This window comes from Halomonas sp. KG2 (assembly GCA_030440445.1).
Taxonomy (GTDB): Bacteria; Pseudomonadota; Gammaproteobacteria; order Pseudomonadales; family Halomonadaceae; genus Vreelandella.
This window is the reverse complement of record CP098528.1, coordinates 57,672-115,342: the sequence shown is the minus strand read 5'-3', so window position 1 is coordinate 115,342 and position 57,671 is coordinate 57,672. Positions and strand designations below refer to the sequence as shown.

Annotated in this window: 49 protein-coding genes and 3 rRNA genes (2 of these 52 cut by a window edge); 28 read left to right on the top strand and 24 right to left on the bottom strand. The window is 53.3% G+C overall.

All coding sequences use genetic code 11. The features are described 5' to 3' along the window. On the bottom strand, positions 1-190 hold the 5' end (the start) of the coding sequence (gene fliS / locus NDQ72_00515; GenBank protein WKD28463.1) for a flagellar export chaperone FliS. It extends 227 nt beyond the left edge of the window; only the first 190 of its 417 coding nucleotides appear in the window; the start codon lies at positions 188-190; the stop codon falls past the left edge of the window. Positions 191-385: 195 nt separating this feature from the next. Next, entirely contained in the window at positions 386-2,077 is a 1,692-nt protein-coding gene (locus NDQ72_00510) for a PilZ domain-containing protein (protein WKD28462.1), read from the bottom strand. A gap of 230 nt (positions 2,078-2,307) precedes the next feature. Between NDQ72_00510 and NDQ72_00505 the strand changes: the two genes are divergently transcribed. Continuing rightward, entirely contained in the window at positions 2,308-2,676 is a 369-nt protein-coding gene (locus tag NDQ72_00505) for a flagellar protein FlaG (GenBank protein ID WKD28461.1), read from the top strand. Positions 2,677-2,807: 131 nt separating this feature from the next. On the opposite strand, the gene fliE is transcribed toward NDQ72_00505, so the two are convergent. Next, complete coding sequence (gene fliE / locus NDQ72_00500; protein ID WKD28460.1) at positions 2,808-3,134, bottom strand: flagellar hook-basal body complex protein FliE; 327 nt, start codon at positions 3,132-3,134, stop codon at positions 2,808-2,810. Positions 3,135-3,391: 257 nt separating this feature from the next. On the opposite strand from fliE, the gene fliF reads away from it, so the two are divergent. From fliF to fliR, 13 genes are all read left to right on the top strand, one after another. Then, positions 3,392-5,155, top strand: a complete 1,764-nt coding sequence (fliF, locus tag NDQ72_00495; GenBank protein WKD28459.1) for a flagellar M-ring protein FliF — start codon at positions 3,392-3,394, stop codon at positions 5,153-5,155. Then, positions 5,148-6,155 (top strand): flagellar motor switch protein FliG, encoded by a 1,008-nt coding sequence (gene fliG, locus NDQ72_00490; protein WKD28458.1) that lies wholly within the window; start codon positions 5,148-5,150, stop codon positions 6,153-6,155. The genes fliF and fliG overlap by 8 nt, the downstream gene beginning before the upstream one ends. Continuing rightward, entirely contained in the window at positions 6,148-6,918 is a 771-nt protein-coding gene (locus tag NDQ72_00485; GenBank protein ID WKD30321.1) for a flagellar assembly protein FliH, read from the top strand. Before fliG ends, NDQ72_00485 begins: the two co-directional genes overlap by 8 nt. 40 nt (positions 6,919-6,958) lie before the next feature. Beyond that, positions 6,959-8,347, top strand: coding sequence for a flagellar protein export ATPase FliI (fliI, locus tag NDQ72_00480; protein WKD28457.1), 1,389 nt, complete (start codon positions 6,959-6,961; stop codon positions 8,345-8,347). A 2-nt stretch (positions 8,348-8,349) separates the two neighbouring features. After that, positions 8,350-8,802: a flagellar export protein FliJ gene (gene fliJ, locus NDQ72_00475; protein ID WKD28456.1), complete on the top strand. Its 453-nt coding sequence runs from the start codon at positions 8,350-8,352 to the stop codon at positions 8,800-8,802. Between the two features lie 23 nt (positions 8,803-8,825). After that, on the top strand, positions 8,826-11,924 hold the full coding sequence (locus NDQ72_00470) for a flagellar hook-length control protein FliK (protein ID WKD28455.1): 3,099 nt from the start codon (positions 8,826-8,828) through the stop codon (positions 11,922-11,924). Positions 11,925-12,092: 168 nt separating this feature from the next. Beyond that, positions 12,093-12,569, top strand: a complete 477-nt coding sequence (gene fliL, locus NDQ72_00465) for a flagellar basal body-associated protein FliL (protein ID WKD28454.1) — start codon at positions 12,093-12,095, stop codon at positions 12,567-12,569. A gap of 20 nt (positions 12,570-12,589) precedes the next feature. Next, positions 12,590-13,645 carry a flagellar motor switch protein FliM gene (gene fliM / locus NDQ72_00460; GenBank protein WKD28453.1) on the top strand — a complete coding sequence of 352 codons (1,056 nt, stop codon included), beginning with the start codon at positions 12,590-12,592 and terminating at the stop codon, positions 13,643-13,645. Then, entirely contained in the window at positions 13,642-14,160 is a 519-nt protein-coding gene (fliN, locus tag NDQ72_00455; protein ID WKD28452.1) for a flagellar motor switch protein FliN, read from the top strand. Before fliM ends, fliN begins: the two co-directional genes overlap by 4 nt. Next, positions 14,157-14,609 carry a flagellar biosynthetic protein FliO gene (gene fliO / locus NDQ72_00450; protein ID WKD28451.1) on the top strand — a complete coding sequence of 151 codons (453 nt, stop codon included), beginning with the start codon at positions 14,157-14,159 and terminating at the stop codon, positions 14,607-14,609. The genes fliN and fliO overlap by 4 nt, the downstream gene beginning before the upstream one ends. An 8-nt stretch (positions 14,610-14,617) precedes the next feature. Next, a complete protein-coding gene (gene fliP / locus NDQ72_00445; GenBank protein ID WKD28450.1) occupies positions 14,618-15,385 on the top strand; it encodes a flagellar type III secretion system pore protein FliP in 768 nt (255 codons plus the stop codon). Positions 15,386-15,413: 28 nt separating this feature from the next. After that, the gene (gene fliQ, locus NDQ72_00440; GenBank protein ID WKD28449.1) at positions 15,414-15,683 is read left to right on the top strand and encodes a flagellar biosynthesis protein FliQ; all 270 of its coding nucleotides are present in this window, start codon (positions 15,414-15,416) and stop codon (positions 15,681-15,683) included. A gap of 4 nt (positions 15,684-15,687) precedes the next feature. Beyond that, positions 15,688-16,479 carry a flagellar biosynthetic protein FliR gene (fliR, locus tag NDQ72_00435; protein ID WKD28448.1) on the top strand — a complete coding sequence of 264 codons (792 nt, stop codon included), beginning with the start codon at positions 15,688-15,690 and terminating at the stop codon, positions 16,477-16,479. 90 nt (positions 16,480-16,569) lie between these two features. Here the strand turns inward: fliR and flgL are convergent, their stop codons facing one another. The 11 genes from flgL to flgB all read right to left on the bottom strand — a co-directional run bounded on the left by flgL (position 16,570) and on the right by flgB (position 27,136). Beyond that, entirely contained in the window at positions 16,570-17,823 is a 1,254-nt protein-coding gene (gene flgL / locus NDQ72_00430; GenBank protein WKD28447.1) for a flagellar hook-associated protein FlgL, read from the bottom strand. Positions 17,824-17,838: 15 nt separating this feature from the next. Further along, a complete protein-coding gene (gene flgK, locus NDQ72_00425) occupies positions 17,839-19,497 on the bottom strand; it encodes a flagellar hook-associated protein FlgK (protein ID WKD28446.1) in 1,659 nt (552 codons plus the stop codon). Between the two features lie 62 nt (positions 19,498-19,559). Further along, on the bottom strand, positions 19,560-20,615 hold the full coding sequence (flgJ, locus tag NDQ72_00420) for a flagellar assembly peptidoglycan hydrolase FlgJ (GenBank protein ID WKD28445.1): 1,056 nt from the start codon (positions 20,613-20,615) through the stop codon (positions 19,560-19,562). Then, entirely contained in the window at positions 20,616-21,707 is a 1,092-nt protein-coding gene (locus NDQ72_00415; protein WKD30320.1) for a flagellar basal body P-ring protein FlgI, read from the bottom strand. It abuts the gene before it with no gap. A 90-nt stretch (positions 21,708-21,797) separates the two neighbouring features. Then, positions 21,798-22,487 carry a flagellar basal body L-ring protein FlgH gene (locus NDQ72_00410; protein WKD28444.1) on the bottom strand — a complete coding sequence of 230 codons (690 nt, stop codon included), beginning with the start codon at positions 22,485-22,487 and terminating at the stop codon, positions 21,798-21,800. A 51-nt stretch (positions 22,488-22,538) separates the two neighbouring features. Next, on the bottom strand, positions 22,539-23,321 hold the full coding sequence (gene flgG / locus NDQ72_00405) for a flagellar basal-body rod protein FlgG (GenBank protein ID WKD28443.1): 783 nt from the start codon (positions 23,319-23,321) through the stop codon (positions 22,539-22,541). Positions 23,322-23,351: 30 nt separating this feature from the next. Continuing rightward, a complete protein-coding gene (locus NDQ72_00400; GenBank protein WKD28442.1) occupies positions 23,352-24,110 on the bottom strand; it encodes a flagellar basal body rod protein FlgF in 759 nt (252 codons plus the stop codon). 42 nt (positions 24,111-24,152) lie between these two features. Further along, entirely contained in the window at positions 24,153-25,496 is a 1,344-nt protein-coding gene (locus NDQ72_00395) for a flagellar hook protein FlgE (protein WKD28441.1), read from the bottom strand. A 75-nt stretch (positions 25,497-25,571) separates the two neighbouring features. Further along, positions 25,572-26,267 carry a flagellar hook assembly protein FlgD gene (locus NDQ72_00390; protein ID WKD28440.1) on the bottom strand — a complete coding sequence of 232 codons (696 nt, stop codon included), beginning with the start codon at positions 26,265-26,267 and terminating at the stop codon, positions 25,572-25,574. Positions 26,268-26,269: 2 nt separating this feature from the next. Next, complete coding sequence (gene flgC / locus NDQ72_00385) at positions 26,270-26,680, bottom strand: flagellar basal body rod protein FlgC (protein ID WKD28439.1); 411 nt, start codon at positions 26,678-26,680, stop codon at positions 26,270-26,272. A 24-nt stretch (positions 26,681-26,704) separates the two neighbouring features. Continuing rightward, positions 26,705-27,136 (bottom strand): flagellar basal body rod protein FlgB, encoded by a 432-nt coding sequence (flgB, locus tag NDQ72_00380; GenBank protein ID WKD28438.1) that lies wholly within the window; start codon positions 27,134-27,136, stop codon positions 26,705-26,707. A gap of 194 nt (positions 27,137-27,330) precedes the next feature. On the opposite strand from flgB, the gene flgA reads away from it, so the two are divergent. From flgA to NDQ72_00360, 4 genes are all read left to right on the top strand, one after another. After that, complete coding sequence (gene flgA, locus NDQ72_00375) at positions 27,331-28,047, top strand: flagellar basal body P-ring formation protein FlgA (GenBank protein WKD28437.1); 717 nt, start codon at positions 27,331-27,333, stop codon at positions 28,045-28,047. A gap of 85 nt (positions 28,048-28,132) precedes the next feature. Further along, positions 28,133-28,399 carry a flagellar biosynthesis anti-sigma factor FlgM gene (gene flgM, locus NDQ72_00370; GenBank protein ID WKD28436.1) on the top strand — a complete coding sequence of 89 codons (267 nt, stop codon included), beginning with the start codon at positions 28,133-28,135 and terminating at the stop codon, positions 28,397-28,399. A 10-nt stretch (positions 28,400-28,409) separates the two neighbouring features. After that, positions 28,410-28,859, top strand: a complete 450-nt coding sequence (flgN, locus tag NDQ72_00365) for a flagellar export chaperone FlgN (GenBank protein ID WKD28435.1) — start codon at positions 28,410-28,412, stop codon at positions 28,857-28,859. Positions 28,860-28,966: 107 nt separating this feature from the next. Further along, positions 28,967-29,722 (top strand): SDR family NAD(P)-dependent oxidoreductase, encoded by a 756-nt coding sequence (locus NDQ72_00360; protein ID WKD28434.1) that lies wholly within the window; start codon positions 28,967-28,969, stop codon positions 29,720-29,722. Between the two features lie 60 nt (positions 29,723-29,782). On the opposite strand, the gene rrf is transcribed toward NDQ72_00360, so the two are convergent. The 4 genes from rrf to lldD form a co-directional block, all read right to left on the bottom strand. Beyond that, positions 29,783-29,898, bottom strand: a 5S ribosomal RNA gene (rrf, locus tag NDQ72_00355). A 118-nt stretch (positions 29,899-30,016) separates the two neighbouring features. Then, positions 30,017-32,909 (bottom strand): 23S ribosomal RNA (locus NDQ72_00350). Between the two features lie 318 nt (positions 32,910-33,227). Further along, positions 33,228-34,762: ribosomal RNA gene (locus NDQ72_00345) — 16S ribosomal RNA — on the bottom strand. The 16S, 23S and 5S rRNA genes sit together here, the layout of an rRNA operon. 570 nt (positions 34,763-35,332) lie before the next feature. After that, positions 35,333-36,487 carry an FMN-dependent L-lactate dehydrogenase LldD gene (gene lldD / locus NDQ72_00340; protein ID WKD28433.1) on the bottom strand — a complete coding sequence of 385 codons (1,155 nt, stop codon included), beginning with the start codon at positions 36,485-36,487 and terminating at the stop codon, positions 35,333-35,335. 308 nt (positions 36,488-36,795) lie between these two features. On the opposite strand from lldD, the gene NDQ72_00335 reads away from it, so the two are divergent. Genes NDQ72_00335 through NDQ72_00325 form a run of 3 tightly spaced genes read left to right on the top strand, consistent with a single transcriptional unit; the run spans position 36,796 to position 40,860 of the window. Then, entirely contained in the window at positions 36,796-37,569 is a 774-nt protein-coding gene (locus tag NDQ72_00335) for a GntR family transcriptional regulator (protein WKD28432.1), read from the top strand. Then, positions 37,566-39,485, top strand: coding sequence for an ATP-binding protein (locus NDQ72_00330; GenBank protein ID WKD28431.1), 1,920 nt, complete (start codon positions 37,566-37,568; stop codon positions 39,483-39,485). Before NDQ72_00335 ends, NDQ72_00330 begins: the two co-directional genes overlap by 4 nt. Further along, positions 39,478-40,860, top strand: coding sequence for a sigma-54 dependent transcriptional regulator (locus NDQ72_00325; protein ID WKD28430.1), 1,383 nt, complete (start codon positions 39,478-39,480; stop codon positions 40,858-40,860). Before NDQ72_00330 ends, NDQ72_00325 begins: the two co-directional genes overlap by 8 nt. Here NDQ72_00325 and NDQ72_00320 read toward each other — a convergent pair. From NDQ72_00320 to NDQ72_00310, 3 genes are all read right to left on the bottom strand, one after another. Then, on the bottom strand, positions 40,836-41,507 hold the full coding sequence (locus NDQ72_00320) for a metal-dependent hydrolase (protein WKD28429.1): 672 nt from the start codon (positions 41,505-41,507) through the stop codon (positions 40,836-40,838). The genes NDQ72_00325 and NDQ72_00320 overlap by 25 nt on opposite strands. A gap of 111 nt (positions 41,508-41,618) precedes the next feature. Beyond that, positions 41,619-42,155, bottom strand: a complete 537-nt coding sequence (locus NDQ72_00315) for a gamma carbonic anhydrase family protein (protein ID WKD28428.1) — start codon at positions 42,153-42,155, stop codon at positions 41,619-41,621. Between the two features lie 43 nt (positions 42,156-42,198). Continuing rightward, positions 42,199-43,539, bottom strand: a complete 1,341-nt coding sequence (locus NDQ72_00310) for a sodium-dependent transporter (protein WKD28427.1) — start codon at positions 43,537-43,539, stop codon at positions 42,199-42,201. A gap of 221 nt (positions 43,540-43,760) precedes the next feature. Here NDQ72_00310 and prlC point away from each other — a divergent pair, with 221 nt between their 5' ends. From prlC to NDQ72_00285, 5 genes are all read left to right on the top strand, one after another. Then, on the top strand, positions 43,761-45,809 hold the full coding sequence (gene prlC, locus NDQ72_00305) for an oligopeptidase A (protein WKD28426.1): 2,049 nt from the start codon (positions 43,761-43,763) through the stop codon (positions 45,807-45,809). Positions 45,810-45,871: 62 nt separating this feature from the next. Continuing rightward, complete coding sequence (locus tag NDQ72_00300) at positions 45,872-46,123, top strand: YheV family putative metal-binding protein (protein WKD28425.1); 252 nt, start codon at positions 45,872-45,874, stop codon at positions 46,121-46,123. A gap of 130 nt (positions 46,124-46,253) precedes the next feature. Beyond that, positions 46,254-47,431, top strand: a protein-coding gene (locus tag NDQ72_00295) for an IS3 family transposase (GenBank protein WKD28424.1) whose coding sequence is annotated in 2 segments (ribosomal slippage) — positions 46,254-46,545 and positions 46,545-47,431 — 1,179 coding nt in all. Because the reading frame shifts where the segments join, the coding sequence is not laid out codon by codon here. 316 nt (positions 47,432-47,747) lie between these two features. Continuing rightward, entirely contained in the window at positions 47,748-48,728 is a 981-nt protein-coding gene (locus tag NDQ72_00290) for a TAXI family TRAP transporter solute-binding subunit (protein WKD30319.1), read from the top strand. A gap of 97 nt (positions 48,729-48,825) precedes the next feature. Then, positions 48,826-51,024, top strand: a complete 2,199-nt coding sequence (locus NDQ72_00285; GenBank protein ID WKD28423.1) for a TRAP transporter permease — start codon at positions 48,826-48,828, stop codon at positions 51,022-51,024. 118 nt (positions 51,025-51,142) lie between these two features. On the opposite strand, the gene metF is transcribed toward NDQ72_00285, so the two are convergent. After that, the gene (gene metF, locus NDQ72_00280) at positions 51,143-51,985 is read right to left on the bottom strand and encodes a methylenetetrahydrofolate reductase [NAD(P)H] (GenBank protein ID WKD28422.1); all 843 of its coding nucleotides are present in this window, start codon (positions 51,983-51,985) and stop codon (positions 51,143-51,145) included. Positions 51,986-52,163: 178 nt separating this feature from the next. On the opposite strand from metF, the gene NDQ72_00275 reads away from it, so the two are divergent. After that, positions 52,164-53,105 (top strand): AEC family transporter, encoded by a 942-nt coding sequence (locus tag NDQ72_00275; GenBank protein ID WKD28421.1) that lies wholly within the window; start codon positions 52,164-52,166, stop codon positions 53,103-53,105. A 5-nt stretch (positions 53,106-53,110) separates the two neighbouring features. On the opposite strand, the gene ligB is transcribed toward NDQ72_00275, so the two are convergent. Beyond that, a complete protein-coding gene (ligB, locus tag NDQ72_00270; protein ID WKD28420.1) occupies positions 53,111-54,796 on the bottom strand; it encodes an NAD-dependent DNA ligase LigB in 1,686 nt (561 codons plus the stop codon). A gap of 138 nt (positions 54,797-54,934) precedes the next feature. Next, entirely contained in the window at positions 54,935-56,155 is a 1,221-nt protein-coding gene (gene metK / locus NDQ72_00265; GenBank protein ID WKD28419.1) for a methionine adenosyltransferase, read from the bottom strand. Positions 56,156-56,402: 247 nt separating this feature from the next. Between metK and tkt the strand changes: the two genes are divergently transcribed. After that, positions 56,403-57,671 carry the 5' portion of a transketolase gene (gene tkt / locus NDQ72_00260; protein WKD28418.1) on the top strand. 723 nt of this gene lie beyond the right edge of the window, so the window shows 1,269 of its 1,992 coding nt (coding positions 1-1,269); its start codon is at positions 56,403-56,405; its stop codon lies beyond the right edge, outside the window.

The following is a 57,671-nucleotide window of genomic DNA, read 5'->3' as shown; positions in this document are numbered from 1 at the left end:
ACTTCCCTTTTTCAGCCGTGTGACCTGCCTGCATATGAATACGCGCCGCACGGATGGCCGCCTGAGCACCATCAAACAGCATTACAATAAGCTGATGAGGATCAGCTGACATAACGCCGCTTTCCACGCCAACGCGGGCGTAGGCATTGGCACCTCGGCCATAAGCGGCGCCACCGCGGGAGTATGTCATAAGCGGGCTCTCCTTTATTAATGTGAACAACAGCCACACAATCAACGACTGCGCTGTTTCTCGTTAGCTGTTTCGCGTCCAAAATCGAGCTTATTGACTCGGTTATAACTAGTATCGGCGCCGGACTAATAGACTTTAATGTTTACCTTACTTTTCGCTCAGAAAATTTCGCTCTCTTTGCCAAGCAGTAAACGGCTACGTAGACACCGCCACTTCACGTGTTGGCTTACCCAACCTTTCTAGAACGTCTCCACGCAGCGTATTGCCCAACGTCTCGCGCATGGGCGCCTCTGCCTGACGAGTCAACGCCACTTCAGCCGGCGCACCTTGCTCGTCAAGACGAACAATCCAAGCCATTTGTTCACTGGAAAAATACGCCAGCGACCCCACCGGCAGTGGTTTGAAATGCTCGATGTAGCGCTTGGTCCAGCGGGGATCAAATTGGTGAGGGCGGCTCAGCAAATGACGGTATATTTGCTGCGCCGTTTTAGCAGGTCGATCAGCTCGATCACGTCGCATCGCTTCTACCACATCGACCACTGCGCTCGCTTTCGCTAGCTCGTTAATATCATTACCGGTTAAGCCATCAGGATAGCCACTACCATCCAACCGTTCGTTAATACCACCAATCACCGCTTGGGCAACGGCAGCAGAAAGCCACTGACAGTGCTGAAGACGATCTAACAGCAACGCCACATGCTCACTCATGGCTTGGCGATGAGTGGCCTCGAAGTGTGGCGCCTTGAACAGTATTTGCGGAACAAGCGCTTTGCCAAGATCATGCACCAAACCACTCGCTACAACCGCTTTGCGCACATCACGGGGCATATTTGCCCCCACCAAATCGAGCAAATGCACGGCGACTGCAATCCCATGACGAACAAGCAGCGGCTCTGGCGACAAGCAGCGCGTCGCAAACAGCAGCGCCTCCCGGTCATCTTCATGGAGCAACAAAAGACGGTCTGCATTACGTGATAGCTGGCGAGAATCGATGTCGCTACCTTGCTGTAAAAGCAGCAGTTGGGCATCCAGGTAAGCCGCTATTTTCACTAAGCGCCGCGCCATGGGTGTTGCATAGCGGCGAATATCGCGCCGCCCGACATGCTCACTCCCTGCCGTACGTTTGCCAGGCTGCTCAAATAGCGGCGATGGCTGACGATCATCCTGCGCCTCTTTTCTATAGCGGGCGGCTTCGCGCTCGATTTCACAGACAAAATACCAAATTTGTCGCTCTTGCTCGGCAGCGCAATTCGTAAAGCGGAAGCCCACGCGCAATAAGTGCCGTTCAGGATCGATTTTTTGATGGCGCGGAACACCCTGCACTTCAAAATAGGTGCCATCTGGGAATGTAAAGGCGAGCGTTAGCGGCAGGTCAGCGTCAGCCAACACGCCACTGGCAGTCAGCGGCAGCTCTATTTGGCAGCCATCCTGGGAAAGATCGCGTAGCTCCCCGTCAACCCCGCTATCACTTTCGCCACATATTGAAGCGGGCACGACCATACCTAAACGCAGCTCAGCGCGAAACGATTCGCGGCGCTGGAGCACTTCCAGGGTCGCAGGGTAGTCGCTACAACATAAAAAGCGCCCCCCTGCATGGCGGGTTTCGGTTAACGACAGAAATGGCGTGCGCACCACTTTGCCCTGAGAGTGGCCGCGCAGGAAAAAAAGCTCACCTTGCTGTAAGCGGTTTAACAAATGATCGACCGAGGATAAGTCCATCACTAGCGTCTTGCCGGCGTACTGCTCCATTAACACGATAGGTTCTGGGTGTGCATCAGCGGAGGCCAAGCAAAGCGACACCCCACCACCCTCGATCATGGTATTTAAAAGAGAGCTTACGGCCGTTGGACTGGTAACTCTTTCATATTCATCTTGTTGGACTGACATTCTCGTCTCGCTCGCTACCACGTTGTTATTACGTCACACCCACAAAAAGGCGACAGAGCATATCAGAAGCTTTTGGGCTGTCGTTATAACGATCACAGTCCTACGCTATGCAAAAATAAAGTTTGTAGCTCTCCGGCCGATAGTAGTGAAGAGGCCTATAGCGACGACTCGACGGCCTTATCACCTTGTTGCCACCACGCCGCGTGGCTTTTATCTAAAGGATTCCGTCTATGGGCCCCTTGTTAATTGATGAGCTAATCTCGATAGCAACAACTCCCTATCAATCAACCGACTACCAATCAACCAATCCAACAACATCGTCACAGCAGGCACCTGGCATCACGGGCGCTGTCGGAGAGCAGCCCGAACTCCGCAGCGTGAGCAAAGAGTCACTTGCGGCGCCTATACAGCGGATCAACGAAACACTTCGGCCACGGGGATTGGAATTTGTACTGAGTGAGCAATCCGGGCGCGTCATCACGAAAGTCATCGACCGCGAAACCGGTGATGTTATTCGCCAAATACCAGCCGAAGAGGTGTTGCTCGTCACAGAGCGGCTGGAAGAGTTACAAGGACGAATTATTTCTTTAGAAGCCTGATCAAGCGATAGGAGAGGTTACTTCGTCATGACCAGTGATCTCTCTTGCTGACGCCACCCGCCAATCAATTACCCACCGTTGTCATTAGCGCTTGTTACTCGCTTTTTTCGACGCCAACGAATAAACGCTATCTACACCTGCATATTCATTACGTCGCGATAGGCCGTTACCAAGCGATTACGCACTTGAAGGCCCATCTGAAAAGCAACGCTCGCCTTCTGCATATCGACCATCACGTCATTTAGTTCAACGTTCGGTTCGCCTGCCTGAAAAGCCGTCGCCTTTGTGTTAGCAGCCTGCTGTAAGCGATTGATACGCTGAATAGACGCCTGCAACTCACTACCAAAACTGCCCTGACCCACCGCCGTGGCAACCTGCTCACCCTTGATAGGCTGGGCGGCCTGGGTAGCTAAACCTTGCATTTGCTGCAGCGCTGATTGTATGGCAGGGGAACTCATAAGCACGCCTCATCCGGAGGAAGGTGAAGTAATACCAAAAGCCTATCACTGGTAGCAGAACACTCATACGTACAAATACGCCTTAAAAGACAACCTGTTCGTTCATTTATGCTCGACCTGCCACAGGATAATGGCGTCCATCACAATTCCGCTTCATCTTTTTAGCGGATAACCGCGATTGACGGATATTAGCCTATGCCTTCTTTGGTGATGCGCCTGAGCCGTCATCAGTTTTGCCTGTCCTCGTGGGGGCACGCATGAGCGAAACTGGTGCTACGGCAGGCCGTCAGAATAGTACGACACAACACGCACCCCGCAGCGGAACGGCAGACAATGACACCAAAAGCCCCACGACGGCTCAGCGCACGTTAAAACAGCTGCGTGGCAACCCGTTGGTTGTGCTGTTGGTCGCTGCTGCAGCTTCTATTGCGATTATTGCTGCCCTTTTCATGTGGGCCAGTAGCCCTGAATATCGGGTTCTGTATAGCAACCTGAATGAAGCCGATGGTGGACGTATCATTGCGGAGCTGGACAGCCGCGGCGTTCCCTATCAGTTCAGCGAGGGCGGTCAAGCGCTGTTAATACCCAGCGATCAGGTGCACACGCTAAGGTTACAACTTGCTGAGCAAGGGCTGCCCCGTGGCGGTAATCTGGGCTTTGAGCTGATGGAGAATCAAGCCTTTGGTATCAGCCAGTTTGCTGAACAAGTTAACTTTCAACGTGGCCTCGAAGGCGAGCTGTCTCGCTCCATTGAATCACTGGGTCCCGTCGATAAGGTTCGCGTTCATCTTTCGATGGCCAAGCCGTCGGTCTTTATCCGCGATCGTGAGCCAGCTAAAGCCTCCGTTGTACTGACGATGTTGCCTGGGCGTGTTCTGGGCGAGGGGCAAGTCAGCGCTATCGTCCATATGGTATCCAGCAGTGTCCCTGAACTGGCACCGGAAGATGTCACCATTGTGGATCAAAATGGTCGCCTGCTTTCGTCTACAGCGTCACAAGGAAACGACCTGGATGGCTCTCAGCTGGCTTACATCGCAGAAGTCGAACGCTCCTATCAGCGTCGTATTGAAAATATCCTGTCTCCCATTCTTGGCAATGACAACGTACGCGCCCAGGTAGCGGCACAGATCGATTTTTCTCGCCGCGAGCAGACTTCAGAGCGCTACGCCCCCAACCAAGCCCCCAATGAGTCCGCGGTTCGCAGCCGTCAGCTCAGCCTGTCGTACGATGGCGAGGATCCTCTGGCGACAGGTATTCCAGGGGCATTAAGCAACACCCCTCCTGGTGTAGCGCCATCACCAATCAATCAGCCCGACGCTGATGAAGAGGATGCCGAAGTACCTGAAAACGCCTTACAGAACCTGCGTCAAGATGACGTGGTGAACTATGAAGTTGACCGCAGCATTGAACACATTCAGCACCGCCTTGGCCAGGTAGAGCGCCTATCGGCAGCGGTTGTCGTGAACTTCCGTCAGGTTATTAATGACGAGGGCGAAGCAGAGCAAGTTGCGCTAAGCCCAGAAGAGGTTGCTCAGCTGGAGCGCTTGGTTCAACAGGCTATGGGCTTTTCGCAAGCGCGTGGCGATCAGGTGGAAGTCGTCAACACGCCGTTCGTCAGTGTCGATGACAGCGCGTCTGACGTCGCTTGGTGGCAACAGCCAGAGACCCTGTCGATTGCCTCAACCTTGGGCCGCTATCTGCTTGTCGCCCTGGCAACGCTATTGCTCTATTTGCTGATTCTACGGCCACTGATCAAGCGCTATACCCAGCCACCGGTGATGGCTGCCGCCATGCCTGGCAGTACGTTTAGCGCCAGCGTTGGAGGCGAAAGCGAAGAAGATGAGCAAGAGAACGAGGCATCTGCGTCTGGTGAGAACGAGGATACCTACAGCAACAAGCCCAAACGGCGGCGCAAAACCTCGCTGTACGAACACAATCTTAACGACCTGCGTGAAATGGCCCAGGAAGATCCCCGTATGGTCGCAATGATTATCCGCAGCTGGATGAACACTCATGAGTAGCCCGATTGCCGAGATGACCGGTGCACGCAAAAGCGCCATTCTCTTGCTTGCGCTGGACGAAGATAGCGCGGCGGAGGTCTTCAAGTACCTCAGCGCTAGCGAAGTACAAGACATCAGTCTGGAAATGGCCCGCTTGCATCAAGTCTCACACGAAGACATGAAAGCAGTGCTGGAAGCCTTCCATAAAGAAAGCGAAGAGTTTGTGGCGCTAAACCTCAACTCTAGTGAGCATATTCGCTCGGTACTCACCAAAGCGCTGGGGAGTGAACGTGCCACCAGCCTTATCGAAGATATTCTCGAGACCACGGGCGGCAACTCAGGCATTGATGCGCTAAATCTCATGGAAGCCTCCATGGTGTCTGAGCTGATTCGTGACGAACATCCGCAGATTATCGCCACTATTCTGGTTCACCTGGACCGGCACCAAGCGGCCGATATTCTTGAGCTGTTTGAAGAGAAGCTGCGTAACGATGTGGTATTGCGTATCGCAACCTTCAGCGGCGTTCAGCCAGCCGCGCTGCAAGAGCTAACAGAAGTACTGACCAGCATGCTGGATGGCCAAAACCTCAAGCGCAGCAAGATGGGTGGCGTAAGAACGGCAGCCGAAATTCTCAACTTGATGAATTCGTCTCAAGAAGAAGTCGCCATCGAAACCGTGCGCTCACACAGCGAAGATTTGGCGCAAAAAATTATCGACGAAATGTTCCTGTTCGAGAACCTACTCGACCTGGACAACCGTGCCATTCAGATGGTGCTCCAAGAAGTCGAAACCAACTCTCTGGTGGTGGCCCTCAAGGGCGCCCAAGAAGCCTTGGTCGACAAGTTCCTGCGCAACATGTCGCAGCGGGCAGCGGATCTTGTTCGCGAAGATATGGAAGCCCGAGGTCCTATTCGCGTTTCACAGGTAGAGACCGAGCAGAAAGCTATTTTGCAGGTGGTACGCCGATTGGCGGATTCCGGTGAGATCGTCTTAGCAGGCGGGGACGATGAGTATGTCTAACGCCAAAACGCCGGAATTTGACCGTCACGGTAGTTGGCGGCGCTGGCAGATGGATGAATTGGCTGAACCGAAGACAGGCTCACCACCGGGCGGCATACCAACGCCTTCCGCCCAGCAACGCAAAGTAGAGGCTGCCAAGAAAGCAGCCGAGCAGGCACGCCAACGTGAAGAGCAGGAACGCCAGGCGCTTTACGAACGCTTTCGCCAGGAAGCCGAGGAAGCGGGTTATCAGGATGGCTTAGCCCGAGGCCATCAAGAAGGTCTTGAACAAGGCCTTAGCGAAGGGCGCGCCCAGGCAGAGACAGAGCTAGAGCAACACATACGCAAAACCGTGGCGCCCCTACACTCACTGGCAAAACAGTTTGCTGATGCGCTAGAGCGTATTGATGAAACGGTGGCACACGACCTCGCCGAACTCGCGCTGGCAACCGGCAAGCAGTTAGCCGCAGACGCGCTGCAAGAGAGCCCTGAACAAATTCTTGAGATCGTTCGTGAACTGCTCCATACCGAGCCACCGCTCGTAGGCCAGCAACGTCTTTGGCTTAATCCGCAAGATCATGCGCTGGTTAAAGAGCATCTCGGTAGCGAGCTACAAGCAGCCAGTTGGTCGCTTCAGCCAGATGATCAGCTCGCACGTGGCGGGTGTCGGATCACCAGTGCCCAAGGAGAGCTGGACGCTACGTTTGAAAGCCGCTGGCAGTCAGTTGTTGCCCAGTTACGTAAACGCCATCACAACAGTGATTCCCCCTCTTCTACTCGTTAATACAAAGGTAAATGCACACGTTGATGAAACAGGTAATGCAATGAGCGAGGCAACTTGCCCTCACCTCTACCGCTGGCGCAAAGCACTGCACCGTACAACGCAGCGCGTCAGCCAGCTGCCTCACTACCGCACCAGTGGCCGTGTGATACGGGCCACGGGCATGGTCATTGAGGTCGTGGGGTTACGTGTGGCGGTGGGGAGTGCTTGCCGCATTGAATTACCTGGTGCAGATGGGCGGTTGAACGATAGCGACAAACATGCAGAAGCAGAAGTCGTTGGTTTTTCTGGTGACAAGCTATTTCTTATGCCGCTAGAAGAAGTTTCTGGCCTTATGCCAGGCGCCAGAGTCTCTCCGCTTAGTGATGGCAGTGGCCACAGCGCCCGACGTTTTCCGATTGGCGATGACCTGCTGGGGCGAGTGCTCGATGGCAATGGCAACCCGCTAGATGACCGTGAAAGCTTTGAGGATACGCCTCGCGCAACCCTTAATGCGACGCCGCTTAACCCGCTTTCCCGAGCGCCTATTGATGCCCAGATTGACGTTGGCATCCGCGCCATCAACGCATTACTGAGCGTTGGCCGTGGGCAGCGTATGGGGCTTTTTGCTGGCTCAGGGGTAGGTAAATCCGTGCTGCTAGGCATGATGGCGCGCTATACCCAGGCGGATGTCATCGTAGTGGGACTTATCGGCGAGCGGGGCCGTGAAGTACAGGACTTCATCGACAATATCCTGGGGCCTGAGGGTCGCAGGCGTGCGGTGGTCGTGGCAGCGCCCGCGGATACGTCACCACTCCAGCGCCTACAAGGGGCCGCTTACGCAACGCGGCTGGCCGAAGGGTTTCGCGATGCGGGGCGAAACGTTCTGCTGATTATGGATTCGCTGACCCGCTACGCCATGGCACAGCGTGAGATTGCGCTCGCGATTGGCGAGCCGCCCGCCACCAAGGGATACCCACCTTCGGTGTTCGCTAAGCTACCCGGGCTTGTCGAGCGCGCTGGAAACGCTGAGCGCGGCGGCGGTTCAATCACCGCTTTTTATACGGTGCTGACTGAAGGCGATGATCAACAGGATCCTATTGCCGACTCAGCCAGGGCAATTCTTGATGGCCATATCGTGCTCTCTCGCACGCTAGCCGAAGCGGGCCACTATCCAGCGATTGATATTGAAGCCTCGATCAGTCGTGCGATGACCGCCATTAGCTCTCCTGAACAGCTTCAAGAAGCCCGCACCTTTAAACAACTCTTTTCACGCTATCAGCGCAATCGTGACTTGATCAGCGTAGGGGCGTATAGCCCAGGGCACGATCCAAGACTGGACGAGGCGGTGAACCGCTTCCCGTCATTGGAACGGTTTCTTCAGCAAAACATTGATGAGTGTGCAACGCTTGAAGCATCACGCCAAGCACTGCACGCGGTAGTGGGAGGTTAGCGATGAGTCATTCACAGCTCGACATGCTGACAGGCTTAGCCCGTGATGCACGGGATAAAGCCGGGAAATTATTGGCAGAAGAACGACAAACGCAGCAACAAACAGAAGCGCAGCTTCAATCGCTTAACCGCTATCGCGTGGAGTATGCCGAGCGTTTACAGACGGCGATGCGCGACGGCATCGACCCTGCCACCATGTACAACTATCAGCAATTCCTGGCGTCGCTGGATGCCGCCCTCAGCCGGGCACGGCAAGCGCTTGTAGCCCAGCAAAAACGTGTACAGCAAAGCCAACAGCATTGGCAGCAGGAACAGCGCAAGCTCTCCTCCTACGATACGCTGACATCACGACGCTTATCCGAAGAGCATCGCCGCCAAGAACGTCATGAGCAAAAATCGAGCGATGACTTTGTGACTAACCGTTTAGCCCGCCAGACGAATGATAAGGCGCATTAGCGCCGCGCCGAGGAGCTGTATTTATGACTATTGAGCTATTGCTAACAATGCAGGGCCAGGGAGCTAACTCGTCATCAAGCTCCTCTGCAGCCCCCGGCTCTCCGCGTGCGGCGCAAGGCATGTTCCTTCAGGCGTTTACGCAGGCTGCAAGCCAGCAGGCCCGCCCCCTCACTAGCGCCCAGGCAGAAAACGCCCCCAAAGTTTCACTGAGCGATATCGTTGAACAATTAGCATCACTTGATAGTGAGCTGGATGAGGAAACACTGTCGAGCATAGTGGCCACTGTAAGCACTCAGGGGCAGGCTACCGACATCTTCTCTTCTGGTACTGATAGCGTTGCGCTTGCTCAAACGCTAGAAACGGCATCAGCAGCGCGAGAACAAGCCCGGGCACCAGAACAGGCTTCTTCGTCGCCTGCTAGCGAAGGCACTGAGACGATCGAGACAACCACGCAGATGACTATCGCAGAAGTCGCATCGCGCTTAGCCCTCATCGCGTCATATTCTACGCCGTCAACCGCAAATCCTGCGGGCTCCAGTGCACAGTCTGCTAACCCTGCGACGCCCTCAGCAGCAAGCTTAAGTAAGGCGACGACCCAAACGTCACCCAACCAACGTGCGCCTGCCAACACGTTAACTACCGCCACTTCTTTCCTTGATCGCACGCCCCTCGCGATACCCGCGGCGCTGTCTGATCACGCGTTAGCCACGGAGCCTACTCAACTAGCACGGTTGCAAGGCCAAGTTCACACTCAAGCACTAACCGCCAACCAGCCTGCGACGCCACAAACATCTACTGCAGCGGCTGCCAATAGCGCCGTTTCATCTGCAGTGCCGCCTGCTAACGGCCAAGTCGCTATATTGCAAGTTACTCCCGCTAACGCTGCTCCACGTGATGTTCAGGTAGCCCAAACGGGCGAAAGAGCCGCAGCTGAAGCACCACGGGCAACGACACCAGTAACAGTGCCACAGCCAACACTACAAGCAACTGCACCGCCAGCGCCTTCCACGATAAACAGTGGAACGCCGCAGAGTCTTGGTCTTCCACCGACCCCCAATGCTGGCTCAGCACCCGTGATGCCGCCGGTAACTGCTAATGGCACCGCTACTACGTTGAAAGCCACCCCCACTAGCGCTGCTCCTCGTGATGTTCGGGTAGCCCAAACGGGCGAAAGAGCCGCAACTGAAGCACCACGGACAACGACACCAGCAACAGCGCCTCAGCCAACAATACAAACAACTGCACCGCCAGCGCCTTCCACGATAAACAGTGGAACGCCGCAGGGTCTTGGTCTTTCACCTACGCCCAATGCTGGCTCAGCACCCGTGATGCCACCGGTAACTGCTAATGGCACCGCTACTACGTTGAAAGACACCCCTGCTAGCGCTGCTCCGCGTGATTGGCAGGTAGCATTAACGGGCAAAAGAGCCGTCGCAGAAGCACCACGGACAACGACACCAGCGACAGTGCCGCAGCCAACAATACAAGCAACTGCACCGCCAGCGCCTTCCACGACAAACAGTGGAACGCCACAGGGTCTTAGTCTTCCATCTACGCCCAATGCTGGCTCAGCATCCGTCATGCCGCCGGTAACTACTAATGGCACCGCTGCTGCGCTGCAAGGTGCCCCCACTAGCGCTGTTCGGGTAGCCCAAACGGGCGAAAGAGCCGCAATTGAAGCACCACGGACAACGACACCAGCGACACCAGCGACAGTGCCGCAGCCAACACTACAAGCAACTGCACTGCCAGCGCCTTCCACGACAAACAGTGGAACACCGCAGGGTCTTGGGCTTCCACCTACGCCCAATGCTGGCTCAGCATCCGTGATGCCGTCGGTAACTGCTAATGGCACCGCCACTACGTTGCAAGGCACCCCCACTAGCGCTGGGCAAATAGCCCAAACGGGCGAAAGAGCCGCAGTTGAAGCACCACGGACAACGACACCAGCAACAGCGCCTCAGCCAACAACACAAGCAACTGCACCGCCAGCGCCTTCCACGACAAACAGTGGAACGCCGCAGGGTCTTGGTCTTTCACCGGTACCCAGCGCTGTCTCAGCATCCGAGATGCCGCCGTTAACTGCTAATGGCACCGCCGCTACGCTGCAAGATGCCCCCACTAGCGTTGTTCCGCGAGATGGGCAGGTAGCCCAAGCAGGCGAACGAGTCGTTGCAGAAACATCACAGGCAACAACACAAGCGTCAACCAACGCTGCTGCGTCAGTCATGCCGCCGTTACCTGTCACTAGCTCAGCCACTAGTTCAGCCACAACGCTACCCAATAATACGGGTGAGCTGGCTCAGTCAGCGGTTGGCTCCTCGCTAACCAGTGCCCTGGCAGCCACAGCACAGCAAGCAGTGGGCGCCACCAACGCCTCGCGCCCATCAAGTGTTAAGGCGTTGCCAGCAGAAGCAGCGACCACGCCTGTTAACGCCCCGACACTTGCGGCATCGCTGGAAACCATTCCTGCCCAACCGTTTACGAGTATGCAGCCAGGCATGCATGCGCTGTCTCCGCTCAATACTGCACTAGCGCCGACGGTGAATGCTGACGCGATGGCCAGCTTATTCGCTGAGGCAGAGGCGGCGAGTGTCACCAGTGGCGCGAGCAAAGGCAGTGAACAGGCGTTACCTGCATCTCTGACATCACCAAACCAAGCCATGCCTAACAGCCCAGCGACAGCGACCTTAAACACGCCGCTTACCAGCCCCGCTTGGCCTTCCCAGTTAGGGCAGCAGTTAATTCAGTTTGCTCAGCGTGGCGGTGAGCATCAAGTTAAAATGCAGCTTCACCCTGCTGAGCTAGGGCCATTATCGATCACGCTTAAGGTGACCGAACAGGGCACACAAGCACACTTTTTATCGTCACACGCCCCTGTTCGTCAGGCCATTGAGCAAGCCATTCCTCAACTACGTGAAGCACTTGCTGAACAGGGCATTTCATTAGGCGAAACCTCCGTGGGCGAACAGCAGACCCCGAATGAGCAGGCTTTTGCCCAGCAAACGCCAGGAAAAGCAGCTGGCAATCGAGGCGGTGAGTTAGGTAGCGATAGTGCCCCTTCACCTACCGAGGTGGATGTCCAAGGCAGTCCAGATGGCCGTGTAGATCTCTATGCTTAATGCTTAATTCCAGAGTTAGCGTTGGGTATGGCGACACTGATACTCGCAACATCACTTAACTAAACCAAAAGATAGGCTCATCCAATGAGCTTGTTCATTTCATCACCTGTAACAGCGTTAGGCATAATGCTTAACTAGTGTTACGGGTGAAATTTATGGGAACAGCAAATGGCAGAAGCAAGCGGCGGGTCTAAAAAACTGCTTTGGATAATGATTGTATTGGTACTGCTTTCGTCAGCGGGTGCAGCGGCAGCTATTTATTTAGTGCTGGACCAGCGCGGCGGCAATGCTGAAAACGACGAAGCACAGCAAAAAATTGAGCATGTAGCGCCTGTTTTCACACGTATTGATCCATTTACTGTCAATCTGGCAGATGATCGTTATGGCTCCCGTTTGCTTTATACCGGCATTACGCTGCGGGTTGGCGACGAGCAAAGCAAGGCGATTATTGAAGAACACATGCCCCAGGTGCGTAGCCGCTTGCTTATTTTATTATCAGGCAAACAGGCCAATGAATTAACCTCCACCGAGGGGAAAGAAGCGCTGGCCCAAGCAATCATCAACCGCTTGAGCGTCCCGCTTACCGAAAACCAGCCTCCCCTCGACTTACGGGAAGTGCTGTTTACCGAATTCATTGTGCAATAACCCGGGAACTGGAGCCGTTCATGTCACAGGACGATCTACTGTCCCAGGAAGAAATTGACGCCTTACTAAAGGGTGTCAGTGGAGATGATGAGCCTGCTGCTCCGTCATCGTCCACACAAGAGGAAGTGCGCGTTCGCCCCTACGATCCCGCGACACAGCATCGAGTGATTCGTGAGCGATTGCACGCGTTAGACTTTATTAATGAGCGTTTTGCACGCTACTTCCGCAATGGTCTATTCAACTTGATACGGCGCAGTGCCGATATCACCGTTGAGTCGGTGCGTTACCAAAGCTTTAGCGACTTTTCGCGCAATGTTCCGGTACCCACTAACTTGAACCTTGTATCAATGAAGCCGCTGCGCGGATCGGCCCTGGTGGTCTTTCCACCTAACCTGGTGTTTATGGTGGTGGATAATCTGTTTGGTGGCGATGGTCGTTTCGTGACGAAATCGGATGGCCGTGAATTCACCAATACCGAGCAGCGTATTATCCAACGCCTGCTCAACTTGGCCATTGATGCCTACCAAGAGGCGTGGAAGGTTGTTTATCCGTTAGAAGTGTTTTTTTTACGCTCCGAAGTGCAATCCAAGTTTGCCAACATCACCAACTCGCCCAACGAGATTGTGGTGAACACCAAGTTCAATATTGAAGTGGGCAACCTGTCGAGCAACTTCCAGATTTGCATGCCCTACGCCATGATTGAACCGCTTAGGGATTTGCTCGCCAACCCGATTAATGACAGCAACCATGACCACGATGGCACATGGTCACGGCGCATGGCGAACGAACTTCGCCAGTCAGAAGTTGAGTTAGTCGCTGAATTTGCCCAAATACCCAGCCGCATTGCCCACGTAATGGGGCTTAAAAAGGGCGATGTATTGCCCATGGATATTCCCAATACGATCACCGCTCGTGTCGACGGTGTCCCGGTGATGGAGTGCGAGTACGGGAGCCAACAGCAGCAACGCGCATTACGCGTGCTACGTATGATCGACCATGCCGCAATGAATAACCTATCGTCCAAGGACTTTATTAAAGGTTCAACGCGACAGAAAGCCAAGGAACCCAAAGCATGACTGATCCAAACAAACCCGATCAAAAGGTCTCTGATGATGATTGGGCGGACGCCATGTCTGAGCAAGAAGAACCCAGTTCAAGTGCCGATGCCGCAGGTGAGGAAGACCCATGGGCAGCGGCCATGGCCGAGCAAGAAGCCGCTGAGGAAGCAGATGCCTCAAGTAGCGAGTCTGAGCCAGAAGCGCCTGTTGCTAAACCAGCGAGCGATGAAGTATTTCGCCCGCTAAGTGCTGAAAGTGGCCATGCCGAGTCTCGCGATTTGGAAATGATCATGGATATCCCGGTCAAGCTGACGGTGGAGTTAGGCCGTACCAAGCTGACCATCAAGCAACTACTTGAACTTGCCCAGGGGTCGGTGATTGAGTTGGAAGGTCTCGCTGGCGAGCCCATGGATATTTTGATCAATGGCTATTTAATCGCTCAAGGGGAAGTGGTTGTGGTGGATGATAAATACGGCATTCGCATCACAGAGATTATTACCCCCTCTGAGCGCATTCATAAACTCAACCGATGAGCGTCGCTTCCTCCTCTTCATCAAGCTCCTCACTTGATGCCATAAGCGGCAGCGGTGATGCCTTAATAGGCATGGCAGCACTCGGCAAAACAGCAGCGGCACTCGCTCTGGTCATTGCCATTATTCTGCTCTGCACAGCGGTACTCAAACGCTGGCAAACCGCCCGTCATCATCATGGTGCCCACTTAAAAATTGTGGGCAACACCGCGGTAGGCAATCGCGAGCGTATTGTCGTGGTTGAGATAGAGGATACTTGGCTGGTCGTCGGCGTTAGCAATGGGCGGATAACCAAACTGCATGAACGCCCTGCGCCAGCGGATCGCGCTACTTCGTCGCCCGCCGAGGTGCCTTCGCGGTTTTCTCAGCGTTTAGCCCAGGCACTCGCCACCAGCCGGGGCAAACGCGATGCCGAGCCCCCTACCGCCTCCGATTCAAACCACACACCATGAGATTCGAGATGCACTTCGCTTGGCCTTATGGGCGGCGTCGGTGGCTAATACTTGCCACGATCGCCTGCTGCTTATTTGTTCTACCTGCTCATGCGCAGCAGCTTCCTGGGCTGGTTTCTCAGCCTTTGGATAATGGTGGTCAGCAGTGGTCGCTATCGTTACAGACGCTGCTATTTTTAAGCTCTCTGGCTTTTCTGCCAGCCATGCTACTCATGATGACCAGTTTTACGCGCATCATTATTGTACTTAGCTTGCTCAGAACAGCCATGGGTACCCAGGCAACCCCACCGAACCAGGTTTTATTAGGTATCGCGCTTTTCTTGACGTTTTTTATTATGTCGCCTGTCTTAAACCAAGTGTACGACACCGCTTGGATGCCGCTCACTAATGAAACGATCAATTTTGAAGAGTTCTTATTGCGGGCTCAGCAACCGTTTCGTGAATTCATGCTTGCCCAAACCCGCGAGCCTGATTTAGCACTATTTGTTCGCCTAGCGGATGTAGGCCCAATGCAAGGCCCCGAAGAGCTGCCTATGCGGGTCTTACTGCCTGCCTATGTCACCAGTGAGCTTAAAACTGCGTTTCAGATTGGCTTTACTATTTTTATTCCTTTTCTGATTATCGACTTAGTGGTTGCAAGTACATTGATGGCGCTCGGCATGATGATGGTGCCACCGATCACGATTTCACTGCCCTTTAAGCTCATGCTGTTTGTATTGGTCGATGGCTGGCAGTTGATTATTGGCTCGCTAGCAGAAAGCTTTTACATGATTTGAGCGTCGCGTTCAGCGACCAGGAGTATCCATGACCCCGGAAATGGTGATGAGCATTGCTTACCAAGGCATGCGGGTAACGCTTTTTCTTGCAGGCCCTATGCTGCTGGCCGCCCTTTTCACCGGCCTTATCATTAGCTTGTTCCAGGCAGCGACCCAAATTAATGAAATGACGCTGACCTTCATTCCCAAAATATTAGCCGTCTTTGCCGTCTTGGTACTTGCTGGCCCCTGGCTAATTGGTTTGATCACCGACTTCACGCATCGCCTCTTCACCAATATTCCCAGTATGGTGATGTAACGCCATGGTGGAGGTGACGTTTGCCCAGCTCCAGGCGTGGTTAGTGGCTTTCTTTTGGCCATTTGCACGTATTACTGCCTTTATGGCGGCCTCGCCTCTCTGGGGCCACTCCAGCGTTCCGAATCAAGCCAAGGTGGCGCTGGCGGCTATCATTGCCATTGTGATTGCCCCGATATTGCCTGCCATGCCTGATGTGCCCATCATGTCGTGGGCAAGCGTAGGTATCCTGGTTGAGCAACTGCTGATAGGCGTTGCGATTGGCTTAGTCATGCATATTGTTTTCGCCGTGGTGCAGGCAGCTGGTGAGTTTATCGGCTTGCAGATGGGCTTGGCGTTTGCCAGCTTTTTCGATATGTCGAGCGGCACCAATATCATGGTGCTATCACGTATTCTTTATATGATTACGCTGTTGATGTTTCTTGCCATGAATGGCCACCTGATGGTGTTAGAAACGTTGATCATGAGCTTTGAAACACTACCCATCGGCATTGGTGCCTTAAACCCAAATGCGTTTGAGCTGCTGGCGCGCTATGCAGGAACTATTTTTGCTTCCGGAATGCTGCTTGCGCTACCGCTGGTCGGTTCACTGTTGATCATTAACTTAGCGCTCGGCATTCTCAACCGCTCAGCGCCGCAGCTAACGGTATTCAATATCGGTTTTCCAACCTCATTAACCGTTGGGCTTATCCTGCTGATGGTATTAATGACAGATATCGGCCGCTTTTTACAGCAGCTCTTTAGCCAGGGGCTGGCCTTTATGCAGAGCTTGATCGAGACCATGGCGCCGTTAGGCTAGTGTTCAAAGCGCACCTGCAAAAGGCCCCAACCGCTAGCGGTTGGGGCCTTTTTTTAATGCGACGTCATGCATGACTAAAGCGTGGCCGTTTTACATATAGTCGAACAACGACATGCCTTTAATATCGACGAATGCTTTCTGAGCAGCCTGAAGACCCACTTGGCGCAAGCTATATTCAGAAATCGCTTCGACGTAATTCAAATCGACCAAGTCAGACAGGGTTTGCTCATAGTTAAGCTTTCGGTTGCTGCCTACCGCATCAATCACTTCCAGCTCATTCAGCCGAGCACCCGCAGAAGCACGAACGGAAAGCACGTTATCGAGCGCATTATCAAGATCACGCATCGACGTATTAAGCGTATTGCGTAACGCAGCCTTTTCCGCGGTGCTTTGGGCTGGCGTGTCTAGTACGCTAATTGCTGCTTCCATGGTGCGAAACAGATCCGCACCACGCTGCTCGCTGCCCGCCTGGGCAATTAGGATTTCATCATCGGGCTCGGCGCTGCCGGTAAGTGTGACATTAATCCCAGCAAAACTAAGCTGCTGGCCGTCGCCAACATATTCGCCACTGGCCACCAAATCAGCAGCGTCTTCCTGCCAGGCGCCGTCGCTAAAACGTTGCACTTGATAGCTGATGCCGCTATCTAGAGCTGCATCTTCACTGAACACGACACGGTAGCTGTCGCCATAGCCTGGAGCGTTAACATCGGTCAGTTGAGGCCCCTTGAAGGTAACACCCCCGCGGTTTTCTGTACTGGCTTCAGCGATATAGCCAGCACCGCTAGGGACGCCCTGAAAAATCGTGGCACCATTTTCAGCAACCGGCATCAAACGCGAAGAATCGACACGCTGCTGGCGTGAACTGTTATCACCGTTATATTCCACGTTGCCGTCTGCCGATTTAACAAACGGCGGAGCATTATCTTTATAGCCGCCGAATAAGTAGCGACCATTGCCATCAGTGGCATTCGCCTGCCCCAGCATCGTTTCATAAATGCCTTTTAGCTCGCTGGCAATGGACTCACGGTCCACATCGCTCAGCGTATCGCTAGAGGCTTGAATCAGCAGCGTTTTAGCACTAGTCACTGCATCACTGACACTGTTAAGAATGCTCTCAGTTTGCGACAGTGAATTGCGTGCCGAAACCCGAGCGTCTGCAAACTGCTGATTCATCGCTCTGGATTGATCAACGCCGACAGCACGTGATGCTGCCTGCGGATCATCGGAAGGATTAACCACGCGACGGCCACTGGCAATTTGCTGGCTAACTTTCAAGAAATCGCTTTGCTGCCGGTTAATAGAAGCCGTGCTCTGCTCAAACATAGTGACCGTACTAATACGCATCGCCTAAGCTCCTTATTAGTTCCGTAGATTCAAGATGGTATCCAGAATGGCACCTGCGGTATCAATCACGCGCGCATTCGCTTGGTAATATCGCTGATAGCGAATCAGGTTAGCCGCTTCTTCATCAAGATTAACACCCGACTCTGATTGCTGAACCGCTTCCAGTTGATCGGTTAACCCTTGTCGAGCATCTAAATTCACCTGGACAATATTGGCACGGTTGCCCACATCGCTAACAATGACACCATACGCGCCACTCACCGATGCGCTACCACCCACGATGGCTTTTTGTTGTAAGTCCTGTAACGCTAAGGCATTGCGGTTATCGCCCGCGCCAGTCGCTACCCAGTCGGTGGGGTCGTCTTCAGGATTGGCTGGCTTGCCAGCGGCGATACGGTCTAGCTCATTGATGGTGACATCCATATCGCTTGCGCCACGCCGCACCGGCTGCACTTCAAAACGGTCACCATCGTTAGGCGTGCCGCTAATCGTGAGCGCTACACCACCAAACGTCAGCGCACCGGTTCCCGCGTTCCAGTCAATATCGTCTACTGTTGCTCCGTTATCGTTACGCGTAACGGTGGGAGCTCCATCTTCAAAGCGAACGGTGTAGTCCGTCGCGCGAAGCTGATCAATCGTGTCACTATCAAATTCGGCAGATTCAACGACGGCGGTGCCGCTGTTATTCGCATGACTAAACGCTTGGGGCGAGTACACGGCAAAAAAATCGCCACCTTGCTCACCATCCAGGTCGACACCCTGCTTGTGCTGCTCGTTAAACGCCAATGATAGAGAAACCGCCAGTTGGCCAATTTGGTTCTGAGTTTTATCCAGCGTTTCTGAACGGAATGTCATCAGACCACCCAGCGCGCCGCCTTTAATCGCTGACTCTTCTAACTGAGTTACGCCACCTTCACCATCACGATAAGCCACCACTGTACGCTGTGGATCAGCTTCTGATTGCACAGTTTCAAGCTTAAACGCGCTGGTACCCGTCACTAACGGCTGACCATTCGGCAAACTGAGGTTATAGCTTTTCCCATCCTGGATATTTAAGCGCATATCCATGCGCTCATTGAGCTCAGAAACCAAATGATCGCGCTGGTTCAACAGGCTATTCGGTGCTTCACCGCTACGCGCACGGGCAAGCGCAATTTCGCGATTCAGACCGGCAATTTGCTCGGTCGTGTTATTTATCTGAAAAACTTCATCTTTGATTTGACTATTGATGTTGCTCTGCATGTCTTGCAGATAACCATCAAAGGAGCGGAATTGAGCGCTGAGGGTATTGGCCGAGCCAACAACGCCTTGGCGTGCAGCAGGATCTGCTGGCGCACTGGCCAAATCTTCCAAAGAGGAGAAAAACGACTGCATTAATGGCGATAAGCCCGCTTCTCGATCCGCAAGCAAGTTATCAATTTGGGTGATTTGGTTGTGATAAGTCGCCAGTGCGCTTGATTGGGTCTTGGCGCTGTTAAGCTGGCTCGAGACATACGTATTAAACTGGCGCTCGATACCGTTGATCTTAACGCCACCGCCTACAGCCCCTTGGCCAAGCTGAGCCAGCTCACGATTATACCCAGGCGTATAAACGTTACTAATATTGTTGCTGGTGGTATTGAGGGCATTCTGCGCCACATTAAGGCCGCTTAAGCCGATTGAAAACATGCTCATGGTCAATTCCTTAGGCCGATAAGTTGTCTATCGGCAGTGCGCAGCAAAACTTGAATCACACGTTAGCGGGAATCTGCGAGGAACTCGCGCCCCGTCGCTATCGGCCCCATGGTATTCATGACGGCGACGAGTTTATTGGCATAGTGAGGGTCCGTCGCATAACCGCCCCGCTGTAGTTCATGAGCGGCTTGATGCGCGTCAGCGGCCTGCACTACGCCCGCGTAGCGCGGATTGTTGCCGATCAAATTGGCATAGTCGGTAAACGCATGCTCAAACGAGTCATAGACGCGGAAAGAGTCCACGATCTGGGTTCGACGGCCATCAATATACTCATGGGTGACGATATCGGTCGTCTTACCCTGCCAGTGACTGCCCGCCTTAATACCAAACAAGTTGTGGCTATTGCCGCCGTGTTGCGTGGCAATTTCATGGCGTCCCCAGCCTGTTTCTAACGCTGCTTGTGCCAAAATAAGCTCAGCTGGCACACCGGTGGCATCACTAGCTGCCTGGGCAGGGGCCGCTAACGTCGTTAAGAAGCGCTGAACGTGATCGGGTGCATGGCCGAAACCGGCAGGTGCCGCGGCGGAAGTGGCTGATGAGGTAACGGTCGACGCCGTGCTGGTATTGCTTGTCTCAGCGGCTGACGGTTGGCTAATCGCGTCTAGTTCAGCTAAGAACCGCCCACTACCCGATGCGGGCGCATAACCACCGCGATTCGGCTGCAGTGGCTCATCCAACACCCTCGGGGTGCCGCGCGGTATACCCGCGATCAGCGCTTGCAGTTCTTGGTCAGCGCTATCTGACTTATGATTGACCGCCCCTTGGCGCTGCAGCTGTTCCACCAACATATCCGCCAATCCCATGCCTTTAGACGAGATCACTTGCGACCACTGCTGATCCAGCATCTGCTGGTAAGTATCCGTTGTCGAACTGCTCAACAGACCAGAAGAAGGGGTAGCATCACGCATGCTTTTCATCATCATCTGCACAAACAGGGCTTCAAACTGCTGGGCAGCGCCGTGTACACCGGCATCAGGATCCACTCGGGCGTTGTGCTGCAGGCGCTGAAAGCCGTTCATGTCCAGCGCGAATTGGCTGGTCATATCGCCAATGCTCATTTAAATAACCTCAAGCTCTGCGCGAAGCGATCCAGAAGCCTTCAACGCTTCAAGAATCGACATTAAGTCTTGGGGAGTGGCTCCCAATGCATTGAGTGCATTGACCACTTCATTCAATTGGGCACCTTCTACGATTTGCAGAAACGCTTCCTGCTGCTCAATTTCAATATCCGTATTGGGCACAACCACCGTTTCGCCTTCACCAAAGGGGGCTGGCTGGCTAACCCCAAATTGGGTATCAATCATGATAGAGAGGTTGCCGTGGGCAACGGCTGCTTGGCGTAGAGTGACAGCGCTATTCATGACGACGGACCCCGTCCGCGCATTGAGTACGACCCGCGCGGGCGCTTCCATGGGTGTCACCTGCACATTTTCTACACGTGCCATAAAGTTAACCTGGGCGTTTTCATCCATCGGGCCATCAAGTGCGATCACCCGCCCATTGCGCGCATACGCTACCGACTGGCCAAATTCGTTATTAATGGCCGTTACCATGCGTTGTACCGTGCCGAAATCTGACTCATTAAGCTGTAGCTCTAAGCGTCCGCCGTTACCGCCAAGATTTAGCGGCACTTCCCGCTCAACCAACGCCCCATTAGGAATGCGCCCGGATGCTTGTTGATTGATCTGAACACTGCTGCCACCTGATTGAGCACCTGCGCCACCCACTAGCATATTGCCCTGGGCAATGGCATAGGTATCACCATCGGCACCTTTCAGTGGGGTCATTAACAGCGTTCCACCGCGTAAGCTGCGGGCATTAGCAATCGAAGACACCACGATATCCAAGCGCTGACCTGGGCGTGAGAACGGTGGTAAGTCAGCGGTGACCATGACCGCAGCAACGTTGCGCAGCTGTAAGTTAGTACCAGCCGGCACCGTAACGCCTAACTGAGAAAGCATGTTCGTCAAGCTTTGGCTGGTAAACGGCGCCTGGGTGGTCTGGTCGCCGGTACTATCCAGCCCCACGACCAAACCGTAGCCAACCAACTGGTTATCGCGCACCCCGGCAAAGCTTGATAGTTCACGCACCCGTTCCGCTGCGGCTGGCATCGCCAATACACAACTAACGGCAAAGAGTGCCGTCAACATAGCGACACAACGTAGCCAGTGCTTAACACCACGATAACGGTTTAACTGCATAGCCATGATAGGTCTCTGTTAGCGGGCCGAGTAACTGGCTTAAAACGGCGATACATTTAAGAAAAAGCGCTGTAACCAGCCCATGTGCTGCGCTTCATTGATATAGCCATCGCCGACATACTCAATTCTTGCATCTGCCACTTGGGTTGAAGGCACGGTGTTTTGCGCAGTAATTGTGCGTGGGTTAACCACCCCAGAAAAACGAATGAATTCTGTTCCCTGGTTAATCGCGATCTGCTTTTCGCCGCGTACCCGCAAGTTGCCGTTATTCATCACTTCTAATACCGATACGGTGATGGTACCCGTGAAGGTATTATTGGCCTGGGAGCCGCCGCCACCCGCAAAGTCACTCTCCCCCGACACATCGAAACCATACTCGGCCAATGTATCCAGCACGTCAGGCAGCTGCGCAAGCTCTAGGCTGGCACTCCCCGAACGATCTGCATTGGATCGGGCATTTTTGCTAGCACTCACCTCTTCATCGAGCACAATGGTCAAAATATCGCCAATAGAACGCGGACGGCGATCTTCAAACAGCGGCTGATAACCACGGCGCGCTTGATAAATGGAGCCATTAGCGATCGGCGGCGGCCGATCCACAATGTTAATCTGCTCTTGTTCACCGACCACCGAGGCCCGCGGAATTTGCGCGCAACCCGCCGCAAATAAAATAAACAGCGCAAGGCCAACTAACAAAAAACGACGTGAAGCAGCGTGTAAATCCAACATAATGCGACCTGTTAGTAAGCCCTGTTTAGTAAGCCCTATTCATCAATACCGTTAGAGCTGGCTCAAGCGCGCTAACATTTCGTCGCTGGTCGATACCGCCTTACTATTAATTTCGTAGGCGCGTTGGGTTTGGATCATATTGACCATCTCCTCAACCACATTCACGTTTGAGGTTTCTACATAGCCTTGGAATAACCTGCCTGCACCATTATTACCGGGAACATTTTGGTTGGGCGCACCAGAAGCACCTGTTTCCAAGTACAAGTTACCGCCAACGCTCTCCAGGCCTGCTGGATTAATAAACGACGCTACGTTGATCTGGCCAATATCAGCATCTTGGGCGATACCAGGTTGGCGCACACTGACCGTACCATCTTCACCAATCGTGACCGACAAGGCGTTAGCAGGAACAAAAATAGCCGGCTCTAATGGATAACCATTAGCGGTCACCATTTGGCCATTTTCATTGAGCTGAAAACTGCCGTCGCGGGTGTAGCCAACGGTGCCATCAGGCAGTAACACTTGAAAAAAGCCTTCTCCATTGATCGCCAGATCGCGGGAGTTACTGGTTTCTTCGAGGCCACCTTGGGTATGCAGACGCTCAGTCGCTACCGCACGCACACCGGTACCTATTTGCATACCAGAAGGCAGGCGATCCTGAATATTATTTTGCGCACCGGGCTGGCGCATATTTTGATAGAGCAGATCTTCAAACACAGGGCGGGAACGTTTAAACCCGTTTGTGCTTACGTTCGCTAGGTTATTGGAAATAACGTCTAGCTTGGTTTGCTGAGACTCCAGTCCCGTTTTGGCTGTCCACAAGGACTTAATCATAAGCGTGTTCCCTTGGCTGAGAGGCTGCTATCAGCCCTGAATAGATAAAATGCTGTTAGCACGCTGAGCGTTCTCATCCGCCGTGCTGAGCATTTTCATTTGCATGTCGTAACGGCGGGCAACATCAATCATAGACACCATGGCATCTACAGCGCTGACGTTACTGCCCTCTAGGGCACCACTGACAATTCGGGCATCCTCATCACCTGGAAGCACAGCGGCAACGCCTTCCTCATTCAATGGACCACGAAACAGCCCGTCTTCACCGCGCGTTAATGCCTGCTCATCGGGCGTGACAAGCTTGATGCGGCCGACATCGACCAGTGCTGCCGGCCCCTCACCTTGGGGAATAGCGCTGATAGTGCCGTCCGCACCAATGGATACTTGCGCACCTTGCGGCAAGGCAATGGGGCCACCTTCCCCCATTACCGGACGCCCAACACTAAGCAGTACGCCATCACTGTCCAGCTGCAGATCGCCTCGCCGGGTGTACGCCTCAGTGCCGTCCTCGCCTAGCACCGCCATCCAGGCATCATCCTGCATAGCGATATCGAGGGTTCGACCCGTGCGTTCAGTAGGGCCCTGCGAAAAATCGGTGCCAGGGGTGGTCGTCACCGCCGAGACCCGCGTGTCGAGTAGCCCAGCGCCCTCTACCGGGACTGAACGCGCAGCTTGCAACTGAGCGCGAAAGCCTGCAGTAGACACATTCGACAGGTTATTGCTTATCACTGCCTGCTGGTCCATCGTGTGTTTGGCGCCGCTCATGGCGGTGTATAGCATACGATCCACAACTGACTCCTTAGTGCAGCATCACGTCATTATCAAAGCTGATTACAGGTTAATAATGGTCTGCAGGAGCTCGTCCTGGGTGCTGATGGTGTTGGAGTTAGCCTGGTAAGAGCGCTGCGCCACAATGGTATCTACCAGCTCACTGGCTAAGTCGACGTTAGACGCTTCTACCGCTTCTGCTTGGATCTGCCCCAGACGACCAGTACCCGGCGCCCCTAGATTTTCCAAACCAGAGGTGTTCGTCGCCGCCCACAAGTTGTTGCCCAGCGGCTGAAGACCCTCTTCATTACGGAAGCTGGCTAGCGCAATCTGGCCCGCAGCACGGGTTTCACCATTGGTAAAGTTACGCTGGATAACGCCTGTTTCGGTGACGGTAATACCGGCCAGTGCACCAGAGGTGAAGCCATCCTGGTTCAGCTCTTTTTGCAGTGAATCAGCGGCGAATTGGGTAGTACCATCAAACTTAAACTCTAAAGTAAGATCTTCAGCATCTACGCCGCCGGGGATGCCAGCAATACTGACGCGCGTTTCGCCAGTGTCGTCATCTGGTGTTACAACTGCACCTCCTGCTGGGTTAGCACTCTCCCCAATACCCGTAACAACGCCATCCGCATTAGTTCGCAATCTACCGCTTTGGGTAAAGTCCAACGTGAATGCGCCTCGGTATACCCCGTCGGTTACAGCCACTACATTCCATTGGTTACTATTCTCACCGACCCTTTCAAAATAAGTGGCAACGTTTATCGCGTTACCCAAGGAATCATAGGCCGTAAAGTTATTGGAAAAATGATAGTTGACGTCAACTTCTGCTTCCGTTGCTTCATCATTCTCTTTAACTTCAAGCGTATTTAAGTCTTGGCCATTTACTGCCCTGGCATCCAGGTTTAATAGCGCATTTACTTCGGTGGTCGCTTTAGCCGGAATATCATCAACGGGCACATTTAATGCCTGCGGAGCGCCGCCCACCAACACGTTTGAGAAAGGGAAGGCCTGTTGTTCGGGTGTGTCTGCCACCACACCGCGATCCATGCCGTAACCCATTAAACGGTCACCCTGGGCATTAACAATATCGCCGGCGGCGGTAATGCCGAACTCACCGTTACGCGAATAACCGACTTCACCGGTTGGGCGCTCTAGGCGGTAAAAGCCTTCACCGGAAATCGCTAAATCCAGGTTACGCCCCGTGCTCTCGATACTGCCCTGGGTGAAGTTCTGGCGCACATCTGATACCTGCACACCAATGCCCCGCGAGGCCGCAAACACATCAGAGAACAGCACGTCAGAGCGCTTGTAGCCAACGGTTTGCGAGTTAGCGATGTTGTTACCCGCAGAGTTTAACTTTTCTGATTGTGCGTTAAGACCAGCTACTGCCGTTGTAAATGACATAATACGTTCCTCATCAAAACGTCTTTTTAGTTAAGACGTTCTTGCTGTAAAAATGTTGTTTTACTTACACGTTGCTTAAAGAATCTGTTTGACTTGATTCAACTGAACCTGTCCGTAAACAGCCCCTAAATCCAGCTGAATATTTCCGCTACCATCATTAGGAGTCACACTATTAACAACCGCATAGTTCAATGCGGTTGAATCTAGTGTTTCACCCTCAGTATCTTTAGCCTCTAGCTGAACTGTATAACGACCACTGGCAGCGGCTTCGCCCTGTTCGTTTTTACCGTCCCACTGGAAAGACTGCACACCAGCCTCTACCGCACCCAAGTTATAGCGCCTGATCACCTCGCCACCTTGGCCAACAATCACTGCGGTAAGCTGGTCGGCGGGTTTAGCAAGCTCGATACCAAAGGGTGTCGTATAGGGTTTTCCTTCACTATCTTGCTCTAGCATGACCTTGTTGCCAGGCACCATCACGCCTTGGCCAATCAAGCCACTTGCTTGCAGTGCTTGGTTGGCATCCATTTGGCTAGTAATGCTTTGCAAAGTGGTGTTCAGCTGCTCAATCCCACTTACCGTATTAATTTGTGCAATCTGGGAGGTCATTTCCGCATTTTCCATCGGATTCAGCGGATCTTGATTCTGTAGCTGAGTAATCAGTAGCGTTAGAAAGCTGCTGCGCAACTCATCTGATGCGCTCTGCTTTAACTGGGAACCACTGCCGCCGCCATTAATCGCCGAAAGTGTTGCCGGGTCGATTGTGCTCATAATTAACCCTCACCCAGTGATAGCGTCTGCACCATCATCTGCTTCGTTGTATTGAATACTTCTACGTTGGCCTGATAGGAACGCGACGCCGAGATCATGTTGACCATTTCATGCACAGGTTCAACATTGGGCTTGGCGACATAGCCGTCTTCATCCGCAGCAGGATGGCTGGGCATATATTCCAGGCGTAGCGGAGCGTCGTCTTCAACGACATCGGTGACACGTACGCCACCGACGCCATATCGATTATTGTGCGCTTGGGTTTCAAATATCACTTGTTTGGCCCGATAGGTCTCGCCATCAGGGCCTGCAATGCTGTCGGCATTGGCCATATTGCTAGCGGTAACATTCATACGCTGCGCCTGGGCGCTCATAGCAGAACTAGCAATATCAAAGGCTGAAAACATCGACATAGATTACTTTCTCCTACCGCTCGGTTATTCCGGCTGCATCGCGTTTTTCAGGCCCTGAATTCGGCGATTCATGATGGTTAGTGCGGCTTGGTAACGAACAGCATTGTCTGCAAACTGTGTCCGCTCACGATCCATATCGACCGTATTGCCATCCAAGCTGGGCTGATCGGGAATGCGATAAAGCAGCTCTGCACTGCCTACACCACGCCATGCAGGGCCTTCACCTTGCAGATGACGTTCTGAGGTTCGTGCGAGCGGCAGCGCGCCATTTTGCTGCTGCTGTGACTGACTGCCCGCAACCGCTTTCTTAAGCTCACTGGCAAAGTCGAGATCGCGCGCTTTATAGTTAGGCGTATCGGCATTGGCAATATTGGCTGCTAGCACGTCGTGACGCGCTTGACGCAAGCCCAGTGCCTGCTGGTGATAGTTAAAGGCAGATTCAAGCTGGTCAATCATGCCAACCCTCGTTCGCTGAGAAGCAAATTAAAACGGATATTATTGATGATGAATAATAGGCTTCGCATCGTCAGCCTAAAGCATGGAACAGCTGCCGTTTACACCAGCATTTCATATGATGCACAGGGTACTTTTGCACTACACTGCACGGTTGATGATTACCATCTGCCTCCCTTCGATTGAGCGACTTTCCCATGCCACACCCACTGCGCCCAACGCGATACTATCTGGCGACTATTAAGCAAATACTTTGCCTATCACTGCTCAGCCTTGGCTTTTCATTTAACGCGCATGCCAATAACCAACGGTTGATGGATACCGTTCAACAGTTCCTCTATCAAGAATCTCAATCGCTTGGCCAGGAAGTGATGATTGATATCTCACCTCCTTCTGCACATTTACCTGAGTGCATTGAACCCGAACCCTTTTTCCCAAATGCTAATCAATCCCCTATCGGGCGCATTTCGGTCGGCGTGCGCTGTGGCGAAAATCGTCGTCAAGTGCGGTATATCCAGGCGCAAATTGATATCATTGGTAGTTACGCCGTGGCTGGGCAGGATATTGATAGGGGCACGCTCATCACGAGCGATATGCTGACATCACGCGAAGGCAATCTTGGGGATCTAGCCGCCCAAGCACTTACCGACCAAGACGACATTATCGGTATGGTCGCGCAGCGGCCTATTCGAAGCGGCAGTACTTTCCAGTCCCACTATCTTCAAGCGCCTCAAGTGGTGAAACGAGGGCAGCGCGTCACTATCATAGCAGAAGGCGCTGGTTTCCGAGTGTCACGCGACGGAGAGGCCTTGTCTGATGGTGCACAAGGCGAGCGTATTCGTGTGCGCTTTGATACGCGGGAGTTAGTCACCGCACGCGTCATTGGCCAAGGAACATTGGTGATAGATTTTTAATCTAATGCCTAAAGTCCTTACTACCCAGGCCGATAGTAGATAATACAGCGCATGCCGCACCAACGTTGACGATGAGGCAAACAACGTGAAAATCGATAATATCAATCCGTTGCTACGTTCTAATCAGGCGCAGCAGCGTGATGAAGCACAGAAAATAGCGGGCAATAAGCCAGCCGAAGCAGACAGCGCGACACGCTCAGCAACGCAACTTAGCCAAACGCATACGGATAGCTCACACGATATCGATACGGCAAAAGTTGAAGAAATTCGCGAAGCTATTCGTGAAGGGAAGCTAGAGATTCGCGCGGATCGCATTGCTGACGGCTTAATTGCTAATTTAAAAGATTTATAAGCGAACGATTATGGGTCTTTCACGACTGCTCTCAGATCAATTACAACGCCTTGATGAATTAGTGCTGCTGCTCTCAGATGAACAAGCACAGCTTACTAAAGGCAGCATTGACGGAGATGCGCTCTCTGCTATAGCCCTGAAAAAACAGGCGCTGTTAGTTGAGCTGGAACGCATAGAACAATTGCGCCGAAACGTGCAGGCAAAGCTTGGCTATGCAGACGGTGCGCTTGGCGCCAAGCAAGCAGCTAACGATGCAGGATGTTTAATTACCTGGGAAAGCTTGCTCGAAAAAAGCGAGCGTGTATCACGCATGAACGAATTATCCGGGCAAATGCTATCGCTTAGAATGAAGCATAATCAGGAAATGCTGGATTACATCCGCCAAATTGCTGAAAAAACCCTCTACAAACCAAATGGGCGCAATAATGCCCAACCAGGCCGCTTTAACGCGTCTGCCTAGCACTTCTTGCCCAGTACTTCTTGACCAGCACTTCCACACAGCCATAGACAAAAACTGTACAAGCAGCTTCAATGTGAATATTAATGTTCATAAGTGGAGCCGAACGGATGCTTGCCCATCTTCCAGATAACTTCACCGCTGTCATCACCGGTGCCAATGGCGGCATAGGTAACGCTATTATTAAGCAGCTGCTTGCCGATACCCATGTGGGTAATGTCGTTGCCGTAAGTCGTTCACCTCTTGCCTCTCAAGATCCATCTTTTCAAGACGCATCCGTTGAGACGGTAAACGCCGATATCACTACACAATCAGGGCGTGAAGCTCTTCGCCAACAGTTAAACGGACGCCCGGTACATCTGTTGTTCAATGCGATTGGCACGCTGCATGATGACTCGCGTAATGTGCAGCCTGAAAAACGCCTAGAGCAGTTAGATGAAGCATCATTCGCCCATGTTATGCATGTTAATGCCGCCACGCCTGCTCTACTGATTGCCGCACTTAAGCCATCGCTGCAAGGCAAACATCCGGCTATCATCGCCAGCTTGTCGGCGCGCGTTGGATCCATTGGCGATAACGGGCATGGCGGCTGGTACAGCTATCGGGCTAGTAAAGCAGCGCACAACATGCTGATGAAGACACTTTCCATCGAACTAACGCGGCTTAATAAACAATCTATTGTGCTGTGCCTACACCCTGGCACCACCGATACATCGCTTTCGAAGCCTTTCCAAGCCAGCGTTCCCAGCGAAAAGCTATTTACACCTGATTTCGTCGCTAAACAGCTATTGGAAGTAATGTCTAAACGCACCCCCGAAGATACTGGCAGCTTCTGGGATTGGGCTGGCAAGCCTATCGAATGGTAAATGCCAGGCAAAAAAAAATCCCCCAAGGCGTAAGCCCTGGGGGATTTTTTCTTAATAAGTGCCTGACGATGACCTACTCTCGCATGGGGAGACCCCACACTACCATCGGCGCTAAGCGGTTTCACTTCTGAGTTCGGCATGGGATCAGGTGGTTCACGCGTGCTATGGTCGTCAGGCGTAACTTGTAATGCATATCATGCTGATGTGTTTTGTGGCGTCTCTCGTCTCCTGTCACCGACAGGAAGCGCGTATCCGGTTTTCGTTATCACTGCGACCAGACCCCTTGGGTGTTATAGGGTCAAGCCTCACGGGCCATTAGTACACGTTAGCTCAACGCCTTGCAGCGCTTCCACACCGTGCCTATCAACCAGCTGGTCTCGCTGGGCCCTTCAGGAGGCTCTAGGCCTCAGGGATGTCTCATCTTGAAGGGGGCTTCCCGCTTAGATGCTTTCAGCGGTTATCCCGTCCGCACATAGCTACCCGGCAATGCCACTGGCGTGACAACCGGAACACCAGAGGTGCGTCCACTCCGGTCCTCTCGTACTAGGAGCAGCCCTTCTCAAACATCCAACGCCCACGGCAGATAGGGACCGAACTGTCTCACGACGTTCTAAACCCAGCTCGCGTACCACTTTAAATGGCGAACAGCCATACCCTTGGGACCGACTTCAGCCCCAGGATGTGATGAGCCGACATCGAGGTGCCAAACACCGCCGTCGATGTGAACTCTTGGGCGGTATCAGCCTGTTATCCCCGGAGTACCTTTTATCCGTTGAGCGATGGCCCTTCCATACAGAACCACCGGATCACTAGAACCTGCTTTCGCACCTGCTCGACGTGTCTGTCTCGCAGTCAAGCACCCTTATGCTCTTGCACTCACTGCACGATGTCCGACCGTGCTGAGGGTACCTTCGTGCTCCTCCGTTACTCTTTGGGAGGAGACCGCCCCAGTCAAACTACCCACCACACACTGTCCTCGATCCGGATAACGGACCTGAGTGAGAACGCCAATGATGCCAGGCTGGTATTTCAAGGTTGGCTCCCCTCGAACTGGCGTCCGAGATTCAAAGCCTCCCAGCTATCCTACACAGGCAACATCAGCGTCCAGTGTGAAGCTATAGTAAAGGTTCACGGGGTCTTTCCGTCTAGCCGCGGGTACACCGCATCTTCACGGCGATTTCAATTTCACTGAGTCTCGGGTGGAGACAGCGTGGCCATCATTACGCCATTCGTGCAGGTCGGAACTTACCCGACAAGGAATTTCGCTACCTTAGGACCGTTATAGTTACGGCCGCCGTTTACCGGGGCTTCAATCAAGAGCTTCGGACGAATCCTAACACCATCATTTAACCTTCCGGCACCGGGCAGGCGTCACACCCTATACGTCCGCTTGCGCGTTAGCAGAGTGCTGTGTTTTTACTAAACAGTTGCAGCCACCTGGTATCTTCGACCGGTTCGGGCTTAGAGAGCAAGTCTCGTCACCCTACGCCGGCGTGCCTTCTCCCGAAGTTACGGCACCATTTTGCCTAGTTCCTTCACCCGAGTTCTCTCAAGCGCCTTGGGATTCTCACCCTGACCACCTGTGTCGGTTTGGGGTACGGTCGCACATGATCTGAAGCTTAGAGGCTTTTCCTGGAAGCGTGGCATCAATGACTTCCTGACCGTAGTCAGTTCGTTTCGTGTCTCGGCCTTAAAGGGTCCCGGATTTACCTAAGACCCAAGCCTACTCACTTTCACCAGGACAACCAACGCCTGGCTCACCTAGCCTTCTCCGTCCCCCCATCGCAATCATGTCCGGTACAGGAATATTGACCTGTTTCCCATCGACTACGCCTTTCGGCCTCGCCTTAGGGGCCGACTCACTCTGCTCCGATTAGCGTCGAACAGAAACCCTTGGTCTTCCGGCGAGGGAGTTTTTCACTCCCTTTATCGTTACTCATGTCAGCATTCGCACTCGTGATACCTCCAGCAGACTTCTCAATCCACCTTCATTGGCTTACACGACGCTCCTCTACCGCTCACACATAGTGTGAACCCGTAGCTTCGGTACCTGGTTTAGCCCCGTTACATCTTCCGCGCAGGCCGACTCGACTAGTGAGCTATTACGCTTTCTTTAAAGGATGGCTGCTTCTAAGCCAACCTCCTAGCTGTCTGAGCCTTCCCACATCGTTTCCCACTTAACCAGGATTTCGGGACCTTAGCTGACGGTCTGGGTTGTTTCCCTTTTCACGACGGACGTTAGCACCCGCCGTGTGTCTCCCACGCTTGCACTCACCGGTATTCGGAGTTTGCCTCGGGTTGGTAAGTCGGGATGACCCCCTAGCCGAAACAGTGCTCTACCCCCGGCGGTGATACGTGAGGCGCTACCTAAATAGCTTTCGAGGAGAACCAGCTATCTCCGAGCTTGATTAGCCTTTCACTCCGATCCACAAGTCATCCAAATCTTTTTCAACAGATCCTGGTTCGGTCCTCCAATTGATGTTACTCAATCTTCAACCTGCTCATGGATAGATCGCTCGGTTTCGGGTCTATATCCAGCGACTGTGTCGCCCAGTTAAGACTCGGTTTCCCTACGGCTCCCCTAAACGGTTAACCTCGCCACTGAATATAAGTCGCTGACCCATTATACAAAAGGTACGCAGTCACAGAACAAGTCTGCTCCTACTGCTTGTACGCACACGGTTTCAGGATCTATTTCACTCCCCTCTCCGGGGTTCTTTTCGCCTTTCCCTCACGGTACTGGTTCACTATCGGTCAGCCAGGAGTATTTAGCCTTGGAGGATGGTCCCCCCGTCTTCAGTCAAGGTTTCTCGTGCCCCGACCTACTCGATTTCACATGATCAGATTTTCGACTACGGGGCTATCACCCACTATGGCCGCGCTTCCCAGCGCATTCGCCTAATCAGTCACATGCTTAAGGGCTGGTCCCCGTTCGCTCGCCGCTACTAGGGGAATCTCGGTTGATTTCTTTTCCTCAGGGTACTTAGATGTTTCAGTTCCCCTGGTTCGCCTCTTACGCCTATATATTCAGCGCAAGATACTCATCTTATGATGAGTGGGTTTCCCCATTCAGAGATGCCCGGGTCACAGGTTGTTTGCCACCTCGCCGAGCCTTATCGCAGGCTTCCACGTCTTTCATCGCCTCTGGCTGCCTAGGCATCCACCGTGTGCGCTTCATTGCTTGACCCTATAACCCGAAGGAGTCTGGTATCTCGCAATGATAACGATTGCCGGATACGCTTGAGACGTATCACAAAACAATTACGTATAAACGTTTTAAAACGTTTATGTCAGCATGATATACATTGTTAAAGAGCGACTGCTATGCGCAGTGATAAGCGAGTGCTTTTCACATTAAAAGGAAAAGAGAGGTCTTTTAAATAAGATCTTAAAAAAGGTCTTTTCTCTTCTTTCAACATGAAGAAAACGCTTATCACTGCGTATCAACAGCATTCTGATCAGGTAATTCATTGTGAGCGCTTACCGCGAGGAGTGATGCATCGTTTAAGGAGGTGATCCAGCCGCAGGTTCCCCTACGGCTACCTTGTTACGACTTCACCCCAGTCATGAACCACACCGTGGTGATCGCTTTCCCGAAGGTTAAGCTAACCACTTCTGGTGCAGTCCACTCCCATGGTGTGACGGGCGGTGTGTACAAGGCCCGGGAACGTATTCACCGTGACATTCTGATTCACGATTACTAGCGATTCCGACTTCACGGAGTCGAGTTGCAGACTCCGATCCGGACTGAGACCGGCTTTTCGGGATTAGCTGACTCTCGCGAGCTCGCAACCCTTTGTACCGGCCATTGTAGCACGTGTGTAGCCCTACTCGTAAGGGCCATGATGACTTGACGTCGTCCCCACCTTCCTCCGGTTTGTCACCGGCAGTCTCCTTAGAGTTCCCGGCATTACCCGCTGGCAAATAAGGACAAGGGTTGCGCTCGTTACGGGACTTAACCCAACATTTCACAACACGAGCTGACGACAGCCATGCAGCACCTGTCTCTGCGTTCCCGAAGGCACCAAGTGATCTCTCACAAGTTCGCAGGATGTCAAGAGTAGGTAAGGTTCTTCGCGTTGCATCGAATTAAACCACATGCTCCACCGCTTGTGCGGGCCCCCGTCAATTCATTTGAGTTTTAACCTTGCGGCCGTACTCCCCAGGCGGTCGACTTATCGCGTTAACTTCGCCACAAAGTGCGCTAGGCACCCAACGGCTGGTCGACATCGTTTACGGCGTGGACTACCAGGGTATCTAATCCTGTTTGCTACCCACGCTTTCGCACCTCAGTGTCAGTGTCAGTCCAGAAGGCCGCCTTCGCCACTGGTATTCCTCCCGATCTCTACGCATTTCACCGCTACACCGGGAATTCTACCTTCCTCTCCTGCACTCTAGCTTGACAGTTCCGGATGCCGTTCCCAGGTTGAGCCCGGGGCTTTCACAACCGGCTTATCAAGCCACCTACGCGCGCTTTACGCCCAGTAATTCCGATTAACGCTTGCACCCTCCGTATTACCGCGGCTGCTGGCACGGAGTTAGCCGGTGCTTCTTCTGCGAGTGATGTCTTTCCTAATGGGTATTAACCACTAGGCGTTCTTCCTCGCTGAAAGTGCTTTACAACCCGAGGGCCTTCTTCACACACGCGGCATGGCTGGATCAGGCTTTCGCCCATTGTCCAATATTCCCCACTGCTGCCTCCCGTAGGAGTTCGGGCCGTGTCTCAGTCCCGATGTGGCTGATCATCCTCTCAGACCAGCTACGGATCGTTGCCTTGGTGAGCCATTACCTCACCAACTAGCTAATCCGACATAGGCTCATCCAATAGCGGGAGCCGGAGCCCCCTTTCTCCCGTAGGACGTATGCGGTATTAGCCTGGGTTTCCCCAGGTTATCCCCCACTATCGGGCAGATTCCTATGCATTACTCACCCGTCCGCCGCTCGTCAGCGGGTAGCAAGCTACCCCTGTTACCGCTCGACTTGCATGTGTTAGGCCTGCCGCCAGCGTTCAATCTGAGCCATGATCAAACTCTTCAGTTTAAAATCATTGTGATGCTTACTCGTCACCCGAAGGTAACAAAAGCGCATCAAACTTGGCTCAAGGTTCAAACGAATTCATTCAAACTTTCGTTCTCATGACCGCTTGCCTTGATATTTGGTGATTTATCACCCTCATCGGCAAGCGCCCACATGAATTACCTGATCAAATTGTTAAAGAGCTGTTTTCGCTGCTGAACTTCCGAAGAAGTGACTGGCTAGCCGATGAACTGGCTTGCCTCAGCGAGGAAGGCGTATTCTACGCATTTCCTGGTGTTTGTCAATCACTGTTTTGAGTGAGTGAAGCGAGTGAGCGAAGAAAGCGTGATAACGATGCTTTCTGGCGTGGCTCGTTTCAAAAAGGGTTGGAAGACATCGCAACGCATTGTTGCCGAGTTCTTCTAACTCTCTGACAAACCGAAGGTTTTCACCTTCAATCACCGCTGGTAACGCTGTGCGTCCCCGGCAGCGGATGCGTACTTTACGGATTCGCTGCCGTCTTGGCAAGGGCTTTTGTAAAAAAACTCCAACATTCGTCTATTACCCTAATGCCAGCAGTAGCATCCTCTCTATTTATGTAAGCGCAGGAATTGAGTCAGGCACTAATGACTCGGTGCTGAGATCAGCAATCGTTCGCGCACCGGTGAGCGTCATCGCCACCTTCATCTCTTTTTCGAAAAGCTCAAGCAGGTTAGCAACTCCTGCCTCACCTGCTGCTGCAAGCGCATAGATAAAGGCGCGACCAATCAATGCCGCATCTGCGCCCATGGCAATCATCCTTACTACATCCAACCCATTACGCACACCAGAATCAGCCAGAATGGCCAGGTCACCCTTAACTGCATCTGCAATAGCAGGCAGGGCACGCGCGGTAGAAGGCACGCCATCCAGCTGACGGCCACCGTGGTTTGAAACTACAATGCCATCAGCCCCAAAGCGGACTGCATCACGGGCATCATCAGCATCCAGTATGCCCTTAATAACCATTGGGCCATCCCACTGCTCACGAATCCAATCCAGATCTTTCCAGGAAATAGAGGGGTCAAAGTTATCGCCAAGCCAGGCAATATAATCTTCGAGCTCCGTCGGCTGACCACGATAATCAGACACGTTGCCTAGATCATGCGGGCGACCATGCACACCGACATCCCAAGCCCAAAGAGGATGCAACGCAGCCTGAAGCATACGCTTCATAGGCCCGCTTTTGCCGCTCATGCCTGAATGGGCATCGCGATAACGCGCTCCAGGCACAGGCATATCAACGGTAAAGACCAATGTTTTAACCCCTGCCGCCTTGGCACGCTCAAGCACGTGCTTCATAAAGCCCCGATCCTTCAATACATAAAGCTGAAACCAGATAGGCCGCTCCACTGCCGCTGCCACTTCGGCAATTGGGCATACGGAGACCGTCGATAACGTAAACGGTATGCCCTTCTTGGTCGCTGCCCGTGCTGCCTGGACTTCACCACGCCTAGCGTACATGCCTGTTAGCCCCACCGGCGCCAAGGCAAGAGGCATTGCCATCTTTTCACCAAACAGTTCGGTTTCCAGCGATAGCGACGACATATCCTTCAACACCCGTTGCCGCAACGCGATACCCGCTAGGTCTTCAACATTGTGCCGCAACGTATGCTCTGCGTATGACCCACCATCAGCATAGTGAAATAGAAACGGGGGAATACGACGCTTGGCAGCTAGGCGGTAGTCCGTCGGTGATGAAATGATCATGGCAGGCCCTATGCAATAAACAGATGCACTATCTATTAGTACTATCTATAAACGGTCATCGAAGCGTCAGTGTTAAACGCCCTAGATAAAATTGGTTTTACCAATTTACAAAAAATTAGCATCAACAGTAATGAGGCGTCGCAGTCGTGTCAAACGCGCATCGCGCACCATGGCGTATTTTGGCCATATACTTTAGTTATAAAACAAACAAGCGGTGCCAATAGTCATCAATTTGCTAGCCTTTTACTGTTGAGACAAACCATTAAAGCCCCTACTATTGGTCTTACCAATTATGAGGATCTGCACTAATGACTTATCCACCGCTCCGCCAGCAGCGCTTGGCTGATGTGATTACCGAGCGCCTTGAGGCAATGATTCTTGAAGGTAGCCTCAAGCCTGGTCAGCGCCTCCCCCCAGAAAGAGAGCTTGCTGAACGGTTTGGCGTGTCGCGCCCCTCTCTACGTGAGGCCATTCAAAAGCTTGCCGCACGAGGCCTGCTTACCAGCCGCCAAGGGGGTGGTACCTTCGTGAATGAAACGCTAAACAGCGGCTACACCGACCCTTTGTTGGAGATGCTTTCCCGGCACAACGAATTTCATTTGGATTTGCTTGAGTTTCGCGATGCGATGGAAGGCATTTCGGCTTATTACGCCGCGTTACGCTCGACGCCAGCGGACAAAGCCGTATTAATCCAGCGCTTTGAAGAACTTGACGGTGGATTTGTGGGCGCTAACCCCGCCCAGGAAGCAAAGTTGGATGCCGCCTTCCACCTCGCTATTGCAGAAGCCGCTCATAACGTACTGTTACTTCACACTATTCGAGGAATTTTTCATTTATTAGAGCAGAGCATCGTTGATAACCTCGCCCATCTTTTTGCAAAGCCTGACTCGCGCTCGCAGTTAATGAAGCAGCACCGCGCGCTGCTAGATGCGATTTTAGAAGGCCGTGCTGAAGATGCCCGCAGCCGAGCGCACGAACACCTAGTGTACGTTGAGGAAGGTCTTCTCGAGATGGCCAGAGCGGAAACACGCGCCCAGCGAGCCCTGCGTCGTGCCCAAGGTACCAGTAGCACACCCGCATGAGTCGCTTACCCCGTCTTCCAGACTATCGCTGGCGGCTACTCTGGCTGATCGCGATTCCACTAGGGCTCATGCTATGTATGTGGCAAGCCGCTCAACTGGCCCGCGAGCAGGCGCTATCAAACTTACAAGACGATGCCGAAAACGAGCTGCGGCTTTCTGCCGCCAACTTAAACGGTTACCTGCTGCGCTATGATTATTTGCCACAAATGCTGGCGACCAGGGAAGGCGTACAACGTTTCTTAGACTCCCCTGACAGCCAAGACCCCATGCCGCTCAACTTACTGCTTGACCGCTTTCGCTTTACCTCTGGGGTCTCTGATGTCTATTTGCTTAACCGTAACGCCGATACCATCGCTGCCAGCAACTGGCACCGCCCCAATACATTCATTGGTCAAAACTACGCGTTTCGCAGCTATTACACCGACGCCATTACCGGGGGGCAGGGGCGTTTCTTTGGTTTAGGCGTACAGTCGCTTGAGCGTGGTTACTACTTTTCTGCGCCGGTGTGGCTTGATGACACCTCGCCCGATGCAAAACCCGACGGCGTTATCGTCGTCAAAGTGCTGCTCGACGATGTTGAAGAGGGCTGGGCGGAACAGGACGCAGAGCTGTTTGTCACCGACAGCGACAATATTATTTTCATGGCCAGCCACCCTGAGCTACGCATGAATGCCCTCCATCCTCTCACCGACGACCAACGTGACACCCTCCGGGCAACCCGACGCTATGCAATGGAGCCTTTAACGCCTTCCGGTATTGAGCTTGAAGCCCCTTACGGATCCGATAGCTATCTCGTTAGCTTTGCTAGCGGCCCACTAATCGGTGGGCACTATTTAAGCCTTACGCGCCCCATCCCAGAGTTTGGTTGGCAAATGCATATTTTAAAACCACTCACCCCCGTAGTGAATGCCCAGTGGATTGCGGCACTGATGGCGGGAGGCTTATATGGCGTGGTGGCCCTGGGCGGAGGCATTGGTTGGCAACGCCTGCGTTTACGCCGAGAGCGCGAAGCATTTGCAGAACGCGAACGGCAAACCCTAGCCAGGGTACGCGATGAGCTAGAGGTTAGCGTAGAACGAAGAACACGTGATTTAGTCGCCAGTAATCAGCGGCTCTCTGGTGAAATAGAAGAGCGGCGGCGCGCAGAAGCTAACCTACGCCAAACCCAAGATGAGCTGATCCAGGCGGCAAAGCTTGCGGTATTGGGTCAATTGGCTGCCGGTATTAATCACGAGTTAAATCAGCCCTTAGCGGCTATTCGCGCCTACGCTGAAAATGGCCGACGGTTTATTGAACTGGCGCGGGTAGATAAAGCGGACGCCAACCTAGCGCAAATTGTCGAGCTTACCCAACGCATGGCCGATATTAGTGCCCAGTTGCGCCAGTTCTCTCGTAAGAGTAGCGAGCGCCAGGAAACAATCTCTGTGCAAGCCTGTATTGAGTACGCCCTGCGTTTATTTCACAGTCGCTTACGAGATGATGGCATCGAGGTAGTCCAGCAATGGCCCGAGGAAACGCTTTGGGTTGAGGGTGATTTGGTCCGCTTAGAGCAAGTACTGGTGAATCTGATCAGTAACGCATTACAGGCCATGAAAGAGGTAGCATCACCCATGCTGACGCTAAGTGTAGAAATCGCACAACAGCAAGTGATGATCAGTGTTGCCGATAATGGCCCAGGCGTCCCAGAAAACCACTTGGGCCAGATTTTCGAACCCTTCTTCACCACCAAAGCACCCGGTAGCGGATTAGGGCTAGGACTTTCGATTTCCTCACGTATTATGGAGGATCTGGGCGGCAAGCTGCAGGTAGCAAATCAGCCCACTGGCGGGGCACAATTCGTCATTACGCTACCCTGTTCAACAACACCTAACGTACTGCCGCCATACTCAGTCAAGGAGAATAACAACCATGCATGAGCCGTCGACGCTGCCGGTCATGGTGATCGACGACGAACCGCACCTGCGTATCACCGCCAGTCAAACACTCGAACTCGCTGGCTACACGCCTCACTGTTTTGAGTCTGCAGAACAAGCGCTTGAGGCACTACCAGCAAACTTTCCCGGCGTAATCGTGAGTGATATTCGCATGCCTGGAATGGACGGTATGGCGCTATTACATGAATTACACAGCCGTGATGCCACACTGCCGATTATCTTAATCACTGGCCACGGTGACATCTCAACCGCGGTCGAGGCGATGCGCGCAGGTGCTTGGGATTTTCTGGAAAAGCCTTTTGCTGGGGATCAGCTACTCGATGTCGTGAGACGAGGAATCGAAAAGCGCCAGCTGAGCCTGGAAAATTTACGTTTAAAAGCCGAGCTTGAGGTTCAGCAGGCAGCTCTTGGGCCACGCCTTGTGGGCCGCACACCGGTGATTTCTCGCCTGGCGGCAATGATTCAGCGCATCAGCCAAGTAGAGGCTGATGTGCTGCTATTTGGCGAAACCGGCACCGGAAAAGACCTTGTCGCCCGCGCCATTCATGAACGTAGCGCCCGGCGCAATAGTCCGTTTATGGCGATCAACTGCGGCGCAGTACCAGAAAACACCATAGAGTCAGAACTGTTTGGCCATGAGAAAGGTGCCTTTACCGGCGCTGTAGAACGGCGCATAGGTAAGTTTGAACATGCCAATGGTGGCACCGTGTTCCTGGATGAGATCGAATCCATGCCATTGGCACTTCAGGTGAAGCTGTTGCGCGTATTGCAAGAGCGTAGCGTCGAGCGCCTAGGGGCCAACGAAACGGTGCCACTCAATATACGAGTGATTGCGGCCACCAAAGTGGATCTCAAAGTCGCTGCTGAAGAGGGTAGCTTTCGCGAAGATCTCTACTATCGACTCAACGTGGTTACCCTGCCTCTGCCCGCGCTACGCGAACGGCGTGAGGACATTCCGCTGCTGTTCCAGCATTTCGCCGTGGTCGCTGCCAACCGTAGCGGTTTAGAAGCGCCCACCCTGGACAGCCATTCGATAGCCGCCCTGCTGGCTCACGACTGGCCTGGTAATGTTCGCGAACTGCGTAACCTTGCAGAGCGTTATGTGTTACTGGGGGCAGCCTTTGACTATCGCCTGGATGCACTACTGGAAGGGGCCAACGCCGACACCGAAGAGCCAACGTTGCCGCGCCAAGTAGAGCTATTTGAAAAGAGCCTGATTAGCCAATCCCTGTCCCGTCATCATGGGCGCGTAACCGACGTATGCCGTCATCTGGGAATACCCCGCAAAACCTTCTACGACAAACTCAAAAAACACAGTTTAAGCGCTGACGATTATCGCCATAGCAGCGACCCTTGATGAAACAACTCAATCAACACGTCCCACGGCGGCACCCAAGGCACCAAGGTAAATAGCGCAATCAGCATAAAGACATTCGAGAGTGGGCGACGGCCATCGCCCAGCTTTAGCGCGGTTCCAAAAGAGCGTTTTAACCGCGCACCTTCTAGGTCCACGCTGAAAAGCTCGTCCAGGCTCAAGTGAATGATAAACCCTAGCAGTACCGCTGCACTATGGCACCAGGCCAGCCAAGCCGGCTGTGCCAGCAAGTGAAAACTGAACGCTGCCGTCACCAGCGCACACAGCACAGCCGCCATCAATGAGTGCCAAATACCCCGATGAACCGTTAGCCGTGAGAACACCACCGCCGCAAAATAACGCACGCTAACGTAAATGCCACCACACGCCACTAGCAACAAACCGGGTGTTAACCAGGGCTGCAACAACAGCACACCAAGCACCAGCGAAGGCACCGATAAAAGATTAAAAATCAAACGGATAGAGCGAGAACGATCGGCATCTATGTCAGGCAAAATGCCGCCAAAGGCTACCAGGGCAATAATTAATAGCGCCTGAGTCGCTGGCCACCACTCAGCCTGCCAGCCAACATAAGCCAATAGCACGCCGCCTGCTGCTGCTACCGTAATGTGCGTGCGAAAATTCGCCATAGCGCGGCATCCTGGAAAACTGGATAAATTACCAGACTTTTGGCTGCCGCAACATGACTATTTAAGAAAAAAGAGTGTTAGGCCAACTGCTTAGCACCTACATTAGAAAATCTACTGAGCAAGGAACTGATCTTTTAACTTAACGTAGTTACCTGCCGTGTAAGGAAAGAAAGCGCGCTCTTTATCTTTAAGTGGACGCAATGCTTTCGCCGGGTTTCCAGCATATACATGGCCACTTTCCAGGCGTTTGCCTGGCGTGACTACCGCGCCAGCAGCAATAATCACCTCATCCTCGACAATCGCCCCATCCATCACAATTGCCCCCATCCCCACCAAAATTCGGCTACCCAGCGTACAGCCATGCAAAATCGCTTTATGGCCAATGGTGACATCATCACCAATCGTCAGTGGAAAGCCATCAGGATTGAAATCGCTGGCATGGGTAATATGCAGCACGCTGCCATCCTGCACGCTAGTACGAGCGCCGATGCGGATCCGATGCATATCACCCCGAATCACCGTCATCGGCCACACCGAACAGTCATCGCCCAGTTCTACATCACCAATCACCACGCTAGCGGGGTCGATATAAACCCGTTCACCAAGACGAGGCGAAATACCTTGGAAGGGTCGTAGGGCATTGCTCATTGCACACTCCTGCTTCACGCGATTGGATTCAAATATTCAAGGACTATAGCAACCCGCCGAGCAATACAATAAACGTCAGCGGAATCGACACCCAGCGTACAATATTACGCCAGAGTACATAGCCACTTTCCCCAACACCCAATGCTTGTACAACCTGCACACGGGGCATCACCCAGGCCGCGAAGATAGCAATTAACAACCCGCCCAAAGGCAGGAAAATATCAGGCGGAATACTACTGACTAACTCAAACACATTGCGTCCAAACAACGGCCTGAAGTCGGCGAGAGTAGAAAACGAAAACGCCGAAAGCAGCCCCAACAGCCATACACTTAGCGCTACGACGGCCGTTGACACACTGCGCCGCCATCCAAGCCCTTGCAACGTTGCCACCATGGGTTCAGCAAGGTTAATCGCTGAAGTCCAGGTAGCCAATAAGAGCAACAAAAAGAACACACTTAACCAAAACGCTCCCCAAGGCAGCTCAGAGAAAGCAATAGGCAGCGTCACAAACATCAACCCTGGGCCGTCAGCAGGGTCCATACCTTGGGCAAATACCACCGAAAAGATCGCAATCCCTGCTAACAAGGCGACGCTGATATCGAGCATTGCAACTGCAAACGCAGCTTTCGGCAGGCTCTGCTCATCAGGCATATAAGCCCCATAAGCCATTAGCGCGCAGGCCCCCACTGCCAGGGTAAAAAACGCATGCCCCATGGCATGCAACACCACTGTGGCCGTTACATCGCCAAACGACGGTAAAAACAGCCATGAAAGCGCTGTACCAAATCCATCAGTGGTTGTGGCATAACCAGCCAGTAGCAACAATAAACCGTACAGCAGCGGCATTAATAGGTTGTTCAACCTCTCTAGGCCTTTGGCAACACCCGCTGCCACCACCGTCATGGTCATAAATAGGAACAACGAGTGGTTAAAAATCAACAGGCCTGGGTTGGCCAGAAACGCCTCGAAACCCGCGCCTATTTCTGCTGCGCTTGCGCCATCGAAATCCCCGTTGATGGAAGCGACTAAAAACTCAATCGACCAACCTGACACCACCGAGTAAAACGATAAAATACAGAAGACGGTGAATGCACCAAACAACCCTAGCCAGCGCCAGTGTCGAGAAGCACCTGCTTCAACGGCCAGTCTACTTAGCGCCTGCATTGGCCCACGGCGCCCTGCCCGACCAATTAAAATCTCGGCCATCATGACGGGGATACCTAACAGCAGTACAAACGCCACATAGATCAATAAAAATGCCGCACCACCGTTCTCGCCTGCAACGTACGGGAAACGCCAAATATTACCCAGCCCAACTGCAGCTCCCGTTACCGCTAAGATAAAGGCCCGCTTTGACCCCCAGCGCTCCAGCGTTTCACTCATCACTTGCTCCTGCCATTGGTGGCACTAGTTGGCGACACTAAAAGGCGGCAAGACTAGCAGGCGCTTACGCCCAGGCCAAACCCTGGTGTAAGCCATAGTATTCAGCCCAGACATTGAAACACGGCCTCACCGCCCGCACTGTGTCATTATTATTGCGTTTTTATGCGCCCCTAACGTATTAAAAACGTTGCGAGTTAAAAATTAATGCCTACGAGGTGCCTATGTCCCGCAATCCGTTGCTAGAGCCGCACGAGCTTCCCCCTTTCGCTGACATTCGCGCCGAACACGTCGTGCCTGCGGTAGAAACGCTGCTGAATGAAAGCCGAGAAGTCATCGACCGACTCGCTCAACAGGCCGCTACAGCGCCACCACGTTGGGATAACTTTGCCGTGCCGCTAGAGGCTGTTAATGACCGGCTTACCCAAGCGTGGTCGCCCATCTCGCATCTCAACGGCACGATGAACACAGCCAAGCTGCGGGAGGCTTATCAAGCATGTTTGGAAAAACTCTCGGCGTTTAGCACCTGGATGGGACAACACGAAGGTCTCTTTAAAGGCTGGCAAGCGCTTAAGCAGGGTGATGAATGGGCAACGCTAACGCCTGCTCAGCAGCGCACAGTAGAAAACGCTTTACGTGATTTCCGCCTAGCTGGGGTTGATTTACCCGCTGACAAAAAGGCTCGCTACGGCGAGATTCAAGCGCGCCTCTCCACCTTATCCAATCAGTTTTCAAACAACGTGCTCGATGCGACCCAAGCTTGGCATAAGGATATTGGCCACCTTGATGAACTCACCGGCGTGCCGGAAAGCGCGCTTGATACGCTGAAGGCAACCGCCCAGGCAAAAGGCGTTGATGGGTACCGTATCACCCTCGATTTCCCGAGCTTTTTCCCCATTATCAGTTATGCCGATAACCGAGAGTTGCGGCGAGAGGTATACACCGCGTTTGTCACGCGTGCTTCCGATCAAGGCCCAGACACAGGTAAGTTCGATAACGCTCCCGTTCTTGAAGAGATTTTGGCACTCCGTCAAGAGCTCGCCCACCTGCTTGGCTTTCATACCTACGCCGATTACTCGCTCACCACTAAGATGGCCGATTCCCCCGAACAGGTGCTTGAGTTTTTGAATGACTTAGCTCGCCGCGCCGTTCCCCAGGCCAAGGAAGAAGTCGCGGAGCTCAGCGACTATGCCCGCGAAGAATTAGGGCTTGAAACGCTTGAGCCGTGGGATGTGGCCTATGCCAGCGAAAAGCTGCGCGAAGCCCGCCACGCCATCTCACAAGAGCAGCTTCGTCCTTACTTCCCTGCGCCACAGGTGGTAGATGGGCTATTCCAGGTAGTCGAACGTCTTTACGGTGTTCGCGTGGAAGCAGCGCCTGATGCGCCTAGCTATCACAACGATGTTCAATACTTCCGCATTACCGAACAAGGTAAGCCGATCGCCGGTTTCTATTTGGATTTGTACGCTCGCGAAAACAAGCGTGGCGGCGCGTGGATGGCCGATTGCCGAGTACGTCGTCAAACTGAAAATGGCCTACAACTGCCAGTGGCATTTCTGACCTGCAACTTCACCGCCCCAGTGGGCGATAAACCCGCGCTGCTAACCCATGATGAAGTCACCACGCTGTTCCATGAGTTCGGCCACGGCTTGCATCACATGCTGACCAAACAGGACATCGCCGATATCTCTGGCATTAACGGTGTTGCGTGGGATGCGGTTGAGCTGCCCAGCCAATTCATGGAGAACTACTGCTGGGAACGCGAAGGGTTGGACCTGATCGCCAAGCACGTCGATACTGGTGAGCCTCTGCCCGCTGACCTGCTAGCGCGTTTACAGGCTGCCAAGAACTTTCAGTCAGCAATGGGAATGGTGCGCCAAATAGAGTTTTCATTATTCGACTTGCGCCTGCACCATGAGCTGGAAGCGCCTAGCGCCAGCGACGTTCAAACGCTACTGGACGACGTCCGTAGCCACACATCCGTCGTGCCGACGGTTGACTTTAACCGCTTCCAGAATAGCTTTAGCCATATTTTTGCGGGCGGCTATGCGGCGGGCTATTACAGCTACAAATGGGCAGAAGTGCTCTCTGCCGATGCTTGGAGCGCGTTTGAAGAAGCAGGGATTTTTGACCCTGACACGGGCCAACGCTTCCGCCAGGAAATTTTGGAACCAGGCGGTGCCAGGGATGCCGCCGAGCTATTTCGTGCTTTCCGAGGCCGCGAACCAAGCGTAGAGCCATTATTACGCCATAGCGGTATCCGCGCTGCCTGAGGTTTATTTTCACTATCACCGGGTGCGGTATCTGTCTTGTTACCGCACCCTTGGAGCCTGTTATGTCGAGTGTGAAACGCTTTATTGCTGGGGTAACCTGCCCACGCTGCGCGGCCATGGACCGGATTCGCGCCTGGGAGCAAAACAACATTCGCTACCGGGAATGCGTTAACTGCGATTTTTTCGAGCAGTTGCCGATTGAAGATGAGACGGCACCAGAGCTGACTACCCGTGTTAACCAAGTACGCGAAGAGCAAAAAACACAGGATGTACAGCCCGTACGCATTCTCGACCCCGGTAAACCTAAACGTTAACCGCCTATTCCCAGCATTTAGGCTACCGCGTTTAATTTAAGCCTCCACCACGTTGGGGGCATACCAACCCCTCACTCCTCACTTGGAATGCCCCTGAAAAAGTAGACACCTTTTTCAGAGAGAAGGTGTTATGAAATATAAGCGTAGCCCCAGGTATTCCGATGAGTTTAAACGTGAAGCCGTGCAAACGTCACTCTCTTCACCGCAGACGCAGACAACGCTTGCTGCCAAACTATGTATACATCCAAATACATTAAGTCGTTGGCGCAAGGAGTTGACCATGGATCACACATCGTCTGACAAGAAAATTGCCAATGATGGCCCTGAAAAAAGCGTTCAGGAGCTTGAAAATGAAATCAAGAGATTAAAAAAGCAGCTAAGAAGATCCCAGCTGGAGACTGAAATTTTAAAAAAGGCGGACGAGTACTTTATCAAGCACGGCAAGTAAAATTTGCTTTTATTGAGATCCATCGCCAGTTGCGGTGGCCGCTCTCAATAACTTGTGAAGTACTCGGTGTCTCTCGCTCAGGTTACTACCGATGGAAAGGTCGCCAACGGTGTCCTGGAAAAATGCAAAAGCGCCATCAAAGCATCACGTCTTTTTTGCTAGAGCGTGCCAAGAAAATGAACAGTGTGCCCGGTTATCGGAAGCTATGGATTGAAGCTCAAGATGAAGGGTACCGCTGCGGGAAGAATCAGGTTCAACGCCTCCTTCAAGAAGCAGGCTATCGTTCCTGTACCGCCTTGAAACCCGGGTATCGGCGCGCTGTGTCGACATTACCCGTTTTGCCTAACTTACTGAATCGGCGATTTTCAGTTGGCGAGCCGAACAAGGTTTGGGTCTCGGATATTACCCAGATTCGCTGTAAGGAAGGATGGCTCTATCTGGTGGCGGTCATGGACCTTGGTACCCGTCAAATCGTTGGTTATGCGCAGGGGGCAGTCAACAGTTCACAGCTGGTGTTAAACGCGCTGGAGTCAGCCTGGAAGCATTCTCAGCCGGTCGGAAAGGAATTGCTTTTTCATTCTGACCAAGGCACACAGTATCGCAGCGAAGAGGTGATGGCGTGGCTTAACGGCCGTGAGGTCACAATAAGCATGTCTCGCCGAGGAAATTGTTGGGATAATGCCTGTGCAGAAAGCTTTTTTGCCTTGCTCAAGAAGGAATGGACAAAGCCGCTAGGCACTATAGAACGAAGCGATATGGGCGATGAGGTCCGATACTATATTGATGAGTTCTATCCAAAAATGAGAAGGCACATGGCGCTAGGAGGTCTCACTCCCAGCGCCTATGCTGCGAACAGTTAAGCCCAAGTGTCTACAAAAATGGGGGCATACCAGGGCATACCAACTCCTCACTCCTCACTCCTCACTCCTCACTCCTCACTCACGAAAGTGTGCGAAAAACCACACATCAACTAACCTATGGTGTGCGAAACCCCAGACACTTAACGCTTTTTTAGTTTCAACCAAAGTTGAATAAAAAATCTTTAAGTAGCTGATTTTAATAATCAGCCAGCCTATTGGCATGACTATCGCTGTATATAAACTGCTTAACGTTGAAGCCACTGGCTGTGCCAGCACGCCAGACGATAATCCCAATAACAGCTTAGGAAATCTCGCCATGCGCAATATGATGCCTAAAACCGTCGCCCTTCTTGCCAGTAGTGCCCTTCTAGCAGCAGGCACTGCCCAAGCAGACCGCTCAGAATGGCCCGATAACTTTACTGTCGGTACCGCAAGTCAGGGCGGCACCTACTTCGTTTATGGCTCAGGCTGGGCTAACTTTATTGCTGATGAGCTGGATGTTTCAGGGGGCGGTGAAGTCACCGGCGGCCCGACTCAAAACCTTGCGCTCGTACACAGTGGCGATATGGCCTTTGGTCTAACGACGATGGGCCCAGCGTCGGACGCTGTTAACGGTGAAAGTCCGCTAGCGCCTGGCTTGGCAATGGACAACGTATGCGCGCTGTTCCCGATGTATGAAACACCCTTCTCTATTGCCGCACTTTCAAGCTCAGGCATTGAATCCATCTCAGATATTCCTGATGGCGCGCGCATCGGCTTCGGCCCAGCCGCTTCTACATCAGACACTTACTTCCCCGCTATCCTCGAAACGCTGGGCGTTGAGTTTGATCGTCGTAATGGCGGTTGGTCTGACTTAGGTGGTCAGTTGCAGGATGGTCTGCTGGATGTGATCGCGTTTGCAGCGGGTATTCCGATTCCTGCCGTTAGCCAACTCGAAGTGCAGACCGATGTGAACATCATTGAGTTTACCGAAGAAGAGATGGCCACCGTCCTGGACGCCTTCCCGGTTGCTGAATTCACTATCCCAGCGAGCACTTACACCACACTGGAAGAAGACGCACGCGCTGTGTCTATGTGGAACTTCGCCATTGCGGGCTGTGATCTGCCGGAAGACTTTATCTATGAAGTCACCAAAGCCACGATGGAAAACAATGACCGTATGCGCTCAGTGCACCGCAGCGCTGAAACCACCATCCCAGAAAACATCATTCACAACAATGTGCTGCCCTTCCACCCGGGTGCCGCACGCTGGTACGAAGAGAATGGCTACGACATTGATGATGACATGATCAACTAAGCCAAGCCCCTCTTCACGCTGCCCTGTTTTCCGCTGGTCGGGCGGGGCAGCGTTCGCTACCGCCTCTTTTTTGCTTTTGCTGTGAGGGTGACCTCTGATGAGTCACAATACCGATCAAGACCCCAACGGCCTCAAGGATGACGCCCAAACTGCTTCATCAATACCCGAGTCAATTGCCGAGGGTGTCGATGAAGAGGTTGTCGAGTCCAACCGCCGCGTGTTTGTTGGTTGGCAGTTCTTTTTGTTTGCCGCACTGGCCATTGGTTATTCAAGCTTCCACCTGTTTTCGCTCAATGTGTACCCAATGGAAACCTGGTCGTTTCGCATTGTACACATTGCCGGTGCGCTAATTTTAGGGTACGGGCTGTTTGCCGGTGCTCGCTTTGCAGAAGATGATCAGCAAGCCTCCCCGGCATGGCTCAAATGGGCCAGCTACGCGCTCCTAGCGCCTGCGATCTATGCACTTATACAAGTTGTTTTGATGCAGCAAACACTCAATGGCGGTGCCATGCGCATCGACCCCAGTATTGAGACACTGCATTACGGCTACCCACTGATAGCCACCACAGCTGCAGCGATTGCTCTCTCGTGGTTCTATCGTCAGGCACGCCACCGCTTTAATCCCGCTGACCTCGTTCTGATGGTGTGCGCCATCGCCAGCGCTGCTTACTTGCTAATGGCCTTTAATACCAATATGCGCATGTCGACAGGCACCTCGTTTGCTCCTCCCGGCATCTCCTGGGCGGCCATTGCGGGCTCACTGCTGATTCTTGAGCTTACTCGTCGCGTGGCGGGTTTAGCGCTGGTGGTTATTTCAGCGGTTTTCTTGGTCTATGTCTTTGCTGGCCAGCATCTACCAGGCTTCCTAGGCTACCCAGGCTTGTCTGTGCAGCGCTTCTTCAGTCAGGTCTATACCGATGCGGGCATTCTTGGCCCAACGACGGCGGTATCATCGACTTATATCATTTTGTTTATTATTTTCGCGGCGTTTTTACAGGCCTCCAAAGTAGGCGATTACTTCGTCAACTTTGCGTTCGCAGCCGCTGGCCGTGCCCGTGGCGGCCCGGCGAAAGTATCTATTTTTGCTTCCGGCTTAATGGGCATGATCAACGGCACATCAGCGGGTAATGTGGTATCAACTGGCTCACTTACCATCCCACTGATGAAAAAAGTCGGCTATCCGGCGCGCAGTGCTGGTGCCATTGAAGCAGCGGCGTCTACGGGTGGTCAGATCATGCCGCCCATCATGGGGGCAGGCGCCTTTATCATGGCGGAAGTCACCGGCATTCCTTATACAGAAATTGCGATTGCGGCGGTCATTCCAGCCATTCTTTACTTCGCCTCTATCTACTTTATGGTGGATTTTGAAGCGGCGCGTAAAGGCATGCGTGGCATGCGTAAAGATGAAATCCCGCTGTTCTCCAAGCTGGTTAAACAAGTCTACCTATTCGCGCCAATCATCATTCTTATTGTCGCTCTCTTTATGGGCTACTCTGTCATTCGTGCCGGCACGCTAGCCACCGCATCAGCGGCAGTTGTTAGTTGGATCTCACCCAATAAAATGGGTATTCGGGCTATTTTGAGAGCCCTCCAACTAGCGGGCATCATGTCGATTCAGATCATCGCGGTGTGTGCTTGCGCGGGCCTTATTGTTGGCGTTATATCACTGACGGGCGTCGGCGCGCGCTTCTCTTCACTGCTGTTAGGTCTTGCCGGGGTTAGCCAGCTATTGGCATTAGTGTTTGCCATGCTGATCAGTATCCTGCTCGGCATGGGCATGCCTACCACGGCAGCCTACGCGGTAGCGGCATCGGTGGTGGCGCCCGGCCTGATCAATATTGGTATCGAGCCGCTCGTCGCACACTTTTTCGTGTTCTACTTCGCGGTTGTGTCGGCCATTACGCCGCCAGTGGCGTTAGCATCTTACGCCGCCGCCGGTATTTCTGGGGATAACCCCATGGGCACATCGGTCGCTTCGTTCAAAATTGGTCTTGCTGCGTTTATCGTGCCGTTTATGTTCTTCTACAGCCCAGCGATGCTGATGGAAGGCTCCGCGATGCAGATACTGCGTGTCGGTGTGACCGCCACACTGGGGATTGTCTTGCTTTCAGGCATGGTGCAAGCATGGTTCTTTGGACCGGTAAATACCTTACAGCGTGTGGTTATGCTGGTCGGTGCGCTGTTTATGATTTACGGCGGCATTTACAGCGATATTGCTGGCCTTGCGATTGGCGCAGCGCTGTTCATTATGCAGCGTAAGCAGCATGGCGATAAGGCAACACCCAGCACCACATGACGGCGCAATCGGCTATTCACTTAACCACTAGCCATTAACAGCCCAACGAAAACGCCCGTTCGAGTACTCTAGAACGGGCGTTCTTCTTGATCATTAAGCTAGGCTCTGGAAGGGCGCTCTAGCCTCTCAGGTTATCAACAATTTTCAGTACGGGTGCTGCCTGATTAAGCGTGTAGAAGTGTAGACCAGGCGCACCACCATCGAGTAAGCGCTCACATAAACGGCTAACCACATCGGTGCCAAAAGCGGCAATAGCGTCACTATCATCACCATAAGCTTCCAGCTGCTTACGAATCCAGCGGGGAATTTCTGCGCCACAGGCGTCTGAAAAACGCGCCAATTTGGTGTAGTTAGTAATCGGCATAATGCCAGGAATAATCGGCTGTTCGACACCTAATGCCCGGGCTTTTTCAACAAAATGGAAGTAGGCATCCGCGGTAAAAAAGTACTGGGTGATGGCCATGTTGGCGCCAGCCTTCATTTTACGAGCAAAGTTTTCCACATCCTTGTCGAGGTTGGGTGCCTGTGGATGAGATTCAGGATAGGCAGCCACCGCAATATCAAAATGGTCACCGGTTTCCTCGCGAATAAACTCAACCAGTTCGTTGGCGTAGCGCAACTCACCAATGCTTCCCATGCCCGATGGCATGTCACCACGTAACGCCACTAAACTGTCGACGCCCTCTTCACGATACTGCGCTAGCAGGTCGCGCAGTTGCGCTTTTTCACTGCCAATGCAGGAAAGGTGTGGCGCGGTCGTAATGCCGCTCTGGCTAACGGTGCGCACAATATCGCGTGTGCGTGCTTGGGTGGAACCACCAGCACCATAAGTGACCGAGAAAAAGCGCGGTTGTCGAGCGGCCAGTTCATCGCGCACGTGCATTAACTTCTCTCTTCCTGCATCGGTACTGGGCGGAAAGAATTCAAAGCTAATACCTAGCGGGTGCTCTTGACTGCTCATGGGACTTCCTCGTAAAGCGTTAACATCGTGATAATTTAGGTTATTCTCCTCTTTCCGCCGCGCTGGAGCTAATGAAAGATTCCACGGTCGGCCTTTAATTCGGCTCATGTTAGCTATTTACGCAACTACTTAGCTATTCACACAACGATGTCGTTACCTAGCGACTCAGGATGCAGAAATGGATTTAGCACCAAGCGCCCTAATGGGGCCACTGCTGATGTTATTGGGGTTTGTAGGCTTGGGGTGGATTGCCGCACAGCGCTTAAAAATCGACCCGCGCCCCATCGCCACATTACTGGTTTATCTGATCGCACCACTGACCATTTTCCGTGCACTGATGAACGGCGGCCCCACGGCAGAGTATCTGCTATTAACGCTGGCGCTATTCATCTTGGTAAGTACCATGGCGCTGGCCGTACGCTGGTTTACCCAGCACCGCTTTGGGCCACAGGAAGGGGCGCTGTTAGCGTTCTCCTCTGGCACTGGCAATACCGGTTACTTTGGCCTGCCCGTGGCGCTAATTTTACTGCCGCCAGAAGGTGTCACGCTTTATCTCTTCTGCATGTTAGGGATTAATCTATACGAGTTTACGGTGGGTTTTTACTTAAGCGCCCGCGGCCACTTTTCTATGCGCCAAAGTCTGATCAAAATTGCTCGACTGCCGTTGGTTTACGCGTTTTTGTCTGCGCTGCTGCTGAGTGCACTCAACGTGACACTGCCCAGCGCACTGATGAACTCGCTTGACGTTTTCCCTGCCACCTACACCCTGCTAGGCATGATGATTATCGGCATGACCCTTAGCCAGGTGACGCTTGATGCTTGGGACTCCCGCTTTGTTGCCACCTGCGTGGGCTTACGATATCTGCTTTGGCCGTTGGTAATGCTAATCGCTGTTTTATTGCTTCAGACCCTGGGGCCGCTTACGCCAGAACTCGGTATGGCATTACTGTTGCTAGGCGTCGTCCCCATGGCCTCTAACGTGGTGGTGGTCGCGATGGAGCTAGGGATTCAACCGCAAAAAGGAGCATTAGCGGTGCTTACCACCACGCTATTAGCGCCATTACTCATTCCTCTCTATCTCCACCTCATGCTGCGCCTTACCGGGCTAGGTGACCTCTGAATAGGTTAAAAGCCTTCAACCCCCACCAGCTTTAGCTGAGCAGCCATCCGCTGCACGTCTGGGTGGCTGAAAAATGCCACCAGCGCGTCAGCACGTACGGAGCCAACGTTGGGTTCGGCTTGCCAATCTGTAGATGTGTAGCTTGCTAACGTATCCCAGTCGCCTAGCTGGGCGCTGCCACCTGGTGGCATCCCTAACGCCGTTAACCACTGAGAATAGGAGGCCGCTTGTGCGGCCTGGAACTGAGCGACAAGCGCTGCTGAACGAACGCTTCCCACGCCATGGGCCCGCTGAAGCTGTTCCGGCGTTGCTGCCAGCCAGCCCAGCAGTTCAGTCACGACACCCGCCTCCATAAGCGCTTGCCAAGTCCCTTCTCCCACGCCTTGCATGTTTAACTGGTCACTTAAGAAGCTAAGCCGCGCCAGCAGCTGCGCGTCGCAGTCCGTGGTAAGCGTAAAGCAACTTAACAGGTGATAACGCTCTGGCGAGGGAACGCCAAGGGCCGCTCGCTCCTGGGTTTGCCAAACGACTTCCGTTGCCTGGGGAATAGTGAGACCCGCCAATGTTATCGCAATGTGATCGCCTGGGCGCACGTCCCATGCTTCCCAGCGCTCCATAGACCCCAGAGACACACGACTAATGCGCCGTCCTTCTAGCGTCACTGGATAAAGCCACAACAGCGGCGTCAGGCGCCCTGTTCGGCCAATGCGAAACTCGACACCGCGAACCTGAGCTAACGCCTGCTGAGCGGGATATTTCCACGCAACTGCCCACTCCGGCGGCGATGATGTCCAGCGTTGAACCCCAGGACGTTCGGACTGTTTCAGTACCACTCCATCGGTGGCGAACGGCAATAGGCCGTTAAACCACCTATCGCGCCAGTTGGCGGCGTCATGCTGGGCATTAATAGGATGGGTGTAATCGGCGGTATCAAAGCCTAACGCGGTCAGTTGGCCTAGCCTTTCGTTCATCTCAGTAGGCCCCTCTGGCCAGTCCCAGATAAACAGCCCAACCCGCTCACGGGTTTGCCGCGCAGGTGATATTTGAGCCATAGCCCCAGCAACAGCACCTCGCGCACCAGAGGCGGGGTTCTGCGACTGAATATGGCCATTCAATATCCAGTAGAGCTCGCCTTGGAATACGGCGGATAGCGGCGTTGGCAGTGTGTTTGGCACAGCGGGGAGTTGCTGTACACGAGCCGTCCAGTTCTGACCACGTTCGCCGTCACCGCGGCTAATCGCTTCGACCAACACGCCCTGTTCGTAGCGTAGCGTTATCGCCACACCATCGACCTTAGGCTGGATCCAAAGATCATCTCGGCGGCTCATAAAGCGTCGCACACCGTCATCATCGGCCTTATTCAAGCCCGTTTGCGCCACGGGATGATCTAGCGTGCCAGCGCTACGGGTGACTCTGGTTAGCGGTCGATGCTGGGGCACTTCCCCCAGGCAGGCTTGCCAATTTGCTAGCCGAGCAACTGCTTGATCGTAAAGCGCATCATCAATCAGTGATTCGCCCTGATCGTGATAAGCGCTGTCCCATCGAGCAATATGCTCTGCCAATGTTTGACGCTCTTGCGCCAGCCGTTCACGGGGCCAATCAGGGCACACATTGGCATGTGCGGATAAGGTGACACTCATTAACCAAACAACCAGTAACCATTTCCAGCCTGCTGCACACCACTGTCTCATGCTCCACCTCTCCCTCTTACCTCCCTTATCCATAAAGTAATCTTAGCGTAAGGCTTATCATCCCGTTCAACGCACAACAAAAACGCCCCTTGGCGTAGGCCATAGGGGCGTTCTCTCTTACGACAGGCGTTGCTTGGTTTACAAACCGGCAGCCTGACGCAGAGTGTCGGCTTTATCGGTTTTTTCCCACGGGAAGGCGGTAAAGGTTTCTGTATGCACTTGGCCTTTGTCGTCTACCCAGCTGTAGCTATGCTCAAACGGCTCACGTCCAAAGTGACCATAAGCAGACGTGAGGCGGTACATCGGGTGTAGCAGGTCGAGCATTTTGGTAATCGCGTAAGGGCGCAGATCAAAGTGCTCACGCACTAGCTCGACAATTTTAGCATCGTCGACTTTACCGGTGCCGAAGGTGTCGATGGAAACCGACGTCGGTTCGGCAACGCCGATCGCGTAGGAGACCTGGATTTCGCACTTATCAGCCAAGCCTGCGGCAACGACGTTTTTAGCCACGTAACGGCCAGCGTAAGCGGCACTGCGGTCAACTTTTGACGGATCCTTGCCAGAGAAGGCCCCACCGCCATGGCGCGCCATACCGCCGTACGTATCGACGATAATTTTACGCCCAGTTAAGCCACAGTCGCCCACCGGGCCGCCAATAACAAACTGGCCGGTCGGATTAATGTGGTACTGGGTATTCTCATCCAGCCACTCAGCGGGAATCACCTGCTCGACGATTTCGCGCTTAACCATTTTGCGCAGGTCGTCTTGGCCGATTTCCGGGTCGTGCTGAGTAGACAATACGATAGCATCGACGCCACAGGGTTTGCCTTCCGCGTTATAACGGAACGTTACCTGACTTTTGGCATCTGGGCGTAGCCACGGCAGCAGACCGTTTTTGCGCAGCTCCGCCTGACGCTCAACCAAACGGTGCGAGTAGTGAATTGGCGCCGGCATAAACGAATCGGTTTCGTTCGTCGCGTAACCAAACATCAACCCTTGATCGCCAGCCCCCTGATCTTCAGGTTTCGTGCGGTCGACGCCCTGAGCGATATCAACGCTTTGCTTGCCGATCAGGTTGATCACCCCACAGGTTGCACCATCAAAGCCCACGCGAGATGAGGTATAGCCAATATCGGTAATCACATCACGTACCAGCGCTTCCAGATCAACCCACGCAGAGGTGGTGATCTCACCAGCAATAATGGCAACGCCTGTCTTCACCATGGTTTCACAGGCAACGCGGGCCTGTTTATCTCGGGCGATAATGGCATCTAGTACCGCGTCGGAAATCTGGTCGGCAATCTTATCAGGATGCCCTTCTGAGACAGACTCGGAGGTAAACAGGGAATATTCGCTCATCGCGCTCTCGACCCTCTGTATGACGGCTGCAGAGTGACCGCAGCATCAGCAGGAAATCATGGCAGGAAGTTCAGTTCCCTGCCCATATATAGAAGCGGCACGACCATTTTCGCTACCACTTCGGGAGGCAGAGTCTACACGCTGTTGGGGGTTCTTCCCAGAACGTGGCTCCAGAATTTGCCGCCGCCGGGGAAGTCAGCGACAATAGCGCCTTTATTATTTCCGTTTTCAGGCGAGGAGCACCCCCATGCCGTCCCGTTTTGAGCTGGCCAATGCCATTCGCGCCCTTTCCATGGATGCTGTTCAGAAGGCCAAATCTGGCCACCCTGGCGCGCCTATGGGCATGGCTGATATCGCCGAGGTGCTGTGGAATGACTACCTCAAGCACAACCCCGAAGATCCCAAGTGGGCTGATCGCGACCGCTTCGTGTTGTCTAATGGCCACGGCTCAATGCTGCTTTATTCGCTGCTGCACCTCAGCGGCTATGAATTAAGCCTGGAACAGCTGCAGAATTTCCGCCAGTTGCATTCGCCTACGGCTGGCCACCCCGAATTTGGCTACGCCCCAGGCATCGAAACCACCACCGGTCCGCTGGGCCAAGGGTTCGCCAACGCCGTTGGTTTTGCGATTGCTGAAAAAACGCTGGCCGCGCAGTTTAATCGCCCTGGCCACAACATTGTTGATCACCATACGTGGTGCTTCCTGGGTGACGGCTGCTTAATGGAAGGCATCTCCCATGAAGCCGCATCGCTGGCAGGTACTCAACAGCTTGGCAAGCTGATTGCCCTGTATGATGACAACGGCATCTCTATTGATGGTGAGGTGGAAGGCTGGTTTACCGACGATACCGCTAAGCGCTTTGAAGCGTACGGCTGGCACGTGGTGCCAAACGTCGACGGTCATAAGCCGGAAGAGATCAAAGCGGCCATTGAATTAGCCAAGAGCCACGACGATAAGCCTAGCCTGATTATCTGCAAAACAATCATTGGCTTTGGCGCACCTAACAAACAGGGCAAAGAAGAGGCACACGGCGCGCCCTTAGGTGACGACGAAGTGGCCCTCGCCCGTAAGCAACTCGGCTGGGAACACGCACCGTTCCATATCCCCGAGCCCGTTTATTCTGCTTGGGATGCCCGTAACGCTGGCAAAACCCGTCAGCAGGAGTGGGATGCCCGCTTCGCCCGTTATGCCGACGCATTCCCAGCCGAAGCCAAAGAGTTTGAGCGCCGCATGAAGGCGCAGCTACCGGCAGAGCTGTCAACCACCGCGCTCATTGAGCAGGCTCAAGAGAAAGGTGAAAGCATTGCCTCTCGTAAGGCCTCTTTTGAAGCGTTGAATGTTATCGGCCCGCAAATGCCCGAGCTGCTAGGCGGCAGTGCCGATCTTGCGCCGTCTAACTTGACCTTCTGGAAGGGCGCCAAAGCCATCACGCCGGAAGACGCTAGCGGCAATTACCTGCACTATGGGGTACGTGAGTTCGGCATGGGCGCGGTGATGAATGGTATCGCCCTGCAC

What these genes read in the sequence shown, in the direction of transcription:
- flgC (WKD28439.1), bottom strand. Translation starts at nt 26,680, where the DNA reads ATGTCGATGTTTTCAGCCTTTGATATTGCTAGTTCTGCTATGAGCGCC.
- fliG (WKD28458.1), top strand. Translation starts at nt 5,148, where the DNA reads ATGAGTAGCCCGATTGCCGAGATGACCGGTGCACGCAAAAGCGCCATT.
- NDQ72_00485 (WKD30321.1), top strand. Translation starts at nt 6,148, where the DNA reads ATGTCTAACGCCAAAACGCCGGAATTTGACCGTCACGGTAGTTGGCGG.
- NDQ72_00360 (WKD28434.1), top strand. Translation starts at nt 28,967, where the DNA reads ATGCTTGCCCATCTTCCAGATAACTTCACCGCTGTCATCACCGGTGCC.
- NDQ72_00300 (WKD28425.1), top strand. Translation starts at nt 45,872, where the DNA reads ATGTCGAGTGTGAAACGCTTTATTGCTGGGGTAACCTGCCCACGCTGC.
- fliF (WKD28459.1), top strand. Translation starts at nt 3,392, where the DNA reads ATGAGCGAAACTGGTGCTACGGCAGGCCGTCAGAATAGTACGACACAA.
- flgA (WKD28437.1), top strand. Translation starts at nt 27,331, where the DNA reads ATGCCACACCCACTGCGCCCAACGCGATACTATCTGGCGACTATTAAG.
- NDQ72_00320 (WKD28429.1), bottom strand. Translation starts at nt 41,507, where the DNA reads ATGGCGAATTTTCGCACGCACATTACGGTAGCAGCAGCAGGCGGCGTG.
- flgJ (WKD28445.1), bottom strand. Translation starts at nt 20,615, where the DNA reads ATGAGCATTGGCGATATGACCAGCCAATTCGCGCTGGACATGAACGGC.
- fliQ (WKD28449.1), top strand. Translation starts at nt 15,414, where the DNA reads ATGACCCCGGAAATGGTGATGAGCATTGCTTACCAAGGCATGCGGGTA.
- NDQ72_00390 (WKD28440.1), bottom strand. Translation starts at nt 26,267, where the DNA reads ATGAGCACAATCGACCCGGCAACACTTTCGGCGATTAATGGCGGCGGC.
- fliN (WKD28452.1), top strand. Translation starts at nt 13,642, where the DNA reads ATGACTGATCCAAACAAACCCGATCAAAAGGTCTCTGATGATGATTGG.
- NDQ72_00290 (WKD30319.1), top strand. Translation starts at nt 47,748, where the DNA reads ATGCGCAATATGATGCCTAAAACCGTCGCCCTTCTTGCCAGTAGTGCC.
- lldD (WKD28433.1), bottom strand. Translation starts at nt 36,487, where the DNA reads ATGATCATTTCATCACCGACGGACTACCGCCTAGCTGCCAAGCGTCGT.
- fliR (WKD28448.1), top strand. Translation starts at nt 15,688, where the DNA reads ATGGTGGAGGTGACGTTTGCCCAGCTCCAGGCGTGGTTAGTGGCTTTC.
- flgK (WKD28446.1), bottom strand. Translation starts at nt 19,497, where the DNA reads ATGAGCATGTTTTCAATCGGCTTAAGCGGCCTTAATGTGGCGCAGAAT.
- NDQ72_00275 (WKD28421.1), top strand. Translation starts at nt 52,164, where the DNA reads ATGGATTTAGCACCAAGCGCCCTAATGGGGCCACTGCTGATGTTATTG.
- flgL (WKD28447.1), bottom strand. Translation starts at nt 17,823, where the DNA reads ATGCGTATTAGTACGGTCACTATGTTTGAGCAGAGCACGGCTTCTATT.
- fliI (WKD28457.1), top strand. Translation starts at nt 6,959, where the DNA reads ATGAGCGAGGCAACTTGCCCTCACCTCTACCGCTGGCGCAAAGCACTG.
- NDQ72_00325 (WKD28430.1), top strand. Translation starts at nt 39,478, where the DNA reads ATGCATGAGCCGTCGACGCTGCCGGTCATGGTGATCGACGACGAACCG.
- fliP (WKD28450.1), top strand. Translation starts at nt 14,618, where the DNA reads ATGCACTTCGCTTGGCCTTATGGGCGGCGTCGGTGGCTAATACTTGCC.
- NDQ72_00285 (WKD28423.1), top strand. Translation starts at nt 48,826, where the DNA reads ATGAGTCACAATACCGATCAAGACCCCAACGGCCTCAAGGATGACGCC.
- ligB (WKD28420.1), bottom strand. Translation starts at nt 54,796, where the DNA reads ATGAGACAGTGGTGTGCAGCAGGCTGGAAATGGTTACTGGTTGTTTGG.
- NDQ72_00510 (WKD28462.1), bottom strand. Translation starts at nt 2,077, where the DNA reads ATGTCAGTCCAACAAGATGAATATGAAAGAGTTACCAGTCCAACGGCC.
- prlC (WKD28426.1), top strand. Translation starts at nt 43,761, where the DNA reads ATGTCCCGCAATCCGTTGCTAGAGCCGCACGAGCTTCCCCCTTTCGCT.
- metF (WKD28422.1), bottom strand. Translation starts at nt 51,985, where the DNA reads ATGAGCAGTCAAGAGCACCCGCTAGGTATTAGCTTTGAATTCTTTCCG.
- fliO (WKD28451.1), top strand. Translation starts at nt 14,157, where the DNA reads ATGAGCGTCGCTTCCTCCTCTTCATCAAGCTCCTCACTTGATGCCATA.
- NDQ72_00330 (WKD28431.1), top strand. Translation starts at nt 37,566, where the DNA reads ATGAGTCGCTTACCCCGTCTTCCAGACTATCGCTGGCGGCTACTCTGG.
- NDQ72_00470 (WKD28455.1), top strand. Translation starts at nt 8,826, where the DNA reads ATGACTATTGAGCTATTGCTAACAATGCAGGGCCAGGGAGCTAACTCG.
- NDQ72_00410 (WKD28444.1), bottom strand. Translation starts at nt 22,487, where the DNA reads ATGTTGGATTTACACGCTGCTTCACGTCGTTTTTTGTTAGTTGGCCTT.
- fliJ (WKD28456.1), top strand. Translation starts at nt 8,350, where the DNA reads ATGAGTCATTCACAGCTCGACATGCTGACAGGCTTAGCCCGTGATGCA.
- NDQ72_00310 (WKD28427.1), bottom strand. Translation starts at nt 43,539, where the DNA reads ATGAGTGAAACGCTGGAGCGCTGGGGGTCAAAGCGGGCCTTTATCTTA.
- flgB (WKD28438.1), bottom strand. Translation starts at nt 27,136, where the DNA reads ATGATTGACCAGCTTGAATCTGCCTTTAACTATCACCAGCAGGCACTG.
- NDQ72_00315 (WKD28428.1), bottom strand. Translation starts at nt 42,155, where the DNA reads ATGAGCAATGCCCTACGACCCTTCCAAGGTATTTCGCCTCGTCTTGGT.
- NDQ72_00395 (WKD28441.1), bottom strand. Translation starts at nt 25,496, where the DNA reads ATGTCATTTACAACGGCAGTAGCTGGTCTTAACGCACAATCAGAAAAG.
- fliE (WKD28460.1), bottom strand. Translation starts at nt 3,134, where the DNA reads ATGAGTTCCCCTGCCATACAATCAGCGCTGCAGCAAATGCAAGGTTTA.
- NDQ72_00415 (WKD30320.1), bottom strand. Translation starts at nt 21,707, where the DNA reads ATGTTGACGGCACTCTTTGCCGTTAGTTGTGTATTGGCGATGCCAGCC.
- flgG (WKD28443.1), bottom strand. Translation starts at nt 23,321, where the DNA reads ATGATTAAGTCCTTGTGGACAGCCAAAACGGGACTGGAGTCTCAGCAA.
- NDQ72_00335 (WKD28432.1), top strand. Translation starts at nt 36,796, where the DNA reads ATGACTTATCCACCGCTCCGCCAGCAGCGCTTGGCTGATGTGATTACC.
- metK (WKD28419.1), bottom strand. Translation starts at nt 56,155, where the DNA reads ATGAGCGAATATTCCCTGTTTACCTCCGAGTCTGTCTCAGAAGGGCAT.
- fliM (WKD28453.1), top strand. Translation starts at nt 12,590, where the DNA reads ATGTCACAGGACGATCTACTGTCCCAGGAAGAAATTGACGCCTTACTA.
- fliL (WKD28454.1), top strand. Translation starts at nt 12,093, where the DNA reads ATGGCAGAAGCAAGCGGCGGGTCTAAAAAACTGCTTTGGATAATGATT.
- NDQ72_00505 (WKD28461.1), top strand. Translation starts at nt 2,308, where the DNA reads ATGGGCCCCTTGTTAATTGATGAGCTAATCTCGATAGCAACAACTCCC.
- flgN (WKD28435.1), top strand. Translation starts at nt 28,410, where the DNA reads ATGGGTCTTTCACGACTGCTCTCAGATCAATTACAACGCCTTGATGAA.